The organism is Streptomyces sp. NPDC041191 (assembly GCF_055591945.1).
Window position 1 is genome coordinate 1 of sequence record NZ_JBVIZC010000017.1, and the last position, 55,684, is coordinate 55,684.

Consider the following 55,684-nt stretch of genomic DNA (forward strand, 5'->3'; position numbering starts at 1 on the left):
ACACCCACCGCCACGCATAACCCCCACACACCAGCACACCAGCACGCCCGGCGGCTCCCCTCCCCACAGGACGGGAACCACCGGGCGTACCCGTGTGGACGAGCAGGGCCTGTCGATGAGTACAGGGGGCCTCCGGGGCACGACGTAACGGATCGCGCGCCGCCGAGTTCGCGCGGTCCGCCCGTTCGGGCAAGCGTCCGTTCGGGCGATCGGACGACGGCGCGCCCGCGCACGGCCGGGGACGGCACCCCGCGCCGCGACGAGGACGACGGGCGGGGCGGCCCGGCGGGTGCGCGGTCCCGTACGGAACGGGACGGGTCCTTCGCCGCCGCGCCCGTTCCGTACCGGCGCTCCGGCGGTCAGACGCCCAGCTTGGCCCGGACGCCACCGGCTGCCTTGGCGGGACGCGCCGCGACGCGGGCCGCCCTGCGCATCACGCGGGCGTCGTGCCGCACGCCCTGCGCGGCGTGGCGGCCGCGCCACAGCAGTGAGGGGGCGCTGCCGGTGTCGTCGGCGGCGATCAGCAGACCGCCCAGCATGGACACGTTCTTGAGGAAGTGGATGCGCTGTTGCGCCCGGTCGGAGGCGTCCTCCGCCTCCCAGAAGCGGTGCCCCGCCAGCGTGGTGGGGACCAGCGTCGCGGCGAGGGCCAGCGCGCACAGCCGGGGATGGCGGCCGAGCCCGAGCAGCACGCCGCCCACCACCTGCACGGCGCCGTTGAGCCGGACGAGGTGCTCGGTGTTGTCGGGCAGCGCGGCGACGCGGTCCCTCAGGGGCCGGACGACGGCTTCGGCCGCCGGGACCACGTCCTGGGGACGGCGCAGGGAGTTCATGCCACCGGCGATGAACATCGAGGCGAGCATCGGACGGCCGGCGATACGGAGAAGACTCATGACCCTGCCTCCAGGAACGGTCAAGGATGTGGTGTCTACGGGAATCATCGGGTGCCCCGCCGGACCGCCGCCATTCGGCAGACGGCGGAACCCGGGCCACCGCCGACCGGCGGACGACCGGACCCGGACGATCACCGGCGGCCGGTCCGCCCGGGCGCGGCGCGGGCCGGGGGCTCCGCGAGGGCCGGGCCCGCCGTCCGGGCCCACTCGTCCGGGCCGGTCCGGCCGGGTGGGCCGAACGAAGGAGCCGGACGGGAAGAGCCGCCCGGCCCTTCCCCCTCCACCCTGCGCAGGCTGGAACGCAACGGCATCGTCGAGCGCGAGGTCGTGAACGACCGGCCCGTCGCGGTGGAGTACCGGATCACTCCCCCCGGGGAAGACCATGCGGCCGCCCGTGGACGTCCTCCTGGAGTGGGCACGGACGTACATGCCCCGGATCGAACAGGCCCGGGAGGCGTTCGACGCGAGGTGAGGTGCCGTGCCCGTCTCCGCGTGCCGTGCGGGCCGGGTCCCCGCCGCCCCTCAGACGGGACGTTCGGCCATGACGACCACGCCCGGCCCGGTCTGCTCGTCCGCCGGGAGCCGGAGTTCGGCGACCGGGCGCAGCCCGGCCCGCTCGATCAGGTCCACGAGCTGTTCCGGCCTCCATTGGTGCGTCGTCCAGCGGACGGGTACGCCCCCATACGCCTCGGTGCGCACCAGGTCCTCGTCGCCGACGTGCGTCGCGGTGATGAGGTGGCCGCCCGGCTTCAGTGCCCGCGCGAACCGGGCGAGCACCTGGGGAAGGACCTCACGGGGGAGGTTGAACAGCGACCACCACCCGAGCACGCCCCCGAGGGACGCCTCGCCGAGGTCCAGGTCGGTGGCGGAGCCGACGTCGAAACGGCATTCCGGATGGAGACGGCGCGCGTTCTCGATCATGCGGGGAGAGAGGTCGACCCCGGACACGTCGAGTCCGCGTCCGGCGAGATAGGCGGTCACCGTCCCGGGCCCGCAGCCGACGTCGAGGACGGGGCCGAGCCCGTCCACGGTGTCGGCGAAGGCGTCGATCGACGCCTTGAGCCACGGGTGGCGGCGGATGTCCCCCACTCCCGTCGACAGCACCATGTGGACGTAGTTGTCGGCCACCCGGTCGTAGGAGTCACGGACCGTGTCGAGGTCGGCCGGGCGGTCGATGCGGTGTGTGTTCACCGGCCAACGATAGGGCGGCGGTTCCGGCGTCGGTAGTACGGGGGTTCCGGGGCCGGTGGTACGGCGGCACCCCGCGCCACGCGCGGAGGCGGGCCCGTCGGCGACCGGTCCGGCCGCGCTTGACCTTGACACGGTGACAAGGTCTTCACTGCGACCGAGGAGGTGGTCCCGATGACCATGGCGGAAGAGGACACGCACACGACGCGCGCCCCCCGGGGAGCGGAGAGCGCCGACGCGTCGGTCCGGTTGCGGGCGGCGCTGGCGGCCGGCACGGACCCGGACCCGGGGTCCGTCGGCGAACTCGTCGAGCGGTGCGCGGTCGAACCCGACTTCCACGTGCGCGAGATGCTGACGTGGGCGCTCACGCGCCACGCGGCGTCGGTGACGGTCCCGGCGCTCCTCGGCGAGGTCTGCTCGGGGGGCACGCGGGCGCGGAGCCAGGCGCTGCACACGCTGTCCAAGATCGGGGACCGGCGGGCGTGGGCGGTGATCACACCGGCCCTGCTGTCCGACGCCGACGACGAGGTGGCCCGGAGCGCCTGGCGGGCGGCGGTCGTCCTCGTACCCGAGGGCGGGGAGCGCGAGTTGGCCGTCATGTTGGCGTCGCAGCTCGGGCGCGGCGGGTACGGGACGCGGCTGAGCCTCAGCCGGGCGCTCATCGCCCTCGGGGCCTCGGCGTCGCCGGTACTGGACGACGCGGCCACGGACCCCGACCCCCGCGTACGCGGCCACGCGATCGCCACGGAACGGCTGTGGCGGGACCCGGAGGCCGGGTTCGCGTACGCGGTCGAGGAGGCGAAGCGCGTCGTGGCCCTCGGCGACGCCGACCGGGAGGAGTGACGGGCCGTGCTGATCGGCGAGGTCGCGCGACGGTCCGGGGTGAGCGCCCGCATGCTCCGGCACTACGAATCGCTCGGCCTGGTGAGGCCGACGGGCCGTACCGGCTCCGGCTACCGGGAGTACTCCGACGAGGACATCCGGCGCGTCTTCCACATCGAGAGCCTGCGGTCGCTGGGGCTGTCGCTGCGCGACGTCGGGCGGGCGCTCGACGATCCCGGCTTCGCGCCCTCGGAACTCGTCGACGACCTCGTCCGCCGGACGCGGGAGCGCATCGCGGCGGAGACGGAGCTGCTCACGCGGCTCCGCCGGATCGGCGCGGCGGAACCCGCCGGCTGGGAGGACGTCCTGCGGACCGTCGCGCTCCTCCGGTCGCTCGGGTCCGAGGACGCGGGGACACGGCAGCGCGCGGCCCTGGTGGCGAGCGAGGAGGTTCCCGTACCGGTGGAAGCGCTGGTCGAGGCCGTGCTGAGCGAGCCGGACCCGAACGTCGCCGGGGCCCTCCGCTGGGCGCTGGCGCGGTCCGGCGGGGACGGGCCGGCACTCCTGGCGGAGGGGCTCCGCTCCCCCTCGGCCGAGGTGCGGGAGCGTGCCGTCCGGTCCCTCGCCGAGCTCCCGGGCGCCGGGGCGACCGGGCCGCTCCGGGACGCCCTCGCCCACTCCGACGCCGTGGTGCGCGGGTACGCGGCCCTGGCGCTCGCGGAGCGGGACGCGGCCGACGCGGTCCCGACGCTCCTCGACATGGTCGTCGAGGGGAGGAACGACGTCGACGCGGCCGACGCGCTGGGCGCGGCGGCGGGCGACCCCGCGACGGCGGACCGGATCGTCACCGGACTCCTCGACCGCCTCGGCCGCCGACCCCTCGGGGCGTCCGCGCGTCGGCGGCTGACCCAGGCGCTCGCGGACGTCCCGGGGGCACGGGCGTCGCGCGCCCTCGTGGAGCTGTCCCGGGACGAGGACCGTGCCGTGGCGCTCACCGCGGCGTACGTCCTGGCCCTGCGCGGCGAGCGGTGACGCGGAGGGAGCCGAACCGGGCTGCACGGAGCCGGCCGGAACGTGAGCGGGCTCGGAGCCGGTGCGCGGCGCAACCGTACGCCTTCCTTCAGAGGGTGAACGCAAGGAGAGCGGCGAGGTGACCCCACATCAGGAGCGGTACGTGTTTTGGCCGTTGTCGGTGTGAACTCTTGACGACATGCCGGGCTGGCGGTTGACTCACCGCACCGCGCCGGAAGCAGTCCCGACAACGTTGTTCCGCCCCTCTCCCCGGAAGCTCCCCGTGGTGCGCCGCGCTCGTCGTCACCGTGGGGGACCGGGAACGGCCGGGTCGTCCCGGACGGGGTCGGGCGTCGGGTCCGGAACGGATTCCAGGGCCGCTGCCCGTGTTCACGAAGTGTTCGTTCGTGGGGCGGCGCGTCCGGCCGGGACGGTCGTCCCGGTGTACGCCCTGCGCACCACCCGTGCCATCCCGTTCCCCGATCCCCCTCGCGCGACAGCAGGCAGAAGGAGCCGCCATGCCCTCCGCAGAACACCGAACCGCCCGACACCGCGGGAGAGCCGTGGCGGCGGTGGTCGCCGCCACCGCCGTGCTCGGCGGGCTGCTCGCCGGAGCCCTGCCGAGCGCGGCCGCCGCCGACGAACCGGTACCGGTGGCCGTCGACCGTTTCGAGGGTGAGGTTCCCTTCGCCACCCCTCCGGCGGAGGGGATCTTCACCTGGGGCAGCGACGCCGACGACCACCCGGTGCTGCGGATCGCCGAGCGCGCCGACGCCCCCGAGGGCAGCCGGGTCCTGGAGGGCACGTACGACATCAGCGGCTGGGGCGGGTTCACCCATGACTTCGCCTTCGACCGGCCGGCCCACGACTGGACCGCGTTCAAGGGCGTCCGCTTCTGGTGGTACGGCCAGAACACCGCTCCCCTGCCACCCGGTTCGGGCCGGCGGATCAACTTCGAGCTCAAGGACGGCGGCGCCAACGGCGAGGCGTCCGAGCTGTGGACCACGTCCTTCACCGACGACTGGGAGGGCTGGCACCTCGTCGAGATCCCGTTCTCCGAGTTCCGGTACCGGTCCGACTACCAGCCCGTCGGCGGCATCGACCAGGTCCTCGGCCTGAACGAGATGTGGGGGTACGCGCTGACCCTGCCGCCCGGCTCCCCCGGCAGGTTCGCCCTCGACGGCATGGAGCTGTACGGCAGGGCGGAGCCCGCGCTGCACACCAAGGTGATCACCGACGCCGCCGTGTACCCGGTGGCCGAGGGCGGCAGCGCGCGGGTGAAGGTGACGGTGGCCACCACCGGTTCGGGCCCCATCGGCGAGCCCGTCACCGTCGCGTACACCACCGGGGAGGGGACCGCCGAGGCCGACAAGGACTACGCGCCGGTCAGCGGCGTCCTGACCTTCCCGGCCGGCACTCCGTCCGGTACCTCGCAGACCGTCACCGTGGCGACGGAGAAGGACGGTTCGGCCGAGGAGGCCGAGACGATACCGCTCACGCTCGACGTGACCGGCGCCAAGGCGCCCGCCGAGACGCCGCAGGTCGTCGTGGACGCGCACGGCCTCCCGTACCTCGACAAGCGGCTGCCGGTGAAGAAGCGGGTCGCGGACCTCCTCGGGCGGATGAGCCTGGAGGAGAAGGTCGGGCAGATGACCCAGGCCGAGCGCAACGCGCTGCGGTCGCAGGGCGACATCGCCTCCTACCGGCTCGGCTCGCTGCTCTCCGGCGGCGGTTCGGTGCCGACGCCCAACACGCCCGAGGCGTGGGCGAAGATGGTCGACGCCTACCAGCTCCGGGCGCGGGCCACCCGCTTCCAGGTTCCGCTGCTCTACGGCGTGGACGCGGTGCACGGGCACAACAACGTCATCGGCGCGACGATCATGCCGCACAACATCGGCATCGGCGCCGGGCGCGACCCGAAGGTCGCGGAGCGGACCGGGGCGGTCACCGCCAAGGAGGTCCGGGCCACCGGCATCCCGTGGGACTTCGCGCCCTGCGTGTGCGTCACCCGGGACGAGCGCTGGGGCCGTTCGTACGAGGCGTTCGGCGAGGACCCGGCCCTGGTGAAGGCCATGGAGACGGTCATCGACGGCATGCAGGGCGCGAGCAGCGGTGCGGACCTGCACCGCAACGACAAGGTCCTCACCAGCGCCAAGCACTTCGTCGGCGACGGCGGCACGGAGTTCGGGTCGTCGACGACGGGTTCGTACACGATCGACCAGGGCGTCACCAGGGTGACCCGGCAGGAGCTGGAGGCGGTGCACCTGGCGCCGTTCGCCGAGGCGGTGAGGCGCGGGGCGGGCACGGTCATGCCCTCGTACTCCTCGCTCGACGTCATCGGTGACGGCAAGGGCCCGGTGAAGATGCACGCCAACGCCGAGATGATCAACGGCGTCCTCAAGGACCGCATGGGCTTCGAGGGGTTCGTCATCAGCGACTGGCAGGCGATCGACCAGATCCCGGGCGACTACGCGAGCGACGTGCGGACCTCGGTCAACGCCGGCCTCGACATGATCATGGTGCCGACCAACTACCAGGACTTCACCCGGATCCTGGCGGAGGAGGTCACGGCCGGGCGGGTCTCCCGGGCGCGCGTGGACGACGCGGTCGCGCGGATCCTGACCCAGAAGTTCCGGCTCGGCCTGTTCGAGAAGCCGTACGCCGACACCACCCACCTCGGTTCGGTCGGCTCGGCCGCGCACCGCGCCGTGGCGCGGGAGGCGGTCGCCAAGTCACAAGTACTGCTGAAGAACGACGGCGGCGTGCTGCCGCTGAAGAAGTCACAGAAGGTGTACGTCGCCGGCTCCAACGCCGACGACCTGGGCAACCAGGCCGGTGGCTGGACCATCAGCTGGCAGGGCTCGTCCGGCCGGAACACGACCGGCACGACGATCCTCGAAGGCATGCGCAAGGCGGCCCCGGACGCCGAGATCGCCTACTCGAAGGACGCCTCGGCCGCGACCGGGGGGTACGACGTCGGGGTCGTGGTGGTCGGCGAGACGCCGTACGCCGAGGGCGTCGGTGACGTGGGCAACGGCCACGACCTGGAGCTGACGGCGGCGGACAGGGCGGCGGTGGACAAGGTCTGCGCGGCGATGCCGTGCGCGGTCCTGGTCGTCTCCGGACGGCCGCAGCTGATCGGGGACCGGCTCGGGGCGATCGACGCCCTGGTGGCGTCCTGGCTGCCCGGCACCGAGGGCGACGGCGTGGCGGACGTGCTGTACGGGACGCGGCCGTTCACCGGCCAGCTCCCGGTCACCTGGCCGAAGTCGGAGGCTCAGCTCCCGATCAACGTCGGTGACGCCTCGTACGACCCGCAGTTCCCGTTCGGCTGGGGGCTGACGACCCGGCCGGTCCCGGTCTCGCGGACCGGGGGCGAGCTGGTGCTCAGGACGATCGGCCTCGCGGCCGGGGCGCTCCAGGCGGCCGGGCGCGGGACGTCGCCCGAGGGCCGGGAGCTGCTGTCCCGGGCGAGGGACGTCGTCCAGAAGAGGATCGGCCCGAACATCACCCCGGCGACGGCCAAGCCGTTCGCGGAGGCGGACCGGCTGCTGCTGTCGGGAGACCTGGCGGGCGCGGTCGCACGGCTGACGGCGGCGTACCGGGCGGCCTGAGCCGTTCGGGGGAGGAACGCGCCGGACCGGCCGACGGCCCCGGCCCCTGAGGGGGCCGGGGCCGTCGGGATCCTCACGAGGAGGTTCAGGCGACGCTGATGTTCTCCGCCTGCGGGCCCTTCTGGCCCTGGGTGACGTCGAACGTCACGCTCTGGCCCTCCTGGAGCTCACGGAAGCCGGAGGAGTTGATCGCCGAGTAGTGCGCGAAGACGTCCGGGCCGCCACCGTCCTGGGCGATGAAGCCGAAGCCCTTTTCCGCGTTGAACCACTTCACAGTTCCCGTAGCCATGTCACATGCCTTCCAGTCGATGAACGCTTTCCGCACCCTGCGGAAAACGGAGGTGATCGCCCTGGTCCCTGCGGCACAGCACAGCAAAACACCCACACCGGAGGCATGGGCAGAGGGAACTTCCGAACCACGACAGCTGACGGGAACGCTACACGTCCACACACTCCGTGACCACAGGAAACGGCCACGCGTTCTCCGGCGGTGCGTGCGGAGCCCCTCTGTCACGGCCCTGTTCTCAGCCGGCGGGCGGCGGATTCACCGGTTCGGCGGCACGGCGGTACTCGGCGTTGATGCGCTGGGCTTCCTCCAGCTGGTCCTCCAGGATGACGATGCGGCAGGCGGCTTCGATGGGGGTGCCCTGATCGACGAGTTCGCGGGCGCGGGCGGCGATGCGCAGCTGGTAGCGGGAGTAGCGGCGGTGGCCGCCCTCGGAGCGCAGCGGGGTGATCAGGCGGTGTTCGCCGAGGGCGCGCAGGAAGGCGGGGGTGGTGCCGAGCATGTCGGCGGCCCGGCCCATCGTGTAGGCCGGGTAGTCGTTGTCGTCGAGTATGTCGACGGGACGGGTACCGCGAGGGGGCATAGACCTCTTCTTCCGGGACTTTTCCGGGGCTTCTTCGGGGTTGTGCCGGGGGTGCGGGGCGGGGTACGTCGGGGGGCCCGGTCGCCGTCACCGGCGCCCGGGCCCCGAGCCTTCACCACCATGTGCCGGCCGAACCGCACCGGCCTTCTTCTTCCGCTCCCCTGCGCCCACCGGGGCGAAGGAGCGGGGATCGCGACTGTGTGACCGGGGACCACCTTCCCATCCGGGGCCTGCGGTACCCGGGCGCGTACGCCCGGGCGATCCTGATGGCGTCCGCTCCTTACCTCTTCTTTCCTTCACTCCACCAACGGGCACTGCTGCGCGGCCCCTGGGACCACCCGGCCCGGCGGCCGGCGGAGGAACCCATCACACCCGGCTCCGCCACCCCACCGCCGTTCCGCACCTGCTGAACCTGCTTGAACCTGCTCGCGCGGCAGTGCGTCCCTGCCGCGCCCTTCGGACTTCCTTGGCTACGAACAGAACACTAACCCCACCACCCGCCAATGTCTACCTTCGCCACGACAGATTTTCTGCACCGGAACCCGACGGGAAACTACTCCGGGGAAGAGGGGCACACCGTGCGCGACGGCGGGAGCGACGCTGCCGACGCGGGCCCTTCCTCCGCCGCCGGTGCGCATCCCCTCTCCCGCCGAACCGGCCCCGGCACGGCATCCGCCCCCGCCCGGCGGGGACCGACGTGCGGGGGAGGCGGGTCGATGCCGTCCCCGACGTGTCCGCTCGTGCATGATGCTCGCCACGGGCTCCGCACCGGGAGCCGAGCGGGAAGGAAGTGGCAGGCGTGGGCACGGGACGGTCCGCTCTGGAACACCGGCGGCAGGCCGAAGAACACCCGTGGCCGCCGCGGTGGATACGCTGGCTGCCGCCCGCGCTGATCGTGGTGTCGATCGTGCTCGATCAGGCGACACCGCCGTCCTACTTCTTCGGCTCGCTGCTGACGGCCTCGGTGGCGCTGGCCATCTTCGCCTACCCGCCGCTCGGCGTCGCCGCCACCGGTGCGGCGGCATGCGGCCTGCTGGCCGTCACCGAGCAGGTCGAGGACGACATCGGCCCCCAGACCGTCACGACGCTGATCGTGCTGGCCACGGTCACCCTGCTCTCCGTCGCGCTGTGCGCGGTGCGCGTCCGTACCGAGAAACGTTTCCGCCATGTGCAGGCGGTCGCCGAAGCGGTGCAACTGGCCCTGCTGCGACCGCTTCCCGCCCAGGTGGACGGGGTGCGGATGGCCGGTTTCTACCGGGCCGCCGACGACGAGGCGCTCATCGGCGGGGATTTCTACGGCGTCCGCCGGACCTCCTTCGGGGTCCGCGTGATCGTCGGGGACGTCAAGGGCAAGGGCATCGAGACCAGCCAGACCGTGGCCACGGTCCTCTCGTCCTTCCGGGAGGCGGCCCTGCTCCAGCCGACGCTCGCCCAGCTCTCCGACCGGATCGAAACGGCGCTGCAGCTCGACCGCGCCGGCGCCGAGCCGTTCCCGGACATCGGCGGCGCACCGGAGCCCGCGCCGCCGGGAGGCCCCGGAGAGCCGGTGACGCTGGCGGACGAACTCTTCGCCACGGCGGTCCTGCTCGAGTTCTCCCCGGACACGGGCGAAGTGCGGGCCCTGGACCGCGGTCACCAGCCCCTGCTCCTCGTCGGCCCCCGCGGCACGAGCGTCGTGCGGGCCGAGCACAGCCTGCCGCTGGGCATGGGAGACCTCCTGGACGGGCAACCGCCCACCGTGACCTGCCCGATGGGTCCCGGCGACATCCTGATCGCCTACTCCGACGGCGTCACCGAGGCCCGCGACCGCACCGGCGCCTTCTACCCCCTCCTCGAACGCCTGCGGGCCCACTTCGACGGCGGTGCCCGACAGCCCTCCCCCCTCGGTGTCATCGACTTCCTCAGGCAGGACCTCGCCCGGTGGGCCCCCGCCCTCACCGACGACGTCGTCGCCATCGCCCTCCAGCCCGTCCCGCCGGCCCCGGACGTGTGACCCCACCGCTGCCGCCGACCCCGGACGTGTGACCCCACCGCTGCCGCCGGCGCGGGACCCGTACCGTCCTCCTCGCCCAACGCCCCGGCCACCGGAAGGGCTTGCCGGACGGATTCGGTGAACCACGCGGTACGGGAGGGCCGTTCACCCGCCCGCGCGGCGCGCCGGGCGATCGTTCACCTGGTGTACACGCGGGGCCGGGGGCACCGGTCGCCCGGTGGCCGCCGTTCCGACACGAGGGGGGTCCACGCTCACGCAGGACCGTCCACCCCCTCTCGGAGGAGATCTGCGTGACCCGCTCCACGATCGCCCGGTCGTCCGCGCTGGCCGTGGCCACGGCCCTCGCGGCGGCCGCCCTGGCCGTGCCGGCCCGGGCCGATGGGCACCACCGCCTCTCCGGCGGTTCGCTGCCGTCCGTGACCCCTCGCGCGGAGACGCCGTCGCTGCACGACGACGACGAAGGCGGCAACGCCGACGCGGACGACCCGGCCATCTGGCGCGACAACGCCGCCCCCGGCCGCAGTCTCGTCATCGCCACCGCCAAGGAGGGCGGCCTGCGCGTCTACGACCTGGACGCGCGCCCGGTGCAGTCGATAGCCGCGCCTCCCGCCGCCGGGGAGGACGACGCCCCGGGCCGCTTCAACAACGTGGACCTCGTCCACGGTCTGCGCCTCTCCTCGGGGAAGGCCGATCTGGCCGTCACCAGCGACCGCGGCAACGACCGGCTGCGTTTCTACCGCATCGACCGCGACCGCGCCGGCGGCCCGCTGACCGACGTCACCGACCCCGCCGCGCCGCCCGTGTTCTCCAGGGACCAGGCCGAGATCGACGACCAGCGGACCGCCTACGGCCTGGCGACCTGGACCGACCCCGCGACCGGGAAGGCGTACGCCCTGGTCAGCCGTCGCGAGCGCACCGGCATCACCCTCCTGGAGCTGCTGCCGGCCGCCGGTGGCAGGGTCACCTACCGCACGGTCCGCACCCTGGACCTGCCCTCCGCCTTCCGGCTCCCCGACGGCACGTCGTGGTCGCCGTGCGCCGAGCCCGGCGAACTGCCCCAGGTCGAGGGCATGGTGGTCGATCCCGCGAACGGCATCCTGTACGCCGGTCAGGAGGACGTCGGCATCTGGCGCCTGAAGGCCGACCTCACCGGCACCCCGGAGCTGATCGACAAGGTCCGCGAGTACGGCGTCCCCGGGGTGTACGACGAGGAGACCGAGGAGTGCGCGCCGGGCGCCGATCCCGGCTACGGCGGCACCAGGATCACGGCCGACGTCGAGGGCCTGACGCTGGTCGAGGAGGAGGACGGCGACGGTTACCTCCTCGCCTCCAGCCAGGGCGACCACACCTTCGCGGCCTACGACCGGGAGCTGGAGGACGACAACGAGTACGAGGGCGGCTTCCGGGTCGCCGCCGCGAGCGGCACCCTCGACGGCTCCGAGGAGTGCGACGGCGCCGCCGCCCTGAACGCCCCTCTCGGACCGAAGTACCCCCGTGGCCTCCTCGTCGTGCAGGACGGCCACGACTCCCCCGGTGACGGCGACCGTCCGTCGACCAACTTCAAGTTCGTCGACCTCGGCACCGTGACGGACGCCCTCGACGACTGACGCCGGCGGTGCGCGCGGCGGGTCCGTCCCGTCGGCCGGCGGACGTCCCGGACCGTTCCGCCCGGGCCGGCCGGCGGGACGTCTCCTCGCGCACCCCCTCCCCGGACCGGGCGCCCGTGACCTCGCGGGCGCCCGGTCCGCTTTTCATGCCCGGGAGCGTCCGGAGCGGCGGCCTCGAGTTCGGCGATGCCGCGGCCGGGTACGTCGGCGGTGGCCACGGCACCGGCGGGTTCGCGAGCGGGTCGACGTGCTCGGCCCGGAGTCGCCCACGGCGGAGAAGGGGAACGCGGACCGGCCGTCCGTCCGGTGGTCGGCGCCGTTCGTGAGGGACCGCGTCCCCGTGCCCGGCGCGCGGAGCCTGCCGGCGACCGGCTTCTCCGGGCCGTAGTGGTGCGGCACGACCCGGGGCCGTCCGGACCTTCCGGCGCGACGGTCCGGTACGGCGGGCGATGTGCCCGTGCGGCCGTGCGCGAGCGCCGTACGGAGCCGCCGGGCCGGCGGGTGCGGGGGGCGGCCCGCCCGCCGGAGCAGGTCGTTTCCCGGGGACGGAGAACGGTCGTGTCCGATGCCTTGACCCCTCCGGGAGCCGAACCCTACCGTGCTCAAGGCCTTGCGGAAAATTTCCGAAAAACTTTGCAACTCCTCGCGTTCACCGGCCCGTTCCGTCGATGCCGCGTGTCCGCGCCCCCACCCCACCCCCACGAGGAGATCCCCATGAGACTCCGCCTCGGAAAAGCCTCCCGCCGGACCGGTGCCGCGCTCGCCGCCGCCGGCCTGGCGCTCGGGCTCACCACGACGCTCGCCCTGCCCGCGCAGCGGGCGACGGCCGCGCCGGCCGTCAACGGGGCGAAGAAGGTCACCGCCGTCCTGTTCGAGTGGAACTTCGACTCGGTCGCCCGCGAGTGCACCCGGACGCTCGGCCCCAAGGGCTACGGGTACGTCCAGGTCTCACCCCCGCAGGAACGCATCCAGGGCAGCGCCTGGTGGACCGCCTACCAGCCGGTCAGCTACAAGATCCAGGGGCCGCTCGGCGACCGCACGGCCTTCAGGAACATGGTCGACACCTGCCACGGCGCCGGGGTGAAGGTCATCGCCGACACGGTCCTCAACCACATGACGTCCGGCTCGGGCACCGGAACCGCCGGGACGCGGTACACCAAGTACGACTACCCCGGCACCTACTCCGACGCCGACTTCCACGGCTGCCGCCGCCCGATCGGGAGCGACTACTCCGACCGCCGCACCATCCAGGAGTGCGAACTCGGGGACACGGGCCGGCCCTCGCTCTCCGACCTGGACACCGGCAGCGCCCACGTGCGGGGGCGGATCGCGGAATACCTCAACGACCTCCTGTCCCTGGGCGTCGACGGTTTCCGCGTGGACGCCGCCAAGCACATCCCCGCGAGCGACCTCACCGCCGTCCGCGCCAGGCTCAGCGACCCGGACGTCTACTGGATACAGGAGGCCATCTTCGGCGGCGGCGAGGCGGTCTCCCCCTCGGAGTACCTCGGCAGCGGCGACGTCCAGGAGTTCCGCTACACGACCGACCTCAAGCGGGTCTTCACCCACGAGAAGCTCTCGTACCTCAAGAACTTCGGCGAGGCGTGGGGTTACATGCCGTCCGGCCTGAGCGGCAGCATGGTGACCAACCACGACACCGAGCGCAACGGCAACAGCCTGAGCTACCGTGACGGCGCGCGTTACACCCTCGCCCACGTCTTCATGCTCGCCCACCCGTACGGCAGCCCGTCGGTCCACTCCGGTTACGCGTTCGGCAGCCAGGACGACGGCGCGCCGACCGGCCACGCCGTGCGCGCCTGCTACAGCGACGGCTGGTCCTGTCAGCACGCCTGGCGCCAGGTGGCCAACATGGTCGCCTTCCGCAACGCCACCGAGGGCACCGGCGTCACCGACTGGTGGGACAACGGCGGCAACGCCATCGCCTTCGGCCGGGGCGACAAGGGCTTCGTCGTCGTCAACCGCGAGAGCGGCCCGGTCACCCGGACCTTCCGGACCTCCCTGCCGGCCGGCACCTACTGCGACGTCCAGCACGGCGACCCGGTCGCCGGGGGCGGCTGCACCGGGACCTCGTACACCGTCGGCCCCGACGGCGGGTTCACCGCCACCGTGGCCGGTGACGACGCGCTCGCCCTCCACGTCGGCGCCCGGGGCGGGGAGTCCCGCGACAACACGGCCACCGTGTACTACGCCACGGACCGGAACTGGTCCGCCCACTACCTCCACTACGCCCCGGCCGGCGGCGCCTGGACCGCGGTCCCCGGCGTCGCCCTGGAGCCGGCCTGTGCCGGCTGGGTGAGGAAGACCGTCGCCCTGGGCTCCGCCACGACCTTCCGGGCCGCCTTCAACAACGGCGCCGGCGCCTGGGACAACAACGGCTCCGCCGACTACTCCCTCGGGACGGGTGACGTCACCGTCAGGGGCGGGACCGCCGGTACGGGCAATCCGTGCGAGGGGCGGAAGGAGACCGGCGCCTCGTTCGCCGTCACCGCCGCCACCGTGCCCGGCCAGAGCATCCACGTCGTCGGCGACCTCGCCGCCCTGGGTTCCTGGTCGCCCGCGAGCGCCCTCCGGCTGGACCCCGCCGGCTACCCGGTCTGGAAACTCGACGTGAAACTGCCGGCCGGCACCGCCTTCGCGTACAAGTACGTCCGCAAGGAGGCGTCCGGCGCCGTGACCTGGGAGAGCGGCGCCAACCGCACCGCGACGGTCCCGGCCTCCGGGACCGTCACCCTCACGGGCACCTGGCGCGACTGACGCCGCACGCCCGGACCGCGGGCGGGCCCGGCTCCGTGCCGGCCCGCCCGCTCCGTACGTCCGGCCGCCCTCCGGGGATCCCACGCCCCGGCCGCAACGGCTTGCCGAAACACACGGCAACACTTTGCGGACTTGATCGGCCGACTGCTTGACTCGCCGGTGACCGGCGGCAGTCGCGGCCCCTTCGCGAGAGGAACAGCCATGAGCAGCGAGTACGACGTCCTCGTCCTGGGCGGATCGGGCGTCGACACGATCGTGTACGTTCCCGCGCTCCCGCTCCCCTACGCCGACAGCTACATGATCCGGCCCGGCATCGAGACCCGCGCGGGCCAGACCGGGGACTTCGTGGCGCTGGGCCTGCACTCCCTGGGGTTGCGCACCCACCACGTCGACATGGTCGGCGACGACCCGTCCGGGGACCTCGTCCGCGCCTTCCACCGCGACCGGGGCATCGGCTTCACGGAGGTGCCCCTGCCCGGCGGGACGAAGCGGGCCGTCAACCTGGTCGACCCCGAGGGGCGCCGTCTCTCCCTCTACGACGACAGCCGCTCGCGGGAGTCCGACCGGTTCCCCGAGGAGCTGGTGCGCGGGCTGGCCTCGGTCAGCCGTCACGCGCACGTCTCGATCACCCACCCGTGCGCCTTCGCCCTGCCCCTGCTGCGCGAGGCCGGCCTCAGCGTCTCCACGGACCTGCACAACTGGGACGGCGAGAACCCCTACCACGAGGCGTTCGCCCTCGGCGCGGACGTGGTCTTCGTCTCCACCACCGCCCTGGCCGACCACGAACGGACCATGCGGCGCGTCCTGGAACGGGGCCGGGCCGAGGTGGTCGTCGCCACCGCCGGCGCCGAGGGCTCCTACCTGCTGACGTCCGACGGCACGTTCGACCACGTCCCGGCGGTCGCCCCCCGCGCACCGGTCGTCGACTCCAACGGCGCGGGCGACGCCTATGCCGCCGGTTTCCTCTACGGCCGCCTCAACGGCGAACCCCCCGCGCGGTGCGCCCTGTACGGCGCCGTCGCCGGGGCGTACGCCTGCACCGTGCCGGCCACCGCGAGCGAGGCCATCGGCCGCGCGGCCCTCCTCGACGAGGCCGCCGCGCTCACCGGCCGGCGGAGCGGCGCGGAGGCCGGGGCGTGAGCGGCCGCACCGGGCCACGGCCCACGACCACGACCACGACAAGAACCACGACAAGAACCACGACAAGGACGAGGACGAGGAGCGGCAGAACATGACGGAACCACCCGCCGCCGGTGGAGGACGCCTGGTGTACGGATGCATGGGTCTCGGCGGCGGCTGGGACACCCTCCCGTACGCGGCCGCGGACGTCGCCCGCGCCGAGGCGGCCGTCGGGGCGGCCCTCGACATCGGCATCACGGTGTTCGACCACGCGGACATCTACCGGTACGGCAAGTCGGAGGCCGTCTTCGGCGAGGTGCTGTCCCGGGCGCCGGGACTGCGCGAACGGATCACCCTCCAGACCAAGTGCGGCATCCGGCTCCCCGAGGACGGCCGGCCCGGCCTGTACGACCTGCGCGGTCCGAGCGTGCTGCGCCGGGTGGAGGAGAGTCTCACCCGGCTGCGGACGGACCACGTCGACGTCCTGCTGCTGCACCGGCCCGATCCGCTGGCCGATCCGGAGGAGCTGGCCGCCGCACTCGCCTCCCTGCACCGGCAGGGCATGGTCCGCCGCTTCGGCGTGTCGAACATGCACGCCGCCCAGATCGCGCGCCTGCGGTCCTTCCTGGACCTGCCGCTGACCGTCAACCAGCTGGAGATGAGTCTGCACCGCCGGGACTGGGTCGAGGAGGGCGTGCTCGTCAACACCCCGGCGGGCGCCGGTGTCGGCTTCCCCGCGGGCACGGTGGAGTACTGCCTGGAGCAGGGCATGGAACTCCAGGCGTGGGGCGCGCTCGCCGGCGGCCGCTTCTCCGACCCGGGGTCCGGCCCGGCCGCCGCGCTCGTGGACCGGCTCGCGCGGGCCGCGGGCACCACCTCGGAGACCGTCGTGCTGTGGTGGCTCCAGCGCCATCCCGCCGGAATCGTGCCGGTGATCGGCACCTCGCGTCCCGAGCGCGTCCGCGCCTGCCGCGACGCCGTCTCGCGGGCACCCGCCCTCGGGCACGAGGAGTGGTACGAGCTGTGGACGGCGGCACGCGGCGCGCCGCTCCCCTGAGGCCGCTCCGGTCGCGCCCGGGCCGGCGGGTCAGCGCGTGGCCGTACCGCTCACGCCCGTCGCCGCGAGCAGGGCGCCCGCGGTGTTCCGCCGGACGGTGACGAGCCGGCCGGGAGCGAGAAGCGGCTGGGCTTCCTCTCCTGCCAGCCCGCGTCGCCCGCGGTGACCAGGGTGTCCTCGGTGGCCCAGGTGGACAGGCCCACCGCGCCCGTGATCGGTCCGGAGACGGCCGGGGTTCCGGAGGCGCGGCTCGGCACGACCCGGTCGCCGGTGTTGTTCGTGAAGAGCTTCTGGACCTCGTAGCCGGCCGATCCCCAGGAGCGGTTGTCGTTCTCCAGGAACCACTGCGGCGAGTTGTAGTGGTCATGGTCGCTTCCTTCGGGAGGGGCGGAGCCCGGCGGGCGGACCTGTGACGCGTCGGCACCTCTGCCCCCTGCTCCGACCGCGCTCCTTGAAGTACCCTGCGGAAAACGACGAGGGGGAACACATGACCGCTCTCCTGGCCCTGTTCGGAGTCGTCTTCGGTCTCGGCGCGCTGTCGTTCGTGGTGGTTCTCCGCCGCGGCGGGAACCGGACGGAGACGGCGGAGGGCCTCCTCCGGGAAGAGCGGGCGCGGCTCCAGGCCCAGCAGGACCGGACGTCCTACAACGCCTGGGCCGTACACAACTACCTGCCGACCGCAAGTGACAGCTACGGCCGCCGGGACCGGCGGCACTCCTGACGTCCCGGCGGCGGCCCGTCCCCCGGACCGCGATCCCGGCAGGGGCGGCGGGCGACACCTCCCCGTCGTCGACGACTGCGTCACCAAGGCCACGGCCGCCGGACAACTGCCCGCGCCCGTCGCCTACGACATCCCCGGCCGTGACCGCGGTGGCGCCTCCGGCGGCGGCGCGGCCGACGCGGAGGGGAACCGCCTCACCCCGGAGGAACGGGAGACCCGCTTCGGCATGTTCCGGTAAGCCGACCAGCACCTCGCCGCGCAGGGCCCGCAGTTCAGGGCGGGCGTCTTCTCGCCCGAGTTCGCGGAACGCCTCGTCGACGGCGGCCGAGAACGCCTCCGGGCGTCGACGTCCGCTCCCGCTCGGAGCGCGAGCCGCCCCGGGACGGAAAAGCAGGACGGGAGAGCGAGACGGCCGGAGGGGCACGCCCGCCGTTCCGCCGGTGGCGGAACACCGGGCGAACCGGGCTCGACCTTCCCTACGGTCCCGTCCCATGACGACGATCACGACGCGTACGGTCGAGTACCCGGCCGACGGTTTGACGATGGTCGGGCACCTCGCCCTCCCGGCCGGTGCCGGCCGCCGGCCCGCGGTGCTGCTCGGACCGGAGGGCATGGGGCTCGGCGACGTCGAGCGTCGCCGGGCCGATGCCCTCGCCGGGATGGGATACGTGGCGCTGGCCTTCGACCTTCACGGCGGGCGCTATCTGGGCGATCCCGAGGAGATGCTGGCCCGTTGCCTGCCGCTGCTCGCCGACCCCGGCCGGATGCGGGGCATCGGCCGTGCGGCACTCGACGTGCTGCGCACCGAACCGCGGGCCGACCCCGACCGGATCGCCGCCGTCGGTTACGGCACCGGGGGCGCCGTCGCGCTGGAACTCGGGCGCGACGGCGTCGACCTGCGCGCGATCGGGACGGTCAACGCGCTGACCACGGGCCGACCGGGCGAGGCTGCGCGCATCCGCTGCCCGGTGTGGGCCGGCGTCGGGTCGGAGGACCCGATCATGCCGCCCGCGCAACGGGACGCGTTCACCGCCGAGATGCGGGCCGCGGGCGTCGACTGGCGCCTCACGGTCTACGGGGGCGCCCTGCACGCCTTCCACCACCCGCCGGTCGACCATCCCACGGTCCCCGGCGTCGGTCACCACCCCCGGCACGCGCGGCGTGCCTGGCGCGACGTCGTCGGCCTGCTCGCCGAGTGCCTGCCCCTGACGGAGGATCCGGAGGCGTGACCCCGGCGGACGGCCCGGTGCCGGGTGGGCGCACCGTCGTCCACGCCCCGGACCTGGGCTGGCGCGATGCCGACCTCGGCCCCCTGCTTCCCGGGGACCTCCCCCTGGTCGTGGACAACGAGGCCCGCTTCGGCGGTCTGGCGGAGTTGTGGCTGGGCACGGACACGCCGAGGACCTTCCTGCACGTCTCCGCCGGGGCCGGCATCGGCGCGGCGGTGGTCGTGGACGGGCACCTGCTGCGCGGGGCCCGCGGTCTCGCGGGTGGGCTGGGGCACGTGCCGGTCCGCCCGGACGGGCCGGCCTGCGGCTGCGGCGGTCGTGGCTGCCTGGAGCAGTACGCCGGCGAGAGGGCGGTGCTGCGGGCGGCCGGCGGGAACCGGACGCCCGCGAGGGCCTGCTCGCCGAACGGGCCGCCGCCGGCGACCGGGCGGTGCGGCGGGCCCTGGAGGGGGCCGGCGAGGCGCTGGGCATCGCGCTCACCGGGGCGGTCAACCTGTTCGACCCCGAGGCCGTCGTGCTGGGCGGCGCGCCGGCCGCTCTCGCCCCCTGGCTGCTGCCGTCCCTGCGGGAGGAGCTGGATGGGCGGACGGCCGGGCGGGCCTGCCCGGTGTCGGTCTCCCGGCTCGGCCCGCGAGGCCCCCCGCTGGGAGCGGCGCACTGGTGGTACGGGCCCTGCTGGACGATCCGGTGGGGGCGGCCGGCCGGCACGCCTGAGGCACGCCCCTCCCCTTCCGCCGCCCTCCCCTTCCGCCGCCCTCCCCCTCCCCTTCCGCCGCCCTCCCCCTGCGGGTCCGGCGCGGCCCCTCCCCCGGTGTCGCGGCGGCACGTCAGAGGCTGCGGGCGGTGACGTCGCCGTAGGCGGTGGTCGCGTGGATGTCCAGGGTGGCGGCGCCGTCGTTCCTCAGGTCGTTGCCGACGCGGCCGTGGCCGGTGCCGGCGTCCAGCGAGGCCGAGACCCCGCGGGCCGCGGCGACCGAGATGTCGCCCTGGTCGGTGCGGAGCGTGACCGTACCGCGTACGGCCTCGGCGATCCGGATGTCGCCCCGCCGGGTGCCGATCTCCGCGGGGCCGTTCAGCCGGCCGACCTCGATGTCGCCGTCGGTGGCGGTGAGGCGGACGCTCTCCGCCTCGTCGATCTTGGTCCGCCGGTACGCGCCGTCGAAGACGACGTCGCCGAGGCGTCCGACGCCCCGGAACTCGGTGGCGGCCGCCTTCCCCTCGACCCGGGAACCGGCGGGCAGCCGGACGGTGACCTCGACGGAACCGGAGGGACCGAGGGACTGGTTCCTCACCGGCACCCCGATCCGCAGGACGCCGTCGGCGTACCCGACCGTGGTCTGCTCCGCGGCCTTGACGTCACGGCCCCTGGAGGGGTTCGCGGGCAGGACTTCGACCACGGTGTCGGCCCGGTCGGCGGCGATGACCTGGACGCGCCCGGCGGGGATGTCGAGGACGACGGCGATCGGGGCGGGGGTGTCGAACGTCTGCATGGTGTTCTCCTTGCGGCTTGTCGTTTCTGACATGGGAAAAGCTACGTTGCGTTCACACAGTTGGCAACGCATCGATTACAGGGGAATGCCATAACCGCAGATCAGATGCGCTGAATCGTTGCATCGGGCTGCCATTTAACGCAACGTCAGGCAGCGTGCTCGTTGCAATGAAAGGAGAGTGAACGCTATGCTGGGAGCTCCAGGAGGACGAAGGAGGCCCGGATGCCGGGAGGCAGGCTCACCCAGAAGGACCGTCAGCAGATCGCGCTGGGGCTGGCCGACGGCCTCGCCTACGCGGAGATCGCGAGGGGCCTCGGCCGGCCGACCTCGACGATCACGCGCGAGGTCATGCGCAACGGCGGGCCGGCCGGGTACCGCGCGGACCTGGCCCACCGCGCCACGGAACAGCGCGCCCGGCGGCGCGGGCCCACCCCGGACCGGTCCGCGCGGACCGGTCCGCAGCCGCACGGACGCGACCCGGGGGCCGTCCGCGCGTACGAGGAGTCGTTCACCACGGTCATGGTGGAGGCGGGCCTGCCCAGGATGGCGGCCCGGGTGATGGTCGCCCTGATGATGACCGACGCCGGCAGCCTGACCGCGTCCGAACTCGCCGAACGCCTTCGGGTCAGCCCGGCAACCGTCTCCAAGTCGATCGCCTTCCTGGAGGGCCAGACCCTCGTCCGCAGGGAGCGCGCCGAGGGCCGCCGCGAGCGTTACGCCGTCGACGGCGACCTCTGGTACCAGTCGATGACGGCCAGCGTCCACTCCCTCGTCCGGCAGGTCGAGGTGGCACGGGAGGGCGTCGCCGTCCTCGGCTCCGGCACCCCGGCGGCCGTCCGTCTGGAGAACGTCGCGCGTTTCCTCGACTACGTCGCCGAAAGTCTCGCGCGCGCCGCCGAACAGGCCCGCGAAGTCCTCTCCACGCGGCCCGCGGCGGCGCCGGACGGCATCACCGGCCCGGACCCGGAGCGCGGACGGGAAGCCCCGGCGGACGCTCCGGGGACGCGGGGCGGCGCCGCCGTTCGGCGCCCGTGAGCGGCGACGGCCGGACCGGGCCGTCCCGCCGGGAGGCGGGCGGGGCATCGGTTGCGTCGTGAAACGGTTCGCGGCCCGGTGGCGTGCCACCGGGCCGCTCGTCCCGGAGGCCGGAGGCCGGGATCAGAGGTCGTTGTCGATGCCGGTGACGGCCGGCGGACCGAGCGGAGCACCGGATTCCGCGATTCCCGCCGCCCGCAGCGCGGCCGAGACGAGCTTCGTGGCGTCCAGTTCGGCCTCGTACCGGTCCGTGGCCTCGACCTCCAGGCGGATCGAGAAGGTGCCGTCCTCGTTCACGGTGAGGAGGTTCACGCCCTCGCTCTCGCTCACGTCGGTGTGCCGGGGGGCCAGTCCCCGTTCCAGAGCCGAACGCTCGGAACCGGTGATCCCGGAGACGAACGTTCCCGGAACGGTGATGACGAATGTGGTCATGGTGCGTCCTCCCGTGGGCGCGGTCCGGGGTCAGGCGTTCGCGTGGCGGGGAGCGCTCACGCGTCGCGGTGCGGCGCGGCGGGCCGGGCTCCCGGTGGCGGTCCGGAGGCGGCGCAGCCACAGGGAGACCGTGCAGAGCAGCCCGGCGAAGACGGCCAGCAGGAGCGTGGAGATCCACATCTGCCGGGTCCCGGGATGGGCCCATCCCGTCCAGGCCGCGGCGGCCGCCCACAGCAGGACGCCCGCCGCGTAGAAGGCGCGGACCCGGCGCAGCTGCCGCGCCGCCCGCAGGGACATGAGGTCGTCGGTCTTCGGTGCCATGCGGACCCGTGTACCCCGATCGGCGCGATCCACCAGTGGTGCGGCCCGGTGTTTCCGGGTCCATCCCGGCGGCCTCGCCCGCCGCCGGGACGGGCCCGCTCCCCCGGTCAGCCGGCCACGGCGTCGTTCCGCTCCCGGTGCTCCGCCAGGACCTCGGCGGCCCTGGTCCGGTACGCGCGGAAACGGCGCAGGTACGACCGTGCCATGGGACCGGGCGGGACGCCCCGGGCGAAGGCCCGCATGTTGTGCTCGCCCGTGTTGTAGCCGAGGGCGAGCAGTTCGTCGCGGGTGTAGCGGCGCGCGTGCCGCTCCGGGAGGCTCCGGTCGAGGTCCTTCAGGTGCAGGGCGGCCGCGTGGATGGCGAGGGCCGGGTCGTCGCGGAGGTCCTTCCACCGCTCCGACAGGCCGTGCGCCCGGCGGACCTGCTCGAACGCCGCGCGGTGCATGTTGGCCAGCCCGAAGGAGGCCCCGGGTTTCCACCACTGCCACAGCCGCTCCAGGAGCGGGTGGTGCGGCTTGTACGCCTCGTTGTGGAGCACGGTCATCACCAGCAGGGGCGAGACCCCCGCCTCCTCGGCGCTGCGCACCACGGACGGGGCGTAGTCGGCCGGGTCGTAGTCGCCGGGGCGCAGCGGTGGCGTTCGCACGTCACCCCGGTCCGCCGTCCGGGTCCGTCGCTTCGACGCCGTCGGTCGCTCGGCCATCCTCACCCGTTTCTCTCCCGTTGCTCGCCGCCCGTGAAGGCGGGACTTTCTCGTTCCGGGGAGCGCGTGCCCGTGCCGCCCGGTCTCAATCCGTCTCGCCGCCCCCGTCGTTCCGGAGGCCCGGCCGTACGGCGGCGGAACCGGCCAGGTCTGGTGGGACCTCGCCCTCCTCGCCCCGGGCACCCCGCCGGCCGCCGTCGGTCTGCCGTGGCGACGCGGCGGCCGGCCCCTCCGTCCCCGTCCGCCGCCGCCCGGCGGACCGAGAGGGCGCCGCTCCGCCCGTCCGGCGGGCGGTGTCCTCGTGATCACCGGGCGGGTGGGGCGACGACCGGCGGCGCACCCGTGTGATCGGATGGGGTTCATGAACATCCGGACCTTGTACCTGTTCAGCAGCGCCGCCCCGCCCGTCTTCGACATCGCCCGGGTCGTCGAAGAGGCACAGGCCGACGGCTGGGACGTGTGCCTCGGACTGACGCCGAGGGCCGCGCACTGGCTCGCCGGCTCCCTCGACGGCCTCGCCGCGCTCACCGGTCACCCCGTGCGCTGGGACCACGCGCTTCCCGGCGAGCCGGAGGTGTGGCCGGAACCGGACGCGATACTCGTGGCGCCGGCCACGTTCGGCACGGTCAACCAGTGGGCCCTGGGCATCACGGACAAGTGGCTCGTGGGCGTGGTCGCCGAGGGCATCGGGAAGGGCGTCCCCATGGCGGCGGTGCCGTGCGTGACCCCCGCGCACGTCGCGCACCCGCAGTTCGAGCGGTCGGTCGAGACCCTGCGCGGCGCCGGGGTGCGGGTCCTCCACGGCGAGGAGGCGCCCGCTCCCCGTCCGTCCGGGCGGGAGGAGCCGGACGCCTACCCCTGGCGGGCCGCGCTCGACGCCGTCGCGGACGTCCTGCGCCCCGCTTCCTGACGGGCGGTCAGGAGGCGCCCCGTCCCGCCCCGGGCGCGGGGCCGTTCCCCGGGCGCGGACGGGTGCGCCCGGAGAGCGGCACGGCGGCCCCGGAGGGGGTCAGGCGGTGAGCACCGCCCGGTGGGCGTCGAGGGTGCGCAGGTCCTCCAGGAGAGCGTCGTGGTCGGAGTTCCACAGCAGTACGGCGGCGCTGAAGTCCCGGATGTCGCGGGGCGCCTCCGTGGTCCGGCCCGTCTCGACGTTCCACTGCCAGTGGTGGTCGCTGCGCAGCCGGGCGGTCCGGAGGTCCACGACGGTGCCCGCGCGCTTGGGGAAGTACGCCCAGGCCGCGTGCAGCCCCGTGGCCTCCGGGGCGAGGGGACGTTCCCCGCGCTGGAGCCGGAAGTGGGACTCCTCGATGTCCACCCCCCAGGCGATGCGGTGGGTGGAGGGCACGAGCGCCGCCGGGGCGCGGGACGCGATCTCCAGGAAGACCAGTTCGCCGTCGGGGCGGCGGAAGACCTCGTGGTGGAAGACGCCGTCGCGCGGCTTGTCGCGGAAGGCTTCGAGGACCCGCCGGTTGAACTCCTTGAGGGCCTCGGCCTCCGGCCGGTCGTCGGGCAGCGTCCAGGAGGCGCAGAGACGGCCCTTCAGGTAGTCGTAGCAGGGGTGCAGGTACCTGTTGGCCTTCGCGTGGAGGATCTCTCCGTCCCGGACGGTGGTGTCCACGTGGAAGAGGTCGCCGTCGAGGTACTCGTCCAGCTCGAAACGGCGTTCGCCGGCCTCCCGGGCCCAGGCGTGCAGGGCGGCGGCGTCGCGCAGGACGGCGGTGCCGACGCTGCCGGACTCGTCGAGCGGTTTCACGAACACCGGCCAGCCGAGGTCGTCGCCCAGCCCGGCGGCGTACCGTTCGGGGTCGCGGTGGTAGTCGGCGGCGGACCACTCGCGGTGTCTCGGCAGCCGTACGCCCGCGTCCGCCAGGGCGGCCTTCATCGCCAGTTTGTCGACGAACGGGGCCACCTGCTCCGGGCGGTCGCCCGGCACGCCGGCCAGGAGGCGCGCCTCGGCCACGGCGCCGAGCGCGTACTCGTCGTGGCACAGCAGGCGCACGCCGTCGCGGTCGCCCGGGGGCAGGGCGTCGCGCACCGCCGTCACGCAGCGGGCGATGCCGGACGGGCTGAAGTCCTCGTGGACGATCACGCGGTCGAAGACGTCCGCGCGGTTGCGCTTGAGGAGCTTCTGGTGCTGCGTCGGACTGGTGACCAGGACGGTGCGGCGGTGGGGGCGGGCCAGGACGGCGGGGTCGATCCGGAAGGACGCGACGTTCTGTACGACGATGTCCGTCAGCACGTCAGCTCCCGTCCGGGCGCTGGTCGGGGGTCCGCGCGGTTCCGGGCCCTTCCGCCCCGGGCCGCGCGGTGGGTGCGGCCGGGCGGGGCGTTTCCACGGGCGGCCGGTCCTTCTGTGTCGTCACGCGCTGCATGGCGTTCCTCTCTGAAGCTGCCACTGTCGGCGCCCGGTCGGCTGACCGGCGGCGCGCGGATCATGCGCGCGGGGACGCTTCCTGAAGTGGACGTGCCGGAAGTGGAAGCGGGAGGGGCGCCGTCGCGCCCCGGCCCGTGGAGCTTTCGGCGTGTACGTCGCCGCCGCCGGACCGGGGCGTGCCAGAGTGCCACGCATGCTGCAAGTCTGTCTCAACGGAACGCGCCGGCCCGACGAGGGCCCCGGGCTGGGAACCACCGCAGGGGAACTGGCGGCCGAGGCTCGGCGGGCGGTCGGCGCGGGGGCCGAGGACGTCCATCTGCACCCCAGGGACGGGCGGGGCCGGGACACGCTGAACCCGGTGGTGGTCCACGACGTGCTCCAGGCCGTTCGCGAGGCCGTCGGGCCCGGGGTCCGCGTCGGGGTGACCACGGGCGCGTGGATCGAGAGCGACCCCGCGCGCCGGGCCCGGCTCGTCGAGTCCTGGACGACGCTGCCCGACCACGCGTCGGTCAACTGGCACGAGGAGGGGGCCGGTCTGGTCGCGCGGACGCTGGAGGACCGGGGCGTCGGCGTCGAGGCCGGGCTCTTCTCCGGTACCGACGGGCCGCGCGCCTTCCTCGCGTCCCCGTTCGCCGGCCGCGTCCTGCGCGTGCTGGCCGAGATCACGGACACGCCCGCCGACCGGGCGGCGGACACGGCCCGGGAGATGGTCCGGCGCCTGTCGGCGGCGACACCGGCGCCGATCCTGCTGCACGGCGACGACGCGACGGCGTGGCCCGTCCTGGAGACCGCCGCCGAGCTGGGCCTGGACACCCGCATCGGCCTGGAGGACGTGCTGTTCCTTCCGGACGGTTCACCGGCCGGGGGAAACGCGCCCCTCGTGGAGGCCGCTCTGGGCATCCTGCGGCGGAGCGGGGCCCGTTCCGCGCGCTGAGGGGGCGGAACGGGGGCCGGGGCCGGCCGGTGTCCGGGAGACACCGGCCGGCCCCGGCCCCCGTCGCGCGGCGGTCAGCCGCGGCGGCGGTCGATCCGGGCGACGAACCGCTTCCGGTCGATGAGGGCCCGGGTGTGGCGGCCGCGCAGGACGACGGCCTCGGAGTCCCGGGCCTCGACGTCGAAGACGAGTTCACGGCCGTCGACGCGGGTCAGGGTGGCCGAGACGGTGACCTCGTCCCCGACGGGCGTGGGCGCGAGGTGACCCGAGTCGTGCGCGAGCCCCACGGTCATGTCGCCCTCGCCGACGGCCTGTTCGACGACCTTCATGGCGGCGATCTCGCTCAGCCACAGCAGGACCGGGGTGGCGAGCACCGGCAGGTCGTTGCCCCAGCGGGTGGCGGCGTCCTCGTCCGTGACGGTGTGGGTGATGCGGGCGACCGTCCCCACCAGGGAGGACGGGTCGGTCGTGGCGCGGGTCGTGGAGGTGGTCATGTCGTCGCCTTCGCTGTCGCAGGGGTGGGGACGGGGTCCTTGCCGGCGCGTTCCGTGAGGTGGCGCAGGTGCCGGCGGGCGGCTTCGGTGAGCGGGACGAACCAGGCGTCGCGCGGGTGCGTCCGCGCGCCGCGGCGCCGTTTGACGGCGTCCGAGCCGACGGACAGGTCGAGGTGGCGGACGCCGTGGGCGTAGGCCCATCGGACGGGCTCGTGCAGGGCGGCCCCGAAGTAGACCGGGCCGCTGTCGCCGGCCTGCGGATGGAATCCGGCCTGGCGGACGTGGAGCCGGGGTCCGTGGCGGACGAGGGAGACGAACCCGAGGTCGGCGCCGTCGCGGCGGGCGCGTACGAGCAGGGCGTCGTCCCCCAGGTGGTCGAGGTAGGCGCGGTGGAGGGCCACGGCCTCCTCCCGGGCGTACGCGTGGCCGTACTTGTCGTAGAGGCCCAGCTCCAGGGGGACGATCCGGTCGATGTCGGGCTCCCGCAGCGGGGAGACGGTGAACTCGACGCCCGCCTCGTCGAGTTTGCGCAGGTCGGCCTTCTCCTTGGCGCGCTGCTTGCGGGGCAGTGAGGCCATCCAGTCCGGCAGGCCGTCGCCGGGCAGGCCGAGGATGTTGGCGCCGTGGGAGGGGAACCTGACGCCGCCGTGGGCGCGGAAGGCGGCGACGAGGTCGGCGTCCCCGGGCGGGCAGTACAGGGCGGCCAGGCAGGCGGCGCCGCGGGCGGCGGCCCCTTCGGCGGCGGCCTCCAGGAGCAGGGTCAGGGTCCGGGCGCGCTGCCGGACGGAGCCCGCGGTGCAGAACTTGCTGCGTCCGGGGCGGCGCCCGCCGACGGTGAAGGCGGGCAGCAGGGCCTCGTGGCCCCCACCGGTTCCCGTCGCGTCGGCCAGGAAGAGGTCGGGGCGGGCGAAGGGCCAGGGGTTGCTGGTGCGGTCGAAGCCGTACGCGGGGGCGAAGGCGGTCGAGTCCCCGGTGCGCGCCCAGGTGTAGAACGCGTCGCCGGGGTGGGCCTGTTCCTCGACGCGGAGCCAGCGGGGGCCGCAGTACAGGTGGGGGCAGTCGCGTACCAGGGGGTGGTCGAGCGTCCGGGGGGTGAGGACCGCGTCGACGTGTGTTCCGCCGGTGCGGGTGAGCGTGACGTTCACTCTGTCTCCGTGACTTCAGTCGGGGCCGGAGCCGGACGGGGCGTGGCGAGGACCATCGGGACCGCCGCCGCGAGGACGAGGCAGCCGGCCACGAGGAGCACCGGTCGCGAGCCGGCGTGGCTGCCGACCACGCCGGCGAGGGCCGAGCCCAGGGGCAGGCAGCCGAAGGCGATCAGGCGGTAGGCCGAGGTGACCCGGCCGAGCATCTCCTGCGGGACGGTGCGCTGGCGGTACGAGACGGTCACCACGTTGATCAGGACGAGCAGGCCGGTGCAGCCCAGTCCGACGCCCAGCGAGGCCGTCGTGAGCACGAGCCCCGGCAGGAGGAAGCCGACGGCCATGCCCGCCAGCCCCAGGGCCATGCAGGGGCGCGTGCCGAGCCGGGCGGTGGCCTTGGCGGACAGCAGTCCGACGGCGAGCCCGCTGACACCGGCGATCATCAGCAGGGTCCCGTAGGCGGAGGGGCTCAGTCCGAGGGGGCCGGGCCGCAGGGCGAGGACCGGCAGGGCCGCGTAGACCGCGGCCCAGGCCAGGTTGAGCGCGCCCACGCCCAGGGCGTAGACGAGGAGGGTGCGGTGGCCGACGAGGAAGGAGAGTCCGGCGCGGATGTCGCGCAGGACGCCGGTGCGGCCGGGCGTCGCGGCCGGCGGGGTCCGGCCGTCCGGAGCCGGGAGCGCCAGGAGGGCCAGCACGGTGGCGAGGTAGAGGACGGCGGTGGCGCCGAAGGCGAGCGCGGCGGTCAGCCCGAGGAGCAGGCCGCCGAGCGGCGGGCCGGCCATCTGGTTGGTGGTGATCTCGGCGGCCTGGAGGCGCGCGTTGGCGCGTTCGAGCTGGGAGGGCTCGACCAGGCCGGGGGTGGTGGTGTGGAAGGCGGTGTCGAAGACGGTCTCGCCGATGCCGAGGAGGAACGCGGCGGCGGCGAGCAGGGGGACGCTCCCCTCCCCCAGGGCCAGCAGCAGGGCGACGGCGCCGAGGACGAGGACGCGCCCGGTGTTGACGACGCGCATCAGCCGTCGTTCGTCGTACCGGTCGACGAGCAGCCCGGAAAAGAGGGCGAAGAGCAGCCACGGGAGGCGGGACATGGCGGCCACGAGGGCGACGCCGTCGGCACCGCCGCCCAGGTGGACGGCGGTGGCCGGCAGGGCGACCTGGTAGACGCCGTCCGCCAGGTTCGAGCCCGCGCACGCGTTCCACAACCAGAAGAAGGGGCGCCCCAGGGATGTCCGCGAGGGGACGGCGGGATCGGTTGATGTCGCGGTCATCGGCTCCTCGTTCCGTGCGTGCGCGGGTCGTTCCGGTGGACCGGGGTCAGTCCGTGCGGTGGGCCAGCATCTGGTTCAGGATGTTCTTGCGCTGCATCTCGCTGGTGCCCCCGGCGATCAGGGTGCCCAGCGCGTCCTGGACGATGCGTGTCAGGGGGCCGCGCATGAACCCGGCGTGGCCGTGCAGCCGCATCAGGTCCTGGGCGGCCTCGACCAGGCCCTCGGAGCCCACCAGTTTGGCCACCGAGCAGCGCAGGGACGCCTCGGGGTCCCCGGCGACGAGGGCGTCGATGCCGGCCAGGGCGGTGGCGCGGGCGACCTCGACGGTGACGCGGATGTCGGTGACGCGGCCCTGGACGTACTGGTGGTCGAGGATCGGCACGCCGAACGCCTCGCGGCGGCGGGCGAAGTCGATGACCCTGTCGAGCTGGGGTTCCAGGAACGCCGCGATGACGAGGCCGTACAGGGCGCGGTCGAAGCTGATGACGTCGTACAGGGTGCGCAGGCCGTCGCCCGGTTCGCCCAGGACGGCGTCCGGGTGCAGCAGCACGTCGCGCAGGTGGATGGCGCCGGTCGGGCTGGTCCGCAGGCCGAGGAGCTGTTCGGCCGGGCCGCGGCGGACGCCGGGGCTGTGCAGGTTGACCAGGAAGAGGGAGATGTCCCGGCGGCCCAGTGCGGGCACGCGGCCGAGGATGAGGGCCCGGTCGGCGACGGGGGCGTTGGTGATGTGGTCCTTCGTGCCGGTGAGGCGCCAGCCGTCGGGGGTCCGCTCGCCGACGGTCCGGGTGCGGGCGACGTCCGATCCGCCGTGCGGTTCGGTCAGGGCGGTGGCTCCGACCGCGCCCTTCATGAGCGGGGGCAGCACGGTCCGGTGGTGGTGCTCGTTGCCGTGTTCCACCAGTGCCCGCACGAGGCCGGCGTGGGCGATGAGGGACAGGGTGAAGCCCAGGTCGTCGCTGCCCCGGGCGATGTCGGCGATGCCCTCGGCGAGGTCGCGCCAGGTTCCCCCGGCGCCGCCGAGGTGTTCGGGGACGCCGAGGCGCCACAGGCCCAGGTCGGCCAGGCGCTGCCAGGAGAGGCGGTCGAGGACCTCGGCCTCGTAGGCCGTGTCGGCCCGGGGGGCGATGTGGGTGCGGGCGAACTCGGTGAAGGCGGACCCGCCGGAGGGTGTCCGGGGCGGGGCGGGGGCCGGGGTGGTGGTCGGGTCGGCGGGGGCCGTGGTGGGCGCGGTCATGTGAGGGTCTCCAGGGTGGGGTTCAGTACCAGCGCAGGACGAGGGCGCCGGCGGTCATGCCGCCGCCGACCGCCGCGAGCACCACGACGTCGCCGCGGCGCGGCGTGCCCGCGGCGCGTGCTTCGTCGAGGGTGATGGGGACCGAGGCGGCCGCGGTGTTGCCGTAGCGGTCGACGGTCATCGGGACGCGGTCGAGCGGGATGCCGGCCCGGTCGGCGCACTCCTCGATGAGCCGGGCGTTGGCCTGGTGGGTGATGAGGTGGTCGACGTCGCCGACGTCCAGGCCGGCGGCGGCGAGGGCGCCCTTGACCACTCGGGGGACGGCCTGGGTGGCGAAGTCCCACACCCGGCGTCCGTCCATGTGGAAGTAGTGGCGCCGCTCCTCGACCGTCCGCCGGCTCGTGGGCTCGCGGGTTCCTCCGGCCGGGATGCCGACCACGTCCAGCCGGGTGCTGTCGGCCATCAGGTCGCAGCCGAGGATGCCGTATCCGTCGGGGACGTGTCCCAGGACGGCGGCGCCGGCGCCGTCGCCGAAGAAGACGCAGGTCCCCCGGTCCTCGTAGTCCAGGATGCGGCTGTACGCCTCGCAGCCGACCACCATGACGTGCCGGTACTGGGGGAAGGCGCCCATCAGTCCGGCGGCGGTGGCGGTGGCGTAGACGAAGCCGCTGCACACGGCGCCGACGTCGAAGGCCGGCACCTGGTTCAGGCCCAGCTTGGCGTGGACGTTGCAGGCGGTGGAGGGCTGGATCTGGTCGGGCGAGCTGGTGGCCACCACCAGCGCGTCGAGCTGGTCGGGGGCGAGGCCGCCGTCGTCGAGGGCGGCGAGGGCGGCGCGGTGCCCCAGGTCGGAGGTGTGCTGCCCCGGGTCGGCCCGGCGCCGCTGCCGGATGCCGGTGCGGGAGGTGACCCAGGCGTCGGAGGTCGGCACCACTTGGGCGAGGTCGTCGTTGGTGACGACGTGGTCGGGCAGGTACGAGCCGGTGGCGAGGATGCCGATGGCCATCGGGCTGCTCCTTGCGGTCAGGCCGTTCGTCGGCCGAGCGAGTCGAGCACGTCGTGGTGGGCTGCGGTGAAGCGTTCCATCAGGTCGTCGATCTGGTCGGGCGTGATGATCAGCGGGGGCGCGAAGACCACGGTGTCGCCCATGGCCCGCAGGAGCAGGCCGCGTTCCTTGGCCGCCCGCAGGACGGCCTGTCCGATGCGGCCCGGTTCGTGGTCCCCCTGGGAGGGGTCGAACTCGACGCCGCCCAGCAGGCCGTGGTGGCGTACGTCGCGGACGAGGTCGGCGCCGCGGAACTTCTCCAGCCCGCGTTCCAGGTGCGGGGCGACGTCGCGGACGTGGCCGGGGATGTCGCGTTCCCGGAGGATGGCGAGGGTCTCGCGGGCGACGGCGGCGGCCACGGGGTGCCCCGAGTAGGTGAAGCCGTGGCCGAAGGTGCCGATCTGCCGGCTGCCCTCGGCCAGGACGGCGCTGACCTTCTCGCTCACCAGCGTGGCCGAGATGGGCAGGTAGGACGAGGACAGCCCCTTGGCGGTGGTGATGATGTCGGGAGCGAGGCCGAACTCGGTGGTGGCGAACATCGATCCGGTGCGGCCGTAGCCGGTGATGACCTCGTCCGCGATGAACAGGATGCCGTGGCGGTCGAGGACCTCCTGGAGGCGGGCGAAGTACCCGGCGGGCGGGATGATGAGGCCGCCGGCGCCGAGGATCGGTTCGGAGATGAACGCGGCGACGGTCTCGGGGCCGACCTCGTACAGCAGGTTCTCGAAGTCCTGGACGAGCCAGTCGACCTGCTCGGCCTCGCTCATTCCGCGCGAGGCGGGGTGCAGCGGGCTGGGGCAGTGCGCCGAGGGGAAGTCCTCGGTCGCGAACTGGAAGCCGTGGTGGATGTGCGGCAGGCCGGTGGCCGAACCGGCGGCCAGGGTGGTGCCGTGGTAGCCGCAGCTGTGGGAGATCACCTTGCGGCGCTCCGGCCGTCCCTGGGCCCCGTGGTAGTAGCGGGCGAACTTGATGGCGCTGTCGTTGGCGTCGGAGCCGGAGTTGCCGAAGAAGACGCGGCCCATCGGGATCGGGGCGATGTCGGCGATGTCGGCGGCCAGGGCGAGGGCGACGTCGTTGGTGCGGTGGTTGAACGACCCGTAGAAGGGGAGTCTGTTCATCTGCTCGGTGGCCGCGCGCACCAGACGGGGCTCGCTGTAGCCGAGGGTCACGCTCCACAGGCCGGCCACGCCGTCGACGAACCAGTCGCCGGCTTCGTCGCGGACGGTGATGCCGGAGCCCTCGGTGATCACGTGCGGGGGCGTGTCGAGGTGGAGGGGGCTGTGGGGTTCGAGCAGGAAGGTGGGCGTGTCGGGCATGGGAGCTGCTTCCTTGTCCGGGGAGGGGGTCATCGGCCGCCGCCCACTTCGAGGACGGATCCCGTGATGTAGGAGGCGGCCGGGGAGAGGAGGAAGACCACGGCTTCGGCGACTTCCTCCGGTGTGCCGATGCGGCCCAGGGGAACGGTCGGCCGGAGCCGGTCGGGCCGGTCGGGGACGCCGTTGGCCCGGTGCAGTCCGGTGTCGATCAGTCCGGGGGCGACGGCGTTGACGCGGACGTCGTCGGCCGCCGCCTCCTGTGCGGCACCCCAGGTGTGGACGTTGACCGCGGCCTTGAGGGCGGCGTAGTGCACCCATTCGTGGCCGCCGCCGGTACGGGCTCCGGTGGAGGAGATGTTGACGATGCTCCCCCCGGCGCCGCCGCGGCCGCGGGCCATGCTCCGCAGGCCCCGGCGCGTGCACAGCGCGACGCTGCGCAGGACGGCGCGGTAGGCGGTGTCGAGCTGGGCGATGTCCAGGTCCGCGACCCGGGCCATGCCTCCGGTGACGCCGGCGTTGTTGACCAGGGCGGTGAGTGGGCCGAGCTCCTCCTCCGCCGTCGCGAAGAGGCGTTCGACCTCGTCCTCCTCGGCCACGTCGGCCCCGACCGCCATCGCCTCGACGCCGGACCGTCGCAGGTCGTCCACGACCCGGGCCGCGCCCTCGGCGCTCGACCGGTAGTTGACGCACACCGGCCGTCCCAGGTCCGCGGCGCGACGGGCGACGGCGGCCCCGATGCCCTGTCCTGCACCCGTGATGATGATCATGTGGGTCAGCCGTTGACCACGCCGTAGCGGTCGCCGAGGAAGAACTCCTCGAAGGCCCTGCGGGTGTGGACGTTGTGCGTCTTCAGCAGCCAGCGCTGCTTGAGCCCCTCGATGTCGTGGACGGCGTGCACCTCCCGGCCGTGGATGACGTGCCTGTTGGAGAAGGTGACCGAGTCGCCGGGCTTGGACACCCGCATCCGCTTGCGGGAGTGCAGCGCCGCGACGAAACGGTTCAGCACCTGCTGGGCCTCGTCGTCCAGGCCCCGGGTGCGGTCCTCGAAGACCCGGGCGCCCTCGTCGCCGTTGATGACCGCGTGGTCGTCGGCGCGCCGGTCGTGGAGGATGTTGCCCTCGCGGGTGGAGACGTCGTCGAAGGGCGTGTGGAACCTGGGCTGGGCGAGGACCTCGCGGTCGGAGTCGGTCAGCTCCTCCAGGGCGTCCAGGGTGACCGTGAAGGTCGAGTACACCTCGTTGGTGGGGGTGTCCCGGAGCGTGAGGGTGTTGACGAAGTCGGGGCTGACGAAGTGGTTGGCGAAGTCCCGGTGGAACTTGAGCGTTCCCAGCGTCTTCTGCGACTGGGTGTCGAACATGGACTCCTTGGGGTAGATGTCGTGGAAGAAGTCGCCGCCGTTGACGCTGAGGTGCCCGATGATCTCGGTGCCCGTCAGGACCGCGTAGGCGGCCAGGAAGCCCTCGGCGACGAAGGTCCTCTTCAGCCGGTACTTCTCGTGCACGGGGTCCGCCGACCCGAACAGGGGCAGGTCCGGGTCGATGGGGGCGTTGCCGATGACGACCAGCGGTTCCTTGGAGAAGTCCCGCAGCATCGACCTCTCGCAGAAGTCGGTGAACCGGGAACCGAGCCGGCGGTCCCTGCGGAGTCCGGACACGTCGGCCATGTAGGTCTCGAAGTCGCTGTACGGGCTGGTGGCGACGTCCAGCAGGACCGCGCGCAGCGCGTCGCGCTCGGCGTCGGTGAAGACGAAGTCGTAATCGATCTGCTGCATGGTGTGCGTTCCTCCGTCGGAAGGTGCCCGTGCCGGGGGCACGGGGGACGAACGGTGGGATGGAGCCCGGCCGGCCGGGGCCGGGCGGCGGACCCGCCCGGGCCCGGTCGCCGGGGCGTCAGATCCGGGGGCGGGAGCCGTACCGGAGTCCGGCGGCGCCGTGTGCGGCGGGCAGCGGCCGGACGCCGGACGGACGGGGCACGCGGGCGCACGCGCCCCGGTCCCCGGGGGGCGGGAGGAGGTCCCAGATGTTGCCTTCTCCGCCGGTGGCCGCCGCCGGTGGCCGCCGGTGCGCGCGGCGGGCCCCGCGGGGGGCTGCCCCCGTGGGCGTCGGCGTGGCTCCCGCGGTCTCCCGTAGGCGTTTCATCCAGCTTCCCTTTCTGATGTCACGGGTCGGGCAAGCCAACGGGTATCCGCGCCCGGGAGGGGCATGCGTTCGTCATGTGACAGCTAGTGGTAAGGCCACTACTGGACAGGGGGACGGATGTCATTGATCTTCGACCGGGTGGACGTGGAGCTCTACCGCGCCGAGGTGCAGAAGCCCCGGTACACCGACGCCGAGCTGGCCGAATGCCTGGGCGTGGAACCCGAGGAGGTGCGCGAGCGGAGGAAACGGCTGGCCGACGCGCGCCTGCTGCAGCGGATCGACGAGGACGCGTGGGTGGCCCGCAGCCCCCAGGCCGCCGCCGACGCCCTGCTGGCGGACGAGGAGGAGGAGCTCGAACGGCGCCGCAGGGAACTCGCCCGGCGCAAGGAGGAGTTGCTGGCGCTGACCGCCGACTACCTCGACGCCCGCCGGTTACGTTCGAGCACGGGCCTCGTGGAGGTCCTGCACGGTGTCGAGACGGTCCGGGCCGCCCTGACCGAGCTGGCCGCCCTGTGCTCCCGCTCGGTGGACTCCATGGTTCCCGGGGGCGCGCAGAGCGAGGAGGCCGTCCGGGCCGCGCTGCCCCTCGACAGGGCCCTGCTGGACCGGGGCGTCGCCCTGCGCAGCCTGTTCCTCGACTCGGCCCGTTCGCACCCGGGCACCCACCGCTACCTGAAGGAGCTCCGGCGGGCGGGAGGGGAGGTCCGTACGGCCGCCCTCCTGCCCACCCGCATGCTGCTCTACGACGGCGCGACCGCCGTCGTCCCGCTCGATCCGCGCGACAGCGCCCTGGGCGCCGTGGTCGTCCACGACCGGCCGCTGGTCACCCTGCTGAGCGACCTGTTCCACCTGTACTGGACCCAGGCCGCGCCCCACCCGCCGGCCGGCCCCGGCGGCGACGACCTCAACGAACTGGAACGGTCCGTCCTGCGGCTCATGGCCGCGGGGCAGCTGGACGAGGCCATCTCCCGCCAGATCGGCCTGTCGGTACGGACCACCCGCCGCATCATCAGCCAGCTGTCCGCCCGGCTGGGGGCCTGCAGCCGTTTCCAGGCGGGGGTCCTGGCCGTCGCCCGCGGCTGGGTGGACTGAGCGCGACGGGCGCGGGGGCGGACGGTGGCGGGCGGGAGCCGTACGTACGCGACGGGGCCCGGCGGTGCTTCGGCCGGTGGACGAGGTCCCGGCCCGGCGGTGCTTCGGCCGGTGGACGAGGTCCCGGCCCGGCGGTGCTTCCGGCCGGTGGACGCGGTCCCGGCGCGGCGCCGCGTACGGACGGGACCGGCCCCGGCGCGGCTCCGCGTGCGGAGGGGCCCGGTGCCCCGCCGCACGCGGAGGCGTCACCCCTCCTCCGTCCCGGCGGCGGGGCGGAGGAGGCCCGTCAGGCGACGGTCAGTTCGTTGAGGGCGACGTTGCCCCACTGGCGGTTGGCCGCCTTGACGACGAGCCGCAGCCGGGCGGTGTCGACGGGGGAGGGAAGGGTGAGGGTGCGCCGCTCCACCACGGACGTGTTGCTGCTCCAGCCGATGGCGGCGTCGGCGAGCCGGGTGGTCCAGGCCGATCCGTCCCAGGTCTGGACGTCGACCCGGGTGAAGCCCTGTCCCTGGCCGAAGTGGGTGGCCAGGGTCACCGAGGAGACGCGCCGGACGGCCCGGTAGTCGACCGTGATGCTGCCGGGCAGCGTCGCGGAGACCGTGCTCGCCCAGCTCGTCGCCTCGCTGCCGTCGGCCACCGCCGCGACGGAGCCCTGGCCGACGCCCATCGTCGTGGAGACGGCCGGAGCGCCCTGGCTGCCCTGCGCGCCCTGTACGGCGCCGATGACGGCGGTCGGGAAGAGGGGGACGCCCAGGATGTCCCGGCCGCCGTTGTCCGCGACGGCCAGGCCGGCGTCGATGGCGGCCGACCCGGAGAGCGGCCGGTAGCCGGTCAGGTCGGCCCGGGAGGTGGCGGTCCCCGGCGCGGTGAGCCGGGGGTCGCCGGTGATCGCGGCGGAGTCCGGCGGGACCGGCCCGCCCCGGTAGAGGTTGTTGAGGTAGGTGATGCCCGCGGTGTCGTACGGGAGGTTCGCCTGGTTGACGAAGAGGTTGTTGCGGAAGGTGACGTTCTTGGGGTTGTGGTAGACCTGCGCGATCTTGTAGAGCGGGCGGCTCGGCGAGGAGGAGACGTAGACGGTGTTGTTGTAGACGTCGACGCCGTCGGTGTTGGTGGAGAAGGTGAAGATCTCGTTGCCGTCGTTCTGGCTGATGTTGTAGCGGACGACCGCGCTGGCGGGGGCGGAGCCCAGGGAGACGGAGATGAAGAAGCCGCCGCCGTTGTCGTGGCTGTAGTTGTACTGCACCAGGCTGTCGTGGGTGGAGGCGTCGGCGTCGAAGGCGGTGCAGTCGAGGCCCCGGCCGCCGAACCGGGCTCCGTACACCTCGTTGTACTGCACGGTCGTGCGGTCCGCGCCCGACCACCAGATGCCGACGTTGGTGGTGGTGGAGGTGGGGCGGGCCACGGTGTTGTACTCGATCAGGGTGTCGGCGACCTGGTTGGGGTTGATGCCCCCGGAGCCGACGTCGTGGACGTGGTTGCCCCGGATCACCAGGCCCGTGCTGGGCGTGAACGGGCCGTACTCGGTGGAGGGGATGTTCAGCTCCCCCCACAGGGAGTTCCAGCCCTCGCGCTGCATCCAGGTGGACCAGGTGGTGATGCCGTACGCCTTGGTGTCGGCGATCTCGTTGTTCTCGATCAGCATCCCGGTGTAGTACGTCGGGACGCCGTTGCCCCGGACGTTGACGAGGATGCCGGCCGAGCCGATGTTGCCCTTGCCGACCTGGGCGACGCCGTCGATCCCGTGCACGTACAGGTTGCGCAGCGTGATGCCGGGGACGGCGCCGATGTCCTTGGCCCGGACCTCGACGCCGGTGCGCCAGGTGGTGGAGCCGGTCCCGTTGGTGATCTCCAGGCCGTCCAGCGTCCAGTGCCGCAGGTTCTCCAGGAGGACCGCCGACGGGACGGTGTTGCCGCCCGCGATGACCGGCTTGGGGCCGGTGCCGTACGAGGTCGCGGTGACCGGGCTGCCCTCGGCGCCCGACCCCTTGGGGGCGAACTGCCCGGTCCAGGTGCGCCCGGCCAGGAACCGGACGGTGTCGCCGGGCCGGAAGACCTGCTGGTTCACCCGGGCCAGCGAGCGCCAGGGGGTGGCGGTGGAGGTGCCGGCCGCGGAGTCGTTCCCGGCGGCGGAGTCCACGTAGTACGTGGTGCCCGCCGCCGCCCGGGCGACGGTGGCGGGCACGGCGGTGGCCAGGGCCGTGCCGAGGACCGCGGAGAGAAGGGTGCGCCTGCTGTGCATGGGACCTCCTGGGAGAGCGGCTACATAGCAAAAGGGCTTTCATAAGTGCTGATCCCGGGTCCCCCGGCGCGGACGGACGGGAGCGGGCGCGCCCGGGGCACGACCCGCTCCCCCGCCGTGGTCACGCCACGACGACCTCGTAGAGGGCGAGGTTCCCCCACTGGAGGTGGGCCGCGTGCACCACGAGACGGATCTTCCGGGTGGTGACGGGGGCGGGGAGGGCGAGCGTCGCGGTCTCCACGACGCCGCTGTTGTGCTGCCACGCGATCGGCAGGTGCTCGATCCGGTCCGTCCAGGCGGTGCCGTCCCAGGTCTGGAGCGACACGTCGCTGACGCCCTGGCCCAGGGCCCAGCCGGTGTGGAGGGTGACGGTGGACACCTCGCGCGGCTCCCGCAGGTCCAGGGTGATGTCGCCGGGGAAGACCAGGCCGTCGGCGACGGTCGACCACGCGGAGTTCGGGTCGCCGTCCACCAGGTTCGTCCAGGGGGTGGACGGCGAGGAGGGGAACGAGCTGGTGACGAGCGGGCCCGTCCACGGCGTTTCGAACGGTCCGGTGGCGGCCGGGACTTCGAGCCGCACCTCGCTGATCCGGAGGCTTCCGCCGCCGCTCGCGGAGGTGAGGACGAGCCGGACCCGCTCCGCGGTCACCGGCGCGGCCGGGGTGAAGGTCCCGTCCTTCCACTCGCCGGGCACCGCGGTCCAGGCGGACCCGTCCCAGGTCCGCACCGCGGCCCCGGTGACCGCGCGTCCGGTGCGGGGCGTGAGCACGGAGAGGGCGGAGAAGGTCCGCGCGACCGGGTACGCGAGGTCGATGGCGGCCGGGAGACGGGGCTTGGGCACGCTCTGCCAGGACGTCGCTGGATCACCGTCGGCCAGCCGGCCCAGGCCGCCCTGCGGGGAGAGGTCGCCGCTCACCCGGGGAGCGGCGACGCGGCGCTGGAAGGCCCCCAGGTCGGGCGCCGCGTCCGGGACCGGGACGCCGGCGATGTCGTGGGTGGCGGGGACGGTGACGCCCGCGTCGAGGGCGGGCGAGCCGGGGAGGGGACGGTAGCCGTCGAGGGAGCCGTCGCCGGGCGCGGCCAGCTTCGGGTCGGCCTCGATCGGCGCCTGGTCGTTGCCGGTGGGCGGCCGGGCCGTGCCCGCGTAGAGGTTGTGGTCGTAGACGACGCCGTTCCTGGTGTCGAAGCCGGCGCCTGCGGCGTTGAGGAAGACGTTGTTGCGGACCGTCACGTTCGCGGCGTCGTCGTAGAGGCGCACCACCCGCCCGAGGGGGTAGCTCCCCTCCCCCTTGTACGGCGGCGGGACGACGACCACGCGGGACGTCGTGTGGACGGTGTTGTTGTGGATGTGGGTGCCGGTGGTCGCGGTGGAGATGCCGAAGGTCTCGTAGCCGTCGTCGTGGCTGACGTTGTACCGGACGGTCGTGTCCCTGGTCGGGGCGCCCGCGAACGACACCGAGATGAAGAAGCCGCCGTCGTTGCCGTGGCTGTGGTTGTACTGCACCAGGCTGCGGTTGTTGTCGGCGTCCGCGTCGAATCCGTGTCCGTCGCTGCCCGGGCCGTTGAACCCGGTGCGGGAGACCTCGTTGTGCTGGACGACGAGGTCGTCGGTGCCCTGCCACCAGATGCCGACGTTCCCGCCGTTGGGCACCAGACGGCCCGTCACGGCGCGGTCCACCCTGTTGCCCTCGACCAGGCCGCCGGCGAGGTGCATCGGCGCGATGCCGCCCGCGGTCACGTCGTGGACGTGATTGCCGCGGATGACCACGCCCTCGCTCGGCGTCCAGGGCCCGAGTTCGCCGTCCTGGATGCCGGTCTCGGACGGGTAGAAGCTGGTCATGCCGTTCCTCTTCGACCAGCTGGACCAGAGGAGCATGCCGTAGGAGCGGACGTCGGATATCTCGTTGCGCTCGATCGTCAGGTTCTTGAAGTAGGTGGGGACCCGGTTGCCGGTGATCGAGGCGATCAGGCCGGCCTTGCCGACCGACGTCCCGCCCTTGCCGTCCACCCGCCGGATCGTGAGGTCGCGCAGGGTGATCCCGGCCAGTTCGCCGGCGTCCCGGCCGTGCAGGTGGACGCCGCTGCGGTAGACGTCGGTGGCGCCGCTCCAGTTGGTGACCTCGATGCCTTCGAGGACGAAGTCGTGGACGTTCTCGAGGAGGACCGCCGAGTCGACCCTCCCGCCGCCGTCGATGACGGGTTTGGCCCCGGTGCCGTACGAGGTGACGGTGACGGGACTGCCGGGGGCGCCGGCGCCGTTCGGCCGGAGCCGGCCGTGCCATCTCTGGCCGGCGCGGAACCGGACGGTGTCACGGGGTCCGAGGGTGAGCGCGTTCACCTTGTCGAGGCTCTTCCAGGCGTCCCCGGGAAGCCGGCCGCCGGCCGAGTCGTCCCCGGTGACCGCGTCCACGTAGTAGGTCCTGCCCGGGCCGGTGCCGGCGGAAGCGGTGGCCGGGGCCGGGGCGGTGGCGATCACCACCGCGGCGATCACGGCGGGCGCCGCCCGTCTCAGTGCGGTGCGCATGATGGCGGAGTCCTCTCGGGGGGCGGGGAACGGGGGGAGGGAGGGGGTCACTTGCCGATCCCCGCGGTCATGCCGTCGATGATGCGGCGCCCGCACCACAGGTAGAGGACGACCATCGGGTAGACGAGGATGGCGATCCCGGCGAACATGCCGCCCCAGTTGGACGAGTACTGCATCGTCCCGTAGAGGTGCAGGAGGGCGACCGGGAGCGTGCGCTCGTCCTCGCCGGGGGCGATCACCATGACCAGCAGCGTGGAGTTCCACAGGCCGATCACGTTGAGCACGAGCACCGTGACGATGCCGGGCCTGGCCAGCGGGACGATCACCTGGACGAAGGTCCGCAGCGGTCCCGCCCCGTCCAGCTCGGCGGCCTCCTCGACCTCGTGGGGGAGCGAGCGGAGGTAGCCGGTGAGCACGAAGACGGCGAAGGGCAGGGAGAGGGCGACCTCGAAGACGAGCAGGGTGATCCGGTCGTCCCACCAGCCGGTGACCCAGTCCACCATGAACGTGTGGAGCGAGAGCTTCACGACCACGACGGGGATGATCAGGGTCTGCAGCGGAATGCTCATCCCCAGGGCGAAGTAGCTGGTGAGCGGGGCGGCCACGCGGCGCGACGAGCGGGCGAGCGCGTAGGCGGCGGGCGCGGCGAGGCCGACGATCAGGAACGAGCCGGCCGCGGTGAGGAGGACGCTGTTGAGGGCCGCCCCGGAGAACTGCGCGGCCTGCCACGCCGAGGAGTAGTTCTGCCACTCCAGCGAGGTCGGGAGGGCGAAGGGGCTGAGCCACACGTCGCCCGAGGACTTGAGCGACTGGAGGCCCACCCAGGCCACGAGCGCCAGGTTGAAGACCACCCACGCCCACAGCGCGACCGCGGTCGCCCGGGGGACGAGGACGTCGCCGACGAAGGTGGCGACCGGACGACTGCTCCTGACGGGATTCACGAGAGCTCCACTGGATCGCGACGCGTCGCCCGGCGGATCAGCAGGATCAGGACCAGGGTGATCAGGACGACGACCACGCCCATGGCCGCGCCCTGTCCCAGGTCGGGGACCGCGTTGCCGCCGGAGACGGAGATGTATTGCTGGACGGCCACCGTGCGGGCCTGGAGCGGCGGGTTGCCGGGGGTGCCGCCGGTGGTGAAGGCGAGCACGATCTCGAAGACCTTCAGGCTGTTGACGACCCACAGCACGGCGGCGACGGAGAAGACGTCCCAGGTCAGCGGGAGCGTGATGTGGCGGAACTGCTCCCACCGGGTGGCCCCGCTGAGACGGGCGTCCTCGTACAGGTGCGGGGGGATCGAGTCCACGGCCGACATCATCAGGGCGATGTAGAAGCCGGTCGACGACCAGACCAGGCCGGCGACGACGCACCGGAAGACCAGGTCGGGCCCGAGCCAGGGCGGTCCGTCCACCCCGAACACCGCGAGGACGTCGTTGACCGCTCCGCCGGGATTGAGGAGGAAGCCGACGGCGGCCCCGACGGCGATGGCCGAGATGATCATCGGAAGGAACACGACGGACCTGATGAACGCCCGGCCCCTCAGCTGGCGCAGCACCGTCATCGCCAGGAACGTGACGGTGAAGACGGCGGCCCCGCCGCCCAGGGAGAGCACCAGCGTGTTCCAGAACGACGACTGGAACGCCTCGTTCTGGAAGAGGGCCGTGTAGTTCTTCGCGCCCCGCCAGGTCATCTCGGCGCCGGGACCCGGCCAGCGGTACAGGCTGACCCAGGCGCCGTACAGCGCGGGCGCCACGAACAGGCCGGTGTAGAGCGCGAGCGCGGGCAGCAGGAACGGCCAGAAGGACCGTTCGCGGGCCGGCCGCAGGCGGCGGGCCGGCCGGCGCGGGTCGCGTTCCGGCGGGAGGGTGCGGGGCCCGGGGTCGCGCGAGGTACGGGTCGCTGTCGCGCTCATGGTCACCTACTTCGGGGCGTGGGGAAGGCGTGGGAAGAGCGGGCGCGGCGGACGGCGTGGGCCCGCCGCGGCCCGGTTCAGCTGTTGGACGCGATGAACGCGGCGCTCTTCTGCTTGCCCTGTGCCACGAACTCCTCCGCGGTGAGGGAGCCGCCGAGGAGCTTGTCGTCGAGGGGCATGAAGATGTCGGTCCACCAGGCGTTCAGGCCGGGTGCGCCGTCGTACGGCTTGTGGACCGCGGCGGCCTCGCCGATGGCCTTCTGGAGGGTGACCAGGTTCCCGGGCGCGGGCACGTCGGAGCGGGCGGGGATGTTCAGCGCCTCGGTGCCCACGCGCTCCGCGTACTTCTTCTGCTGGACGAAGGCGAGGAACTTCTTCGCGGCCCCGGGGTGCTTGCCCTTGGCGTTGACGCCCCAGCCGAGGGCGCCCGCCTCGACGGAGTTCTTGCCGCCGGCCGGGTACTGGAACGAGTTGATCCGCGCGTCGGCGGGCAGCTTGGGCTTGATCTCGCTGGTGAGCCAGGTGCCGTTGATGTTCAGGTCGTACCCGCCGGTGGCGAACGCGTCCTGGGCGGCCGGGAACTTGGTCGCCATGTACGACTTCTGGAAGTAGCCGCCCCTGGCGAGCTTCTCCACCTGCTTGGCCGCGGCGAGCACCTCGGGCCGGTCCCAGGCTCCGGCGTCGGTGCCGAGCGCGTAGAGGCTTCCGGCGCCGTTGGCGCGGACCAGGGCCGAGTAGAACCAGTAGGCGTTGTAGAACGGAACCGTGCCGTCCTGTCCCAGGGGGGTGCGTCCGGCCCTCTTCGCGCCGTCGAGGTACGCGACGAAGGCGTCCCACGTCCGCGGCGGCGCGGCGGCCAGCTCGGGGTGCCTGGTGGCGTCGTACCACACGCCGGTCGAGATGATCGTGTGCGGGACGAAGGCGAGGCCCTTCTCGTCGGAGGACGCCTGCTTCGCCGCGGCGGGCAGCACGTCCCCTACGGCCTTGCCCTCCCCCGGGATCTTCGCGGTCAGCACGTCGTCGACCGGGGCCAGCAGGTTCTGGGCGCGGAACTTGGCGATGTTGTCGGTGCCGGTGTCGAACAGGTCGGGGCCCTGGCCCGCGGCCATCTCGGTGGCGAGGCTGTCGGTTCCCTTGCGCCCCATCCACTTCACCTCGACCTTGATCCCGGTCTGCCGCGTGAAGTCGTCGACGGCGGCCTGGAAGATCTTCGCCTGCGGTTCCTCCTTGCCCCACGTCGAGGTGTAGGAGAAGGTCTCCGCCTTCCCCGCGTCGGCGGAACCGCCGCCGTTCTTCTTGCCGCAGGCGGTCGTGGAGAGGGCCAGGGCGCCGAGCACCGCGAACACGGCCGTCCGCGCTATGAGCTGCTTCATCGGATCTTCTTTTCTGGGCCGGAGGGGTCGGACGGGGCGAGGGTGGTCACCGTGCGGGTGCGGCGGGCGGTCTCGGCGGCCCAGACCACGCGGTGCGTGGCCAGGCTCTCGCGGCCGGTCGACCGGATCGACGCCGGGTCTCCGCCGCCCACGGCCTCGACGAAGGCGTCGAGCAGCATCTCGTCCCCTCCGCCGTGGCCCTCGGCCGCCGAGGCGTCGGTCCCCGTGTCGGTGACGATCGTGGAGTGGGTGTCGGTGAGGAAGTCGTGGACGCGGAGCCGTACGCCGTCGCCCTCGACGGAGCCGTGGGTGCCGAAGATCCGGGTCTTGCGGTGTTCCAGGGCGGCGAACGCCGTCATGGTGAAACTGGCGGTGGTCCCGTCGCCGAACTCCATGTCCACCACCTGGCTGTCGACGACGTCGTTGCCGGCGCCGTACACGCAGCGGCCGTAGGGGCCGTCGCGCAGGGCGGTCAGCACGCCCTCCTCGGTGTGGTCGTCGGTGACGGCGGACAGCGGCCACCACTCCTTGACCGGGTCGCCGAGGCAGTCCAGGTAGATGCGCTTGGCGGAGTAGGGGCAGGCGGACTCGACCGGGCAGTCCAGGCAGGTGGCGGCGGCGCCCTCGGGCCGCTTCTCCGGGCGGAAGTGGACGAGGTTCCCGAAGGAGGAGACCCGTTCCGGCAGGGCGCCCTTGAGGTAGACCATCCAGTCCAGGTCGTGGCACGCCTTGGCCAGGAGCATCGGCGCGGACGCGGCCTCCCTGCTCCAGTTCCCCCGTACGAAGGAGTGGGCCTGGTGCCACCAGCCGACCTGTTCCAGGTGCTGGATGTTCATGATCTCGCCGATGGTCCCCTTGTCCAGGAGCTCCTTGAGGGCCTCGGTGTAGCGCGTGTAGCGCATGACGTGGCAGACGGCGAGCAGGACTCCGTGGCGCTCGGCCGTCTCGGCGATCAGCGCGGCCTCCTCCTCGGTCGGCGCCATCGGCTTCTCCAGGAGAAGGTGGTAGCCGAGTTCGGCCGCGCGGACCGCGGGCCCGACGTGCATGCGGTCCTGGGTCGAGATGATCGCCCCGTCGGCGAGACGGTCCCGGTCGAGCAGGTCGCGCCAGTCGGCGAAGACGTTCGCGGCGGGGACGTCGTGCTCCGCGGCGAAGCGCGCGCGGCGCTCGTCGTCCGGTTCGGCCACCGCCACGACCCGGGCCCGTCCGGTGCTCCGGGCACGCCGGGCGTACCCGGTCCCCCGCAGCCCCGCCCCGATGACCGCGAGCGTGACATCGGTATCTCGCATGGTGCCCTCTCTCCCTTGCCCCTTACTAATGAAGGATGTTTTTATTAGTCCCCACAGCCCCTGTCAACACCCTTGGAGGAAACGGTCGTGAGCATGCGGGGCGGCGACGGGTCGCGGCTGAGAAGGATGAACATGGTCGCCACCCTGCGCGCGCTGCGGGGGAGCCCCCCGACGGGACTGACCGAACTCGCGGCGCGCGCGGGACTGTCCCGCCCCACCGTCGAAGGACTCGTCGACGACCTGCTCGGCCTGGGATGGCTGAGCGAGATGCCCCCGGAGAGCGGGCGCATGGGCCGTCCCCGACGGTTGTTCCGGTTCCGCGCCGAGTCCGGCCACGTGCTCGGGATCGACGTGGGCTCCTCCAGCGTCCGCGCCGTCGTCTCCGACCTCGACGGCGGGACGAGGGGCCGGGCCTCCGTCCGGACCGACCCGTCCTTCGGTCGCGCGAAGAGGCTGGCGGCCATGCGCTCCGCCGCCGCGGACGCGCTCTCCTCGGCGGGCGTCCCCCCGTCCTCGGTGATGGCCGTGTGCGTGGGGACCACGGGCGTGGTCACCGCGTCGGGCACGGTCAGGCTCTCCGTCAGCCTGCCCGAGTGGACCGGGGTCGACCTGGCGTCCGAGATCGGCCGGGACTGGGGCGTCCCGGTCCTCGTCGAGAACGACTGCAACCTGGCGGCCCTGGCCGAGCGCTGGGCGGGCGTGGCCCAGCGGGTCGAGGACGTGGTCTTCGTCCTGTCCGGCATGCGCACGGGCTGCGGCATGCTCATCGGAGGCCGGCTCCACCGGGGCAGCCGGGGCGCCGCCGGGGAGATCGGCGCGCTCCCGCTCGTCGGCTGGCACCGCGCCCCCTCCCACCTGGCCGGCTTCCCCGGCCTGCCCGGGGAGACCCCGCCCGAGGCGGTCGCCGAACTGGTCTTCGCGGCGGCCAGGTCCGGTGATCCGGCGGCGCGTTGGGCCGTGGAGCAGTTCGCCCACGACCTGGCCGAGGGCATCGCCGCGCTCGTCCTGAGCGTCGATCCCGATCTGGTGGTCCTGGGCGGCGGCGTCTCGCGCTCGGCCGACGTGCTGATGGAGCCCCTGCGGCGCCACCTGGACCCGCTCTGCCTGGAGCCTCCGGAGCTGGCGATCTCCGGCCTCGGCGACCAGGCCGTGGTGACGGGCGCGGTACGGCACGCCCTCGACCACGTCGACGCGCGCCTCTACGACGTCGACGCCCCGCTTCCGACGCCCGAACCGGCAGGGACGTGACATGGATCTGCTCCCCCGACCGACCTCCCTCCGCCGCCGCGCGGGAACCTTCCCCCTGACGTGCGCGACCGCCCTGACGGCGGGGGACGGCGCCCACGGGGCCGCCGCCCTGCTGCGGGACCTGCTCCGCCCGGCGACCGGACTGCCGTTCGCCCCCGCGGGGGTCGCGCGGGGCGGCGCGATCGCCCTGGCCCTCGACGCGCGGGCCGGGGCGCAGCTGGGCGCCGAGGGCTACCGGCTGGACATCACCCCCGAAGAGGCGCTGCTGGTGGCGGCCGCGCCCACCGGGCTGCTGCGGGGCGTGCAGACGCTGCGCCAGCTCCTGCCGCCCGAGGCGTGGTCGGACCGTCCGGTCCGCGGCGTCGCCTGGGAACTGCCCTGCGTGTCCGTCGTGGACGTGCCGCGCTTCCGGTGGCGGGGCGCCCATCTGGACGTGGCGCGCTGGTGGATGCCGACGGCCTTCCTGTTCCGTTACGCGGACCTGCTGGCGGCCCACAAGCTGAACGTCCTGCACCTGCACCTCACCGACGACCAGGGCTGGCGGATGCCGGTCGAGCGCTACCCGCGGCTGACGGAGGTGGGCGCGTGGCGGTCCCGCAGCTTGGCGGGCGCCCTCGCCGAGGAGCGGTACGACGACGTCCCGCACGGCGGCCACTACACCCGGCGGGAGCTGTGCGACCTCGTCGCGTACGCGGCCCGGCGCGGTGTCACCGTCGTCCCCGAGATCGACCTGCCGGGCCACACGCAGGCGGCGGTCGCGGCCTACCCCGAGCTGGGCTGCGGACCCACGGGGCCGGACGGGCCCGTCGGGGTCTCCCCCCGCTGGGGCGTGCACGACCGGATCCTCGGCGTCGGCGACGCGTCGCTGAGGTTCTGCCACGACGTGCTGGAGGAGGTGCTCGACGTCTTCCCCTCCCGCCACGTCCACATCGGCGGGGACGAGGTGCCGACGACCCGCTGGCACGCCTCGCCCACCGCGCGGCGGAAGGCGCGCGAGCTGGGCATTCCCGTCGACGGCCTGCACGGCTGGTTCACCGGGGAGCTGGCCTCCTGGCTGCACGCGCGGGGCCGGCGGACGGTCGTCTGGGACGACGCGTTCGTCCACGGCCGGGCGGCACCGCTGCCCGAGGGGGCGACGGTCATGTCGTGGCTGGGGGCGGACGGCGCGACCGCCGCCGCGGCGGCCGGGCACGAAGTGATCATGACGCCGCACGACCGGACCTACTTCGACTACGGCCAGGCCGAGGGGCCGGGAGAACCGCTCTCCATGGGGCACGTCGTCACCCTGGAGGACGTCTACGGCTACGAGCCGGTCCCCGCCTCCCTGCCGGCCGAGCAGGTCCTCGGCACCCAGGGCCAGTTGTGGACCGAGTACCTCCCCACGCCGGAGCGGGTCGAGTACGCGGCCTTCCCCCGGCTGTGCGCGCTCGCCGAGGTGGCCTGGTCGTCGCCCTCCGGGCGGGACCACGGCGAGTTCCTGGGGCGGTTGCGACCCCATCTGGCCCGTCTCGGACACATGGGGGTCGCCCACCGGCGGCTCGATGCCCCCTCCCCCACCGCCTGAGCGGCCGGAACGGCCGGGCACTCCCCCCCCCCCCGGCCTCCGCTCCCCGGCCGGTCTCCCGCCGTACCGCCACCGCCCGCGTCCCGGGGGTCCCCGGGACGCGGGCGGTGGCGGTACGGATCCGGACGCGGCCGGGACGGCTGACTTCCGGAACAGCGGGCAGAGGCGGGACGACGGGCCGGGCGCGCGGAGAGGCGGCGCGGCGCCCGAACGGCCCGGGGAAAGAGCCCCGCGCACCAGGGAGAGCACTGACATGACCGGACTTCCCGGAACCTACGAGTCGTACTGGATGGAGACCGGGAGGGGGCCCGGACACCCCGTCCTGACCGACGGGCTGGAGGTCGACGTGGCGGTGGTCGGCGCCGGGATCGCCGGCATCTGCACCGCCTGGGAGCTCGCGCGCACCGGCCGGCGCGTCGCCCTGCTCGAGGCCGACCGGGTGGCCGCGGGCGTCACCGGCCACACCACCGCGAAGCTCTCGGCCCAGCACGGGCCCCTCTACGCGCACCTGCGCGAGACGTTCGGCGCGGAGGGGGCGCGGCAGTACGCCCGTTCGCAGCAGGAGGCCGTCGAGTACGTCGGCCGGGTCGCGGCCGAGCTGGGCGCCGACTGCGAGCTGGAGCGCGTGCCGGCGTACGTGTACGCGGAGTCGGCGGACACGGCCGAGCGGCTGCGGGCCGAGGCCGGCGCGGCGCGCGAGGCGGGCCTCGACGCCTCCTTCGTGACGGAGACCGGTCTGCCGTACCCCGTCGCGGGGGCGGTCCGGGTGGAACACCAGGCCCAGTTCCACCCGCGCAAGTACCTGCTGGCCCTCGTCGCCGACCTCGTGGCGCGGGGCGGGATCGTGCGCGAGCGGACACGGGTCGTCTCGCTCCACGAGGGCGAACCCTGCCGGCTCACCACCGAGAGCGGCGTCGAGGTCGTCGCCGACGACATCGTGGTGGCCACCCACTACCCGGTCTTCGACCGCGCCCTGCTGTTCTCCCGGCTCGAACCGCACCGCGAACTCGTCGTCGCCGCCGCCCTTCCCGCCGGGCGCGACCCGCGGGGGATGTACCTCACGCCGGAACGGAGCACCCGGTCGGTGCGGACCGCCCCGTACCGCGGGGACGAACGGCTGCTCATCGTCACCGGGGAGAAGTTCGAGCCCGGCGGGGGCGGGGTGGGCGAGCGGTACGAGAAGCTCGCCGCCTGGACCCTGGAACACTTCCCGGACGCCCGGATCACCCACCGGTGGGCGGCCCAGGACAACACGAGCACGGACAAGGTGCCGTTCGTGGGGCGCTTCCACCCCGGGTCCCGGCACGTGTACGTGGCGGCCGGCTTCGGCGGCTGGGGGATGAGCAACGGCGTCATGTCGGGGCGGCTGCTGAGCGCGCTGATCGCGGGCGAGGACCTGCCGTGGGCCTCCCTGTACGACCCCCGGCGCCTCCGCGCCGCCGAGGCGCCGTCCCTCCTCAAGGCGCAGGGATCGGTCCTCAAGCACTTCGTGGGCGACCGGCTCCGCCCCTCCCACACCGACACCGTCGAGGAGATCGCGCCCGGCACGGGGGCGCTCGTACGGGTCGGCGGGCGGCGCTGCGCGGTCTACCGCGACGAGGACGGCGGGACGCACTCGGTGTCCGCGCGGTGCACCCACCTGGGGTGCCTCGTCCACTTCAACGACGCGGAACGGGCCTGGGAGTGCCCCTGCCACGGTTCCCGGTTCGCCGTCGACGGCTCCGTGATCCAGGGGCCCGCCGTGCGCCCGCTCGAACCGCGCCCGCTTCCCGGCGAATCCGGCGGTTCCGGTGACGGGGGCGGCGAGGGCGTTCCCGGATGACCGGGCGCCCCCGTCCGCGTCCGCGTCCGCGTCCGACGACCGCCCATGACACGGAAAATCGATCGATGTCACCGGAAAGACCGGTCCGGGGGGGGATGTCCGGTGAAAGGGCGGGTACGCGCCGGACAACAGAGCCGATCACCGCTGATGGCCCAGGAGGAGCCTTGAGTGACTTCCAGGACTCGGACCGCCGGCAGGAAAGCAAGCCGGCGGCAGTAGCACACACGGCCCAGGACAAGGCGGGCGAGAGCGCCGCCCTGATCGGGGACAAGGCCACGGACGTCGCCCGGACCGCGAGGGAACAGGCCGGAAACGTCGTCGGTGAGACCCGGGCACAGGCCAGGGACCTCGTCGGAGAGGTCCGCGGTCAGCTCCAGGACCAGGCGCAGACCCAGACGCGGCGCCTGGCGGAGAACGTGCGGAGGATCGCGGGCGAGGTCCGCGACATGAGCGAGAACGGCAAGCCGGACTCCACCGCGGGTGAACTGGCCCGCCAGGTGGCCGATCGCGGACACCGGGTGGCCGACCACCTGGAACGACGCGGTCCCGACGGACTCCTGAACGACCTGCAGGACTTCGCGCGCCGCCGGCCCGGGGTCTTCCTCGCCGGCGCGGCGCTGGCCGGGTTCGCGATCGCCCGGGCCGGGAAGGGCGTCGGCGCGGCGTCCTCGTCGTCCGGCTCCGACGGCGCGCGGGACTCGGACCCGACGTGGGGCGAGGACACCCCGCGCGCCACCCCGGCGCCCGACCCGCTCCCCACGACGCGGGGCGGCACCACGGGGTACGCGCCCACCGATCCCCTGGACACCTACGGGCAGTCGCAGCCGCCGCACGTGACCCCCACGCCCCCGGTCACGCCGGCCCCGCCCGTCCATCCGCCCGTCACCCCCGACCCCACCCGGCCGGGGCCCGGGTACGGCGGGACTCCGCGACCGGGTGAGGGGATCTGACCATGGCCATCTCCTCCCACGAACGGGTCTCGGTGCCCTCCGCGCCCCCGTCCGCACCTCCGTCCGGAGCCCGGACCGCTCCCCCGCCGCCCGGGAGAGAACCGCACGACGCCTCGATCGGTGACCTGATCGGGGAGATCGGCACCGACCTCTCCCAGCTGGTGCGGGACGAGATAGAACTCGCCAAGGCGGAGGTGAAGCAGGAGGCGACGAAGGCCGGCAAGGCGGCGGGCATGCTCGCCGGCGCCGGTTACGCGGGACACCTGGTCCTGCTGCTCGGCAGCCTGACGGTCGTCGCCGCCCTGAGCAACGTCATGAACGTCGCCTGGGCCGCTCTCGTCGTCACCGCCCTGTGGGGTGTGGCCGGCGGCGTCCTCTACCTCACGGGACGCAAGCGCCTCGCCACCGTCAGCCTCAAGCCCGAACAGACCGTCGAAACCCTGAAGGAGGACGCCCAGTGGGCACGACACCCGAGGAGCTGAGGTCCGATCTCGAGTACCGCCGCGCCCACCTGGCCCACAACGTCGACCGTCTGGCGGACCGGTTGACACCGAGCAGGGTGGCGCAGCGCAAGGCCGCCTCCGTGCGGCAGGGGTTCACCGATGTGAAGGAGCGTGTGATGGGTACGGCGCACGGCACGGGACACCGGATCGCCGACCGGACGGGGCAGGCGGGCGACGGCATCGCGGAGACCGCCCGCGAGGCTGCGGGCAGCGTGAGCGAGACCGTGCAGAGCGTGCCCGCCCGCGCCAGGCGCCGGACGCAGGGCAGCCCGCTCGCCGCCGGGATCGTGGCGTTCGGCGCGGGAATGCTCGCGGCGGCCCTGCTGCCGACCACGGAGACCGAGGAACGCGCGGGACGGCATCTCAAGGAGCACTCCGACGACCTCCTGGAGCCGGTCAGGCAGACGGCCGTCGAAGCGGCCCAGGACCTCAAGGAGAACCTGCGCGAACCGGTCGCGGAAGCGGTCGAGTCGGTCAGGTCCACCGCCCAGGACGCCGCCTCCACCACCAAGGACGACGCCCGCCGCGCGGGTCAGGAGACCTCGGAGGGCGTGCGCCGGGTCGGGCGGGACACCGCCCAGGAGGTGCGCTCCCTCTCCGACGACCGGGACCGTCCGGGGAGCTGACGCCGCCTCCGCCGCCCGGCGCCGACGGCGCCGGGTGCGGCGGGGAGGCACGGCGGCCTCCGGGCCGGACGATCGCGCGGGGACCCCGGACCGGACGGTCCGGGGTCCCCGCGCGATCGTCCGGAACGGTCGGCCGACCGGCCAGGGAGCACCTCCGGCCTCACGTCCCCGCGCGTGCGCCCGGAACGGTCACCGGGAACGCGACGGGGACGGTCACCGGGCGACGGCGGGAGCGGCACCCGCCGGTCGCGGAATCTTCACACGAACCGTCGTGCGCCGGGAGCGGGAGCGGGCACCCGCACGGAGAGCGAGGTTCGACAAGGAGGACATGTGCCGTGGTGGCGATCGCCGTTCTGCTCCTGCCCCTGCTGGGGCTTCTGCTCTTCCTGATGGACCGGATCGAGGACCGGGTGACGAGCCCGCCGAGGGGGTCGCGCCACGCCGGACGGCACCTCCGGCTGGTCGCGGGCGCCGACCGGGCGTCCGGGCAGGACCGTCCGGCCCGGCGCCGCCCGGCCGGACGCGGGTCCCTGCCCCGGGCCGTGCCCGCGCCGGGGACCGGGCGCGCCGACGCCGCGTGACGGCGCGGAGGGGGCACGCCCGGCGGGCCGTGGGACGCCGCTCGCGCATGAACCCGGCGAAACGGGTCATAGGCCACGCGTAAGAGGAGCCCGCGCATGAGAAGAGGACCCATGGGGACAGGCCGACGCACCACCCCGCCCGGCACCGTCGTGGTGGTCACCGGGGCGTCGAGCGGGATCGGGCGCGCCGTGGCGCGGGCGTTCGCCGCGAGCGGCGCGCGCGTCGTGGTCACCGCCCGCAGCACGGACGCCCTGGACGAGGTCGCACGGCAGTGCGCGGCGGCCCATCCCCTGGCCGAGGCCGTGGCCGTCCCCGCCGACGTCACCGATCCGGCCGCGACGGCCCGGGTCGCGCGGACCGCGCTCGACCGCTACGGCCGCATCGACGTCTGGGTGAACGCCGCGGGCGTGGGCGTCCTGGGGCGCCTGGACCGGGTCCCGCCGGGCGACGCGCGCCGGCTGTGGGAGGTCAACGTCCTGGGCGCGCTGCACGGAACGCAGGCGGCGCTCCCCTCGATGCGCCGCCGGGGCCGGGGGGTGGTCATCGGTCTCTCCTCCGTGCTCGGCGGCGCCGTCGAGGCCCCCTACCAGGGCCACTACGCCGCCTCCAAGGCGGCCCTGATCACCCTCGACGAGGTGCTGCGTCAGGAGCTGCTGCTCTCCGGGGACCACGGGATCGCCGTGTGCACGGTGCTGCCGACCGGCGTCGACACCCCGTTCTTCCGGCACGCGGCCAACCACACGGGCCGCCGCCTGCGCGCCCTCCCCTCCGTCGCCACCCCCGAACGGGTGGCGCGGGCCGTCGTGGCCACCGCCGCCCGTCCCCGGCGGCGCGTGACCGTCGGACCGGGCTCCCTGTTCCTGCCGGCCGCCCACGCCCTGGCGCCCGGCCTGGTGCGGCGCGTGATCCGGCGGCGTACCGAACGGCACTACTTCGACGCGCCGGGCACGGCCCCGGTCACCGACGGCATCCTCCGCGTCCCGTCCGGGGACACGGCGTCGGTGACCGGCGGCCGGCACGCGCGCGTCCGCACGGCGGGACGCCGGACCGCCGCCCTGGCCGCGGGCGCGGGTGCCGGCCTGGTGGTCCGCGCCCTCCGCGCCCGTCCCCGACTTCCCTGAGGAGAACGCACCCATGGCACAGTGGAACCGGCTCATCGAAGCCCCGCCCGAGGCCGTCTGGGCGGTCCTGAGCGACGGCCGGCTGTACTCGCGGTTCGTGGTGGGGACCCACGAGACCTGGGAGGAGGACGGGCAGTGGCCCGCCCCGGGCGCGGAGCTGGGCTACGTGCTGAAGCTCGGGCCCACGTCGTACCGCGGCCGTACGACCTCCCGGATCTGCGAACCGCTCCGCCGCCTCGAACTGGAGGCGAAGACCCGGCTGGGGACCGCCCGCATCGCCTTCCGCCTGGAGCCCTGGGGCGACGACACCCTCGTCGTCGTCGACGAGCACCCCCTGCGGGGGCCCGCAGCGCGCTGGCACAACACCGCCGTCGACGCGGTGACGCGCTTGCGCCACCGGGGCATGCTGGCGCGCCTGGAGAGGACGGCCACCGCCCGGCGGCGGGGGGCGAGGACGTGACGGCCCCCGACGCGGTGGTGATCGGCGCCGGTCCCAACGGCCTGGTGGCGGCCAACCTGCTGGCCGACGCCGGATGGCACGTCGTCGTCCTGGAGGCGCGGGACGAACCCGGCGGGGCCGTACGCAGCGACCGGGGCGTCCACCCCGACTACGTCCACGACACGTTCAGCGCCTTCTATCCGCTCGCCGCCGCCTCCCCCGTGATCCGCGACCTCGCGCTCGACCGGTACGGGCTGCGCTGGAGCCACGCCCCCGACGTCGTCGCCCATCCGCTCGCCGACGGACGGTGCCCGGTCCTCAGCCGCGACGTCCACGGCACGGCCGCCTCGGTGGACCGCTTCGCCGCCGGGGACGGCGCGGCCTGGGAGCGTCTGCACCGCATCTGGCGCGGCATCGCGGACGATCTGATCGGGTGCCTGTTCACCCCGTTCCCACCGGTCCGGGCGGGGCTGCGGCTCGTCGGCCGCACCGGTCCCGGGGACAGCCTCCGGCTGCTGCGCACCATGCTCCTGCCCGCCCGCCGCTTCGGCGAGGAGAACTTCGCGGGCGACGGGGGCAGGCTGCTGATCGCCGGGAACGCGCTCCACGCCGATCTGGGCCCGGAGTCGGCTCTCGGCGGCGGGTACGGCTGGCTGATGAGCATGCTCGGCCAGGACCACGGCTTCCCCGTCCCCGTCGGCGGGGCGGGCCGGCTGACCGACGCGCTCGTCGCGCGGCTGCGTGAGCGCGGGGGCGAACTGCGCTGCGGCCACCCGGTGGCCCAGGTGGTGGTCCGGGGCGGCCGGGCGGTCGCCGTCCGCACCGAGGACGGCACCGAGGTCCCCGCCCGCCGGGCGGTCCTCGCCGACGTCCCCGCGCCCCTGCTGTACACGCGTCTCGTCGGTGAGGAGCATCTTCCGCCGCGCCTGCGCGCCGACCTCCGCCGCTTCCAGTGGGACTTCTCCACGGTCAAGGTGGACTGGGCGCTCGACCGTCCCATCCCCTGGTCGTCCGAGGGCGCGCGCGGCGCGGGGACCGTCCACGTCGCCGAGGGCGTCGACGCGCTCACCCGCTTCGCCGGCCAGATCGCCATGCGGCAGGTGCCGGAGGTGCCGTTCACCGTGCTCGGGCAGATGACGACGGCGGACCCGAGCCGCTCCCCGGCCGGTACGGAGTCGGCGTGGGGCTACACGCACGTCCCGCAGCACATCCGCTCCGACGCCGGAGGGGACGGCATCACGGGGCGGTGGGACGAGCGCGAGAAGGAGGCGATCGCGGATCGCGTCGAGGCGGGCATCGAGCGCCTGGCGCCCGGGTTCCGGGCCTCCGTCCGCGCGCGGCGCGTCCTGGCGCCGCCCGATCTGGAACGGCTGAACCCCTCGCTGGTGGGTGGCGCGGTCAACCAGGGCACCACCAGCCTGCACCAGCAGCTGGTCTTCCGGCCCGTGCCGGGCACGGGCCGGCCTCGTACTCCGGTCCGGGGGCTCTATCTGGCCTCCGCCACGGCCCACCCGGGCGGGGGCGTCCACGGCGCGCCGGGCGCCAACGCGGCACGCGCCGCCCTCAGGGGCCCCCACC

Annotated in this window: 48 protein-coding genes and 3 pseudogenes (1 of these 51 cut by a window edge); 27 read left to right on the forward strand and 24 right to left on the reverse strand. The window is 73.9% G+C overall.

Annotated elements, in window-relative coordinates:
- Nucleotides 1-359 precede the first annotated feature (359 nt).
- Nucleotides 360-893, reverse strand: coding sequence for a DoxX family membrane protein (locus ACZ6AQ_RS27280; protein ID WP_468763251.1), 534 nt, complete (start codon nucleotides 891-893; stop codon nucleotides 360-362).
- 279 nt (nucleotides 894-1,172) lie between these two features.
- On the opposite strand from ACZ6AQ_RS27280, the pseudogene ACZ6AQ_RS27285 reads away from it, so the two are divergent.
- A pseudogene (locus ACZ6AQ_RS27285) lies at nucleotides 1,173-1,365 on the forward strand (winged helix-turn-helix transcriptional regulator); the annotation flags it as partial.
- 50 nt (nucleotides 1,366-1,415) lie between these two features.
- Here ACZ6AQ_RS27285 and ACZ6AQ_RS27290 read toward each other — a convergent pair.
- Complete coding sequence (locus ACZ6AQ_RS27290; RefSeq protein ID WP_468763253.1) at nucleotides 1,416-2,084, reverse strand: class I SAM-dependent methyltransferase; 669 nt, start codon at nucleotides 2,082-2,084, stop codon at nucleotides 1,416-1,418.
- A 171-nt stretch (nucleotides 2,085-2,255) separates the two neighbouring features.
- On the opposite strand from ACZ6AQ_RS27290, the gene ACZ6AQ_RS27295 reads away from it, so the two are divergent.
- The 3 genes from ACZ6AQ_RS27295 to ACZ6AQ_RS27305 all read left to right on the forward strand — a co-directional run bounded on the left by ACZ6AQ_RS27295 (nucleotide 2,256) and on the right by ACZ6AQ_RS27305 (nucleotide 7,528).
- Nucleotides 2,256-2,924, forward strand: coding sequence for a HEAT repeat domain-containing protein (locus ACZ6AQ_RS27295; RefSeq protein WP_468763255.1), 669 nt, complete (start codon nucleotides 2,256-2,258; stop codon nucleotides 2,922-2,924).
- Between the two features lie 6 nt (nucleotides 2,925-2,930).
- Nucleotides 2,931-3,935, forward strand: coding sequence for a MerR family transcriptional regulator (locus tag ACZ6AQ_RS27300; RefSeq protein ID WP_468763257.1), 1,005 nt, complete (start codon nucleotides 2,931-2,933; stop codon nucleotides 3,933-3,935).
- A 497-nt stretch (nucleotides 3,936-4,432) separates the two neighbouring features.
- Nucleotides 4,433-7,528 carry a glycoside hydrolase family 3 protein gene (locus ACZ6AQ_RS27305; protein WP_468763259.1) on the forward strand — a complete coding sequence of 1,032 codons (3,096 nt, stop codon included), beginning with the start codon at nucleotides 4,433-4,435 and terminating at the stop codon, nucleotides 7,526-7,528.
- An 85-nt stretch (nucleotides 7,529-7,613) separates the two neighbouring features.
- Here ACZ6AQ_RS27305 and ACZ6AQ_RS27310 read toward each other — a convergent pair whose 3' ends face one another.
- Together ACZ6AQ_RS27310 and ACZ6AQ_RS27315 are read right to left on the reverse strand one after the other, a co-directional pair.
- Complete coding sequence (locus ACZ6AQ_RS27310; RefSeq protein ID WP_388699788.1) at nucleotides 7,614-7,817, reverse strand: cold-shock protein; 204 nt, start codon at nucleotides 7,815-7,817, stop codon at nucleotides 7,614-7,616.
- A 235-nt stretch (nucleotides 7,818-8,052) separates the two neighbouring features.
- Nucleotides 8,053-8,397 carry a helix-turn-helix domain-containing protein gene (locus ACZ6AQ_RS27315; RefSeq protein ID WP_388699785.1) on the reverse strand — a complete coding sequence of 115 codons (345 nt, stop codon included), beginning with the start codon at nucleotides 8,395-8,397 and terminating at the stop codon, nucleotides 8,053-8,055.
- Between the two features lie 799 nt (nucleotides 8,398-9,196).
- On the opposite strand from ACZ6AQ_RS27315, the gene ACZ6AQ_RS27320 reads away from it, so the two are divergent.
- From ACZ6AQ_RS27320 to ACZ6AQ_RS27340, 5 genes are all read left to right on the forward strand, one after another.
- On the forward strand, nucleotides 9,197-10,390 hold the full coding sequence (locus ACZ6AQ_RS27320) for a PP2C family protein-serine/threonine phosphatase (RefSeq protein ID WP_468763260.1): 1,194 nt from the start codon (nucleotides 9,197-9,199) through the stop codon (nucleotides 10,388-10,390).
- Between the two features lie 290 nt (nucleotides 10,391-10,680).
- Entirely contained in the window at nucleotides 10,681-11,997 is a 1,317-nt protein-coding gene (locus ACZ6AQ_RS27325; RefSeq protein WP_468763262.1) for a phytase, read from the forward strand.
- Between the two features lie 714 nt (nucleotides 11,998-12,711).
- Nucleotides 12,712-14,772, forward strand: a complete 2,061-nt coding sequence (locus tag ACZ6AQ_RS27330; RefSeq protein WP_468763264.1) for a carbohydrate binding domain-containing protein — start codon at nucleotides 12,712-12,714, stop codon at nucleotides 14,770-14,772.
- 201 nt (nucleotides 14,773-14,973) lie between these two features.
- Complete coding sequence (locus tag ACZ6AQ_RS27335) at nucleotides 14,974-15,912, forward strand: adenosine kinase (RefSeq protein ID WP_468763266.1); 939 nt, start codon at nucleotides 14,974-14,976, stop codon at nucleotides 15,910-15,912.
- A gap of 91 nt (nucleotides 15,913-16,003) precedes the next feature.
- Nucleotides 16,004-16,948, forward strand: coding sequence for an aldo/keto reductase (locus ACZ6AQ_RS27340; RefSeq protein ID WP_468763268.1), 945 nt, complete (start codon nucleotides 16,004-16,006; stop codon nucleotides 16,946-16,948).
- Nucleotides 16,949-17,100: 152 nt separating this feature from the next.
- On the opposite strand, the pseudogene ACZ6AQ_RS27345 reads toward ACZ6AQ_RS27340, so the two are convergent.
- Nucleotides 17,101-17,292 (reverse strand): annotated as a pseudogene (locus tag ACZ6AQ_RS27345) (hypothetical protein); the annotation flags it as partial.
- Nucleotides 17,293-17,435: 143 nt separating this feature from the next.
- Here ACZ6AQ_RS27345 and ACZ6AQ_RS27350 point away from each other — a divergent pair.
- The 4 genes and pseudogenes from ACZ6AQ_RS27350 to ACZ6AQ_RS27365 form a co-directional block, all read left to right on the forward strand.
- Nucleotides 17,436-17,669, forward strand: a complete 234-nt coding sequence (locus tag ACZ6AQ_RS27350) for a hypothetical protein (RefSeq protein WP_468763269.1) — start codon at nucleotides 17,436-17,438, stop codon at nucleotides 17,667-17,669.
- Complete coding sequence (locus ACZ6AQ_RS27355) at nucleotides 17,632-17,907, forward strand: hypothetical protein (protein WP_468763271.1); 276 nt, start codon at nucleotides 17,632-17,634, stop codon at nucleotides 17,905-17,907. The genes ACZ6AQ_RS27350 and ACZ6AQ_RS27355 overlap by 38 nt, the downstream gene beginning before the upstream one ends.
- Before the next feature lie 253 nt (nucleotides 17,908-18,160).
- The gene (locus tag ACZ6AQ_RS27360) at nucleotides 18,161-18,898 is read left to right on the forward strand and encodes a dienelactone hydrolase family protein (RefSeq protein WP_468763273.1); all 738 of its coding nucleotides are present in this window, start codon (nucleotides 18,161-18,163) and stop codon (nucleotides 18,896-18,898) included.
- 26 nt (nucleotides 18,899-18,924) lie between these two features.
- Nucleotides 18,925-19,612 (forward strand): annotated as a pseudogene (locus tag ACZ6AQ_RS27365) (ROK family protein); the annotation flags it as partial.
- 113 nt (nucleotides 19,613-19,725) lie between these two features.
- Here the strand turns inward: ACZ6AQ_RS27365 and ACZ6AQ_RS27370 are convergent.
- Complete coding sequence (locus ACZ6AQ_RS27370) at nucleotides 19,726-20,388, reverse strand: DUF4097 family beta strand repeat-containing protein (protein WP_468763368.1); 663 nt, start codon at nucleotides 20,386-20,388, stop codon at nucleotides 19,726-19,728.
- A gap of 222 nt (nucleotides 20,389-20,610) precedes the next feature.
- On the opposite strand from ACZ6AQ_RS27370, the gene ACZ6AQ_RS27375 reads away from it, so the two are divergent.
- The gene (locus tag ACZ6AQ_RS27375) at nucleotides 20,611-21,423 is read left to right on the forward strand and encodes a GbsR/MarR family transcriptional regulator (RefSeq protein ID WP_468763274.1); all 813 of its coding nucleotides are present in this window, start codon (nucleotides 20,611-20,613) and stop codon (nucleotides 21,421-21,423) included.
- Between the two features lie 123 nt (nucleotides 21,424-21,546).
- Here ACZ6AQ_RS27375 and ACZ6AQ_RS27380 read toward each other — a convergent pair whose 3' ends face one another.
- The 3 genes from ACZ6AQ_RS27380 to ACZ6AQ_RS27390 all read right to left on the reverse strand — a co-directional run bounded on the left by ACZ6AQ_RS27380 (nucleotide 21,547) and on the right by ACZ6AQ_RS27390 (nucleotide 22,823).
- Complete coding sequence (locus ACZ6AQ_RS27380) at nucleotides 21,547-21,855, reverse strand: hypothetical protein (protein WP_468763276.1); 309 nt, start codon at nucleotides 21,853-21,855, stop codon at nucleotides 21,547-21,549.
- 30 nt (nucleotides 21,856-21,885) lie between these two features.
- A complete protein-coding gene (locus ACZ6AQ_RS27385) occupies nucleotides 21,886-22,176 on the reverse strand; it encodes a hypothetical protein (RefSeq protein WP_388697915.1) in 291 nt (96 codons plus the stop codon).
- Between the two features lie 107 nt (nucleotides 22,177-22,283).
- Nucleotides 22,284-22,823: a lytic transglycosylase domain-containing protein gene (locus ACZ6AQ_RS27390; RefSeq protein WP_468763278.1), complete on the reverse strand. Its 540-nt coding sequence runs from the start codon at nucleotides 22,821-22,823 to the stop codon at nucleotides 22,284-22,286.
- A 418-nt stretch (nucleotides 22,824-23,241) separates the two neighbouring features.
- On the opposite strand from ACZ6AQ_RS27390, the gene ACZ6AQ_RS27395 reads away from it, so the two are divergent.
- The gene (locus ACZ6AQ_RS27395) at nucleotides 23,242-23,790 is read left to right on the forward strand and encodes a flavoprotein (RefSeq protein ID WP_468763279.1); all 549 of its coding nucleotides are present in this window, start codon (nucleotides 23,242-23,244) and stop codon (nucleotides 23,788-23,790) included.
- A gap of 99 nt (nucleotides 23,791-23,889) precedes the next feature.
- Here the strand turns inward: ACZ6AQ_RS27395 and ACZ6AQ_RS27400 are convergent, their stop codons facing one another.
- A complete protein-coding gene (locus ACZ6AQ_RS27400) occupies nucleotides 23,890-25,119 on the reverse strand; it encodes an ATP-grasp domain-containing protein (RefSeq protein ID WP_468763281.1) in 1,230 nt (409 codons plus the stop codon).
- Between the two features lie 328 nt (nucleotides 25,120-25,447).
- Between ACZ6AQ_RS27400 and ACZ6AQ_RS27405 the strand changes: the two genes are divergently transcribed.
- Nucleotides 25,448-26,188: a 3-keto-5-aminohexanoate cleavage protein gene (locus ACZ6AQ_RS27405; RefSeq protein WP_468763283.1), complete on the forward strand. Its 741-nt coding sequence runs from the start codon at nucleotides 25,448-25,450 to the stop codon at nucleotides 26,186-26,188.
- Between the two features lie 74 nt (nucleotides 26,189-26,262).
- Here the strand turns inward: ACZ6AQ_RS27405 and ACZ6AQ_RS27410 are convergent, their stop codons facing one another.
- From ACZ6AQ_RS27410 to ACZ6AQ_RS27445, 8 genes are read right to left on the reverse strand one after another with little or no spacing between them, the layout of a single operon-like run.
- Complete coding sequence (locus tag ACZ6AQ_RS27410; RefSeq protein ID WP_388697931.1) at nucleotides 26,263-26,682, reverse strand: thioesterase family protein; 420 nt, start codon at nucleotides 26,680-26,682, stop codon at nucleotides 26,263-26,265.
- Nucleotides 26,679-27,827: a GNAT family N-acetyltransferase gene (locus tag ACZ6AQ_RS27415; RefSeq protein ID WP_468763285.1), complete on the reverse strand. Its 1,149-nt coding sequence runs from the start codon at nucleotides 27,825-27,827 to the stop codon at nucleotides 26,679-26,681. The genes ACZ6AQ_RS27410 and ACZ6AQ_RS27415 overlap by 4 nt, the downstream gene beginning before the upstream one ends.
- Nucleotides 27,824-29,089 (reverse strand): MFS transporter, encoded by a 1,266-nt coding sequence (locus ACZ6AQ_RS27420; protein ID WP_468763287.1) that lies wholly within the window; start codon nucleotides 29,087-29,089, stop codon nucleotides 27,824-27,826. Before ACZ6AQ_RS27420 ends, ACZ6AQ_RS27415 begins: the two co-directional genes overlap by 4 nt.
- Before the next feature lie 46 nt (nucleotides 29,090-29,135).
- Nucleotides 29,136-30,323, reverse strand: coding sequence for an acyl-CoA dehydrogenase family protein (locus ACZ6AQ_RS27425; protein ID WP_468763289.1), 1,188 nt, complete (start codon nucleotides 30,321-30,323; stop codon nucleotides 29,136-29,138).
- Between the two features lie 22 nt (nucleotides 30,324-30,345).
- Nucleotides 30,346-31,329, reverse strand: a complete 984-nt coding sequence (locus ACZ6AQ_RS27430) for a 3-oxoacyl-ACP synthase III family protein (RefSeq protein WP_388697942.1) — start codon at nucleotides 31,327-31,329, stop codon at nucleotides 30,346-30,348.
- A 17-nt stretch (nucleotides 31,330-31,346) separates the two neighbouring features.
- Nucleotides 31,347-32,684 carry an aminotransferase gene (locus ACZ6AQ_RS27435; RefSeq protein WP_468763291.1) on the reverse strand — a complete coding sequence of 446 codons (1,338 nt, stop codon included), beginning with the start codon at nucleotides 32,682-32,684 and terminating at the stop codon, nucleotides 31,347-31,349.
- A 29-nt stretch (nucleotides 32,685-32,713) separates the two neighbouring features.
- Complete coding sequence (locus ACZ6AQ_RS27440) at nucleotides 32,714-33,451, reverse strand: SDR family oxidoreductase (RefSeq protein WP_468763293.1); 738 nt, start codon at nucleotides 33,449-33,451, stop codon at nucleotides 32,714-32,716.
- 5 nt (nucleotides 33,452-33,456) lie between these two features.
- Entirely contained in the window at nucleotides 33,457-34,455 is a 999-nt protein-coding gene (locus tag ACZ6AQ_RS27445) for a Fe(II)-2OG oxygenase family protein (RefSeq protein ID WP_468763295.1), read from the reverse strand.
- Between the two features lie 484 nt (nucleotides 34,456-34,939).
- On the opposite strand from ACZ6AQ_RS27445, the gene ACZ6AQ_RS27450 reads away from it, so the two are divergent.
- Nucleotides 34,940-35,914: a LuxR C-terminal-related transcriptional regulator gene (locus ACZ6AQ_RS27450; RefSeq protein WP_468763296.1), complete on the forward strand. Its 975-nt coding sequence runs from the start codon at nucleotides 34,940-34,942 to the stop codon at nucleotides 35,912-35,914.
- Nucleotides 35,915-36,200: 286 nt separating this feature from the next.
- Here ACZ6AQ_RS27450 and ACZ6AQ_RS27455 read toward each other — a convergent pair whose 3' ends face one another.
- The 6 genes from ACZ6AQ_RS27455 to ACZ6AQ_RS27480 form a co-directional block, all read right to left on the reverse strand.
- The gene (locus tag ACZ6AQ_RS27455; protein ID WP_468763298.1) at nucleotides 36,201-38,153 is read right to left on the reverse strand and encodes a discoidin domain-containing protein; all 1,953 of its coding nucleotides are present in this window, start codon (nucleotides 38,151-38,153) and stop codon (nucleotides 36,201-36,203) included.
- A 121-nt stretch (nucleotides 38,154-38,274) separates the two neighbouring features.
- A complete protein-coding gene (locus ACZ6AQ_RS27460; protein WP_468763300.1) occupies nucleotides 38,275-40,677 on the reverse strand; it encodes a discoidin domain-containing protein in 2,403 nt (800 codons plus the stop codon).
- A gap of 47 nt (nucleotides 40,678-40,724) precedes the next feature.
- A complete protein-coding gene (locus tag ACZ6AQ_RS27465; RefSeq protein ID WP_468763301.1) occupies nucleotides 40,725-41,618 on the reverse strand; it encodes a carbohydrate ABC transporter permease in 894 nt (297 codons plus the stop codon).
- A complete protein-coding gene (locus ACZ6AQ_RS27470) occupies nucleotides 41,615-42,589 on the reverse strand; it encodes a carbohydrate ABC transporter permease (protein ID WP_467390785.1) in 975 nt (324 codons plus the stop codon). Before ACZ6AQ_RS27470 ends, ACZ6AQ_RS27465 begins: the two co-directional genes overlap by 4 nt.
- A 77-nt stretch (nucleotides 42,590-42,666) precedes the next feature.
- A complete protein-coding gene (locus tag ACZ6AQ_RS27475; RefSeq protein ID WP_468763303.1) occupies nucleotides 42,667-43,962 on the reverse strand; it encodes an ABC transporter substrate-binding protein in 1,296 nt (431 codons plus the stop codon).
- The gene (locus ACZ6AQ_RS27480) at nucleotides 43,959-45,251 is read right to left on the reverse strand and encodes a Gfo/Idh/MocA family protein (RefSeq protein ID WP_468763305.1); all 1,293 of its coding nucleotides are present in this window, start codon (nucleotides 45,249-45,251) and stop codon (nucleotides 43,959-43,961) included. Before ACZ6AQ_RS27480 ends, ACZ6AQ_RS27475 begins: the two co-directional genes overlap by 4 nt.
- Before the next feature lie 93 nt (nucleotides 45,252-45,344).
- On the opposite strand from ACZ6AQ_RS27480, the gene ACZ6AQ_RS27485 reads away from it, so the two are divergent.
- The 10 genes from ACZ6AQ_RS27485 to ACZ6AQ_RS27530 form a co-directional block, all read left to right on the forward strand.
- The gene (locus tag ACZ6AQ_RS27485) at nucleotides 45,345-46,499 is read left to right on the forward strand and encodes an ROK family transcriptional regulator (protein WP_468763370.1); all 1,155 of its coding nucleotides are present in this window, start codon (nucleotides 45,345-45,347) and stop codon (nucleotides 46,497-46,499) included.
- A 1-nt stretch (nucleotide 46,500) separates the two neighbouring features.
- Nucleotides 46,501-48,063 carry a beta-N-acetylhexosaminidase gene (locus ACZ6AQ_RS27490; protein WP_468763307.1) on the forward strand — a complete coding sequence of 521 codons (1,563 nt, stop codon included), beginning with the start codon at nucleotides 46,501-46,503 and terminating at the stop codon, nucleotides 48,061-48,063.
- A gap of 253 nt (nucleotides 48,064-48,316) precedes the next feature.
- Complete coding sequence (locus ACZ6AQ_RS27495; protein WP_468763308.1) at nucleotides 48,317-49,885, forward strand: FAD-dependent oxidoreductase; 1,569 nt, start codon at nucleotides 48,317-48,319, stop codon at nucleotides 49,883-49,885.
- A 164-nt stretch (nucleotides 49,886-50,049) separates the two neighbouring features.
- A complete protein-coding gene (locus ACZ6AQ_RS27500; RefSeq protein WP_468763310.1) occupies nucleotides 50,050-50,835 on the forward strand; it encodes a hypothetical protein in 786 nt (261 codons plus the stop codon).
- A 2-nt stretch (nucleotides 50,836-50,837) separates the two neighbouring features.
- On the forward strand, nucleotides 50,838-51,317 hold the full coding sequence (locus ACZ6AQ_RS27505) for a phage holin family protein (protein WP_468763312.1): 480 nt from the start codon (nucleotides 50,838-50,840) through the stop codon (nucleotides 51,315-51,317).
- Nucleotides 51,293-51,964, forward strand: a complete 672-nt coding sequence (locus ACZ6AQ_RS27510; RefSeq protein ID WP_468763314.1) for a DUF3618 domain-containing protein — start codon at nucleotides 51,293-51,295, stop codon at nucleotides 51,962-51,964. Before ACZ6AQ_RS27505 ends, ACZ6AQ_RS27510 begins: the two co-directional genes overlap by 25 nt.
- A gap of 338 nt (nucleotides 51,965-52,302) precedes the next feature.
- Nucleotides 52,303-52,545: a hypothetical protein gene (locus ACZ6AQ_RS27515; RefSeq protein ID WP_468763316.1), complete on the forward strand. Its 243-nt coding sequence runs from the start codon at nucleotides 52,303-52,305 to the stop codon at nucleotides 52,543-52,545.
- A gap of 111 nt (nucleotides 52,546-52,656) precedes the next feature.
- Nucleotides 52,657-53,667, forward strand: a complete 1,011-nt coding sequence (locus ACZ6AQ_RS27520) for an SDR family NAD(P)-dependent oxidoreductase (RefSeq protein WP_468763317.1) — start codon at nucleotides 52,657-52,659, stop codon at nucleotides 53,665-53,667.
- Nucleotides 53,668-53,680: 13 nt separating this feature from the next.
- Nucleotides 53,681-54,127: an SRPBCC family protein gene (locus ACZ6AQ_RS27525; RefSeq protein WP_468763319.1), complete on the forward strand. Its 447-nt coding sequence runs from the start codon at nucleotides 53,681-53,683 to the stop codon at nucleotides 54,125-54,127.
- Nucleotides 54,124-55,684 carry the 5' portion of a phytoene desaturase family protein gene (locus tag ACZ6AQ_RS27530; RefSeq protein WP_468763321.1) on the forward strand. The gene runs 20 nt beyond the window's last position, so the window shows 1,561 of its 1,581 coding nt (coding positions 1-1,561); the start codon lies at nucleotides 54,124-54,126; its stop codon lies beyond the right edge, outside the window. The genes ACZ6AQ_RS27525 and ACZ6AQ_RS27530 overlap by 4 nt, the downstream gene beginning before the upstream one ends.

What these genes read in the sequence shown, in the direction of transcription:
- ACZ6AQ_RS27280 (WP_468763251.1), bottom strand. Translation starts at nt 893, where the DNA reads ATGAGTCTTCTCCGTATCGCCGGCCGTCCGATGCTCGCCTCGATGTTC.
- ACZ6AQ_RS27295 (WP_468763255.1), top strand. Translation starts at nt 2,256, where the DNA reads ATGACCATGGCGGAAGAGGACACGCACACGACGCGCGCCCCCCGGGGA.
- ACZ6AQ_RS27305 (WP_468763259.1), top strand. Translation starts at nt 4,433, where the DNA reads ATGCCCTCCGCAGAACACCGAACCGCCCGACACCGCGGGAGAGCCGTG.
- ACZ6AQ_RS27310 (WP_388699788.1), bottom strand. Translation starts at nt 7,817, where the DNA reads ATGGCTACGGGAACTGTGAAGTGGTTCAACGCGGAAAAGGGCTTCGGC.
- ACZ6AQ_RS27315 (WP_388699785.1), bottom strand. Translation starts at nt 8,397, where the DNA reads ATGCCCCCTCGCGGTACCCGTCCCGTCGACATACTCGACGACAACGAC.
- ACZ6AQ_RS27330 (WP_468763264.1), top strand. Translation starts at nt 12,712, where the DNA reads ATGAGACTCCGCCTCGGAAAAGCCTCCCGCCGGACCGGTGCCGCGCTC.
- ACZ6AQ_RS27335 (WP_468763266.1), top strand. Translation starts at nt 14,974, where the DNA reads ATGAGCAGCGAGTACGACGTCCTCGTCCTGGGCGGATCGGGCGTCGAC.
- ACZ6AQ_RS27340 (WP_468763268.1), top strand. Translation starts at nt 16,004, where the DNA reads ATGACGGAACCACCCGCCGCCGGTGGAGGACGCCTGGTGTACGGATGC.
- ACZ6AQ_RS27350 (WP_468763269.1), top strand. Translation starts at nt 17,436, where the DNA reads ATGACCGCTCTCCTGGCCCTGTTCGGAGTCGTCTTCGGTCTCGGCGCG.
- ACZ6AQ_RS27360 (WP_468763273.1), top strand. Translation starts at nt 18,161, where the DNA reads ATGACGACGATCACGACGCGTACGGTCGAGTACCCGGCCGACGGTTTG.
- ACZ6AQ_RS27370 (WP_468763368.1), bottom strand. Translation starts at nt 20,388, where the DNA reads ATGCAGACGTTCGACACCCCCGCCCCGATCGCCGTCGTCCTCGACATC.
- ACZ6AQ_RS27375 (WP_468763274.1), top strand. Translation starts at nt 20,611, where the DNA reads ATGCCGGGAGGCAGGCTCACCCAGAAGGACCGTCAGCAGATCGCGCTG.
- ACZ6AQ_RS27380 (WP_468763276.1), bottom strand. Translation starts at nt 21,855, where the DNA reads ATGACCACATTCGTCATCACCGTTCCGGGAACGTTCGTCTCCGGGATC.
- ACZ6AQ_RS27385 (WP_388697915.1), bottom strand. Translation starts at nt 22,176, where the DNA reads ATGGCACCGAAGACCGACGACCTCATGTCCCTGCGGGCGGCGCGGCAG.
- ACZ6AQ_RS27395 (WP_468763279.1), top strand. Translation starts at nt 23,242, where the DNA reads ATGAACATCCGGACCTTGTACCTGTTCAGCAGCGCCGCCCCGCCCGTC.
- ACZ6AQ_RS27405 (WP_468763283.1), top strand. Translation starts at nt 25,448, where the DNA reads ATGCTGCAAGTCTGTCTCAACGGAACGCGCCGGCCCGACGAGGGCCCC.
- ACZ6AQ_RS27410 (WP_388697931.1), bottom strand. Translation starts at nt 26,682, where the DNA reads ATGACCACCTCCACGACCCGCGCCACGACCGACCCGTCCTCCCTGGTG.
- ACZ6AQ_RS27420 (WP_468763287.1), bottom strand. Translation starts at nt 29,089, where the DNA reads ATGACCGCGACATCAACCGATCCCGCCGTCCCCTCGCGGACATCCCTG.
- ACZ6AQ_RS27425 (WP_468763289.1), bottom strand. Translation starts at nt 30,323, where the DNA reads ATGACCGCGCCCACCACGGCCCCCGCCGACCCGACCACCACCCCGGCC.
- ACZ6AQ_RS27430 (WP_388697942.1), bottom strand. Translation starts at nt 31,329, where the DNA reads ATGGCCATCGGCATCCTCGCCACCGGCTCGTACCTGCCCGACCACGTC.
- ACZ6AQ_RS27435 (WP_468763291.1), bottom strand. Translation starts at nt 32,684, where the DNA reads ATGCCCGACACGCCCACCTTCCTGCTCGAACCCCACAGCCCCCTCCAC.
- ACZ6AQ_RS27440 (WP_468763293.1), bottom strand. Translation starts at nt 33,451, where the DNA reads ATGATCATCATCACGGGTGCAGGACAGGGCATCGGGGCCGCCGTCGCC.
- ACZ6AQ_RS27445 (WP_468763295.1), bottom strand. Translation starts at nt 34,455, where the DNA reads ATGCAGCAGATCGATTACGACTTCGTCTTCACCGACGCCGAGCGCGAC.
- ACZ6AQ_RS27450 (WP_468763296.1), top strand. Translation starts at nt 34,940, where the DNA reads ATGTCATTGATCTTCGACCGGGTGGACGTGGAGCTCTACCGCGCCGAG.
- ACZ6AQ_RS27455 (WP_468763298.1), bottom strand. Translation starts at nt 38,153, where the DNA reads ATGCACAGCAGGCGCACCCTTCTCTCCGCGGTCCTCGGCACGGCCCTG.
- ACZ6AQ_RS27460 (WP_468763300.1), bottom strand. Translation starts at nt 40,677, where the DNA reads ATGCGCACCGCACTGAGACGGGCGGCGCCCGCCGTGATCGCCGCGGTG.
- ACZ6AQ_RS27470 (WP_467390785.1), bottom strand. Translation starts at nt 42,589, where the DNA reads ATGAGCGCGACAGCGACCCGTACCTCGCGCGACCCCGGGCCCCGCACC.
- ACZ6AQ_RS27475 (WP_468763303.1), bottom strand. Translation starts at nt 43,962, where the DNA reads ATGAAGCAGCTCATAGCGCGGACGGCCGTGTTCGCGGTGCTCGGCGCC.
- ACZ6AQ_RS27480 (WP_468763305.1), bottom strand. Translation starts at nt 45,251, where the DNA reads ATGCGAGATACCGATGTCACGCTCGCGGTCATCGGGGCGGGGCTGCGG.
- ACZ6AQ_RS27485 (WP_468763370.1), top strand. Translation starts at nt 45,345, where the DNA reads ATGCGGGGCGGCGACGGGTCGCGGCTGAGAAGGATGAACATGGTCGCC.
- ACZ6AQ_RS27490 (WP_468763307.1), top strand. Translation starts at nt 46,501, where the DNA reads ATGGATCTGCTCCCCCGACCGACCTCCCTCCGCCGCCGCGCGGGAACC.
- ACZ6AQ_RS27495 (WP_468763308.1), top strand. Translation starts at nt 48,317, where the DNA reads ATGACCGGACTTCCCGGAACCTACGAGTCGTACTGGATGGAGACCGGG.
- ACZ6AQ_RS27505 (WP_468763312.1), top strand. Translation starts at nt 50,838, where the DNA reads ATGGCCATCTCCTCCCACGAACGGGTCTCGGTGCCCTCCGCGCCCCCG.
- ACZ6AQ_RS27520 (WP_468763317.1), top strand. Translation starts at nt 52,657, where the DNA reads ATGGGGACAGGCCGACGCACCACCCCGCCCGGCACCGTCGTGGTGGTC.
- ACZ6AQ_RS27525 (WP_468763319.1), top strand. Translation starts at nt 53,681, where the DNA reads ATGGCACAGTGGAACCGGCTCATCGAAGCCCCGCCCGAGGCCGTCTGG.